Genomic DNA, 57,671 nt, shown 5'->3' with positions numbered 1-57,671 from the left:
TGCGGCCGGGGTTTGAAAGCGGGAAATTCCAAGGCGCAAATGCGGCGACGGGGCCGACTGGCTCTTTCGTGACGGTTGACCGCATTCCAACCGGACGCACCAGCGTACGGCCGTAGATGCGCTGGCATTCGCCGGCATAGAAATTGAACAGGCCTGCGACCATGCCCACTTCGCTTTTGGCCTCCGCGAAAGTTTTGCCCTCTTCCAGCGTGGCGATACGGGCAAGGGCGTCGGCGCGTTCGTGCAGCAAGCGCGCAGCGCCCTGCAACACTGCGGCGCGTTCGTGCGCGGTGGAATGACGCCACCGCCGAAAGCCGCGCTGGGCTGCGTCAAGCGCACGGTCGAGGTCATCGTTCGTTGCCAACGGCAGCTCGCCCAACGTCTCCCCGGTTGCCGGATTGACAACCCTGTGCGTTGCGCGATCGCCGCCGGAGACGCGCTCTCCGTCGATCATCATGTGAAGTTGCGGGTACGCAGTCATAGGCTCCATCTCTGTTCTATGCTTTTCTGTTCTGGAAATACGGCACTGTCGGCGCCTTGCGGGATCAGGAAGCTGCGGACAGCTGCCGCTCGCCGACCACCTCGAGACCAAAGCCTTCGAGGCCCACGATGTGCCTGTGCAACGTGGTCAGGAGCACCATCTTCTGAACACCGAGGTCAGCCAATATCTGCGCGCCGGTGCCATAATGCCGCAGCTCCATTTCGGATACATGGTCGCCAGCCGCGATGGCCCGCGAGAACATGTCCGAAGCGCCGGTTCGGACGAGCACGATAACTCCCCTCCCCTCCCGCGCGATCTCTTCCATGCAGCGTTGCAGAAGACGGCTACGGGGACCGCTCATCCCAAGCAGATCATACAGCGGCAGGCTCCCGTGCATGCGAACAAGTACCGGCTCGCCCGATGCGACATCGCCTTTTTGGAGCACGAGGCTTTCCACCCCGTCTATCCTGCTTCGATAGACAGTGACCGCGAATTCGCCGCCAAAATCGGAGTGCAACACCGATCGATCCACTGGCTCGACCACTTTGTCAAAGCGACGGCGATAGTGAATCAGGTCGCGAATAGTGCCGATCTTCAGTTCGTGCAGCCGGGCCAATCCGAACAGGTCGTCCAGACGCGCCATCGTCCCGTCTTCGTTCATGATCTCGCAGATCACTCCGGATGGGTTTAGTCCTGCCAGGCGGGCGACGTCGACGGCGGCTTCGGTATGGCCCGCGCGGACCAGCACACCACCGTCGCGGGCGATCAGTGGGAACACATGGCCGGGAGTAACGATGTCGTCGGCCCCCGTGCGCGCGTCGATGGCGGTCGTGATCGTGCGCGACCTGTCGGCGGCGGAGATCCCCGTAGTAACCCCTTCGCGTGCCTCGATCGAAACGGTGAAGGCAGTCTCATACTGAGCACCGTTGGAGGGACTCATCGGTTTGAGCCCCAACGCCTCGCCCCGCTGCCGGGAGAGCGCAAGGCAGATCAGGCCCCGCCCGTGAGTGGCCATGAAGTTGACCTTCTCTGGCGTCACCATCTGCGCCGGAATTACGAGGTCGCCCTCGTTTTCGCGATCTTCGTCGTCAACGAGGATGAACATTCGCCCCTGGCGGGCCTCCTCGATAATCTCCTCGGCGCTGGCAATAATACGGGGTACTTGGGTTTCCTGCATGATTACAGTTCCTGCCGTAAACCGGCTTCGAGAAAGCGAGGAATGATGAGTGCTGCCTCGGCCCAGTCGATTGCCTGGAACTCCACGCCCATGATTTCGGCCAACCTGGGGCCATTCACCTGGGGGTAGATATAGGCGCCAAGGACAGTCGCCATCGCGAGAAAGAAGCGGGTTTCGTCCAGTTGCGGCAGCGCTTGACGCAGCAGCCCGATCAGGCGTTCGCGGGTGGCGCGCACCAACGGCCGGGTGATCGTACGGGCCTCGTTGGATGGATCCATCAGCGCCCGGCAGTAGACGAGGTGGCTGGTGCGCTGTTCGAGCGGCCCGATGTTGCCGGCCAGCGCCGGGCTGAAGAACGCTTCAAGCACCGCGCGCAGATCGGGAGGCCCCTGCGCCTCCAGGATATCGAAGCGGCTCTGTTGGGCAGAATGAATTGGCTCGAAATGCCGTCGGAATACTTCCTCAAAAAGCTGATGCTTGCTGTCCCAGTGCCGGCTGAGCAGGGCTAGGCTGGTGCCTGCTGTTGCACTGATCGCGCGGATCGTACAGCGATCGTAGCCTTCTCGAATGAACAACTGGTCGGCCGCATCCAGGAAGCGATCCCGGCTGCTTTCCCCTCCACGCTCGGCCGCGCCAGGGTCCGCCTTACGCCGCACCCTGGGCTGAGATGCTAGGCCCAGCTTGCCTTCGTTCGTTCCCGCCACGTCAGGCCATCGCGCCATAGCGACCATCCACGAAGATCAGCGGCTTGATCTCGTCGTGGTTGAAGACCGCGCTCGCCAGTCCGACGATCACATCGTGCGAACCCGAAGGCTGATGGCTGTCCAGCGTGCAGAAAATATTCGCCTGCGCCCCACGCAGATAAGGAATGCCGCCAGAATCCGCCAGCCATTCGCCCACACCGAAGCGATCGCGCGATGGACGGGCCGCGAAATCGCGACAAAGCGCTTCCTGGTCCGCAGCAAGCACATTGACGCAGAACGCGCCGATGCACAGCAGCGGGGCGTGGATCGATGCAGTGCGGTTGACGGCCATGACCAGCGATGGCGGTTCGAAGCTGAGTGACATGAACGCGGTCATGGCGATGCCGTAGCGATTACCCTCGCCGTCAGCGGTCGTGACTAGCGCGACGCCGCCTGCAACCCGGCGCATAGCATGGCGAAAATCGTCGAGGACGGGTTGAGCCGCCTCTTTCACGTTGGGAGTACTCATCCCGCGTATTCCTCCTGCCGGTGTGGCTTGCGGCTCAGATCGGATAATGACCGGGCTGGGTCTCGACGGTGATCCAGCGAAGGTCGGTGAAGCTGTCGATACCAGCCTTCCCACCGAAGCGTCCATATCCCGAAGCGCCGACACCGCCGAACGGCATCTGCGCCTCGTCGTGTACCGTCGGTCCATTGACGTGACAGATCCCGGAGCGGATCTGGCGGGCGACACGCAATCCGCGCGCGGCATCCCCCGTAAAGACCGCTGCCGACAAACCGTACTCGCTGTCGTTCGCCAGCCGTACCGCATCCGCTTCGTCGCGGGCACGGATCACCGCGACCACGGGGCCGAAGCTTTCATCGCGGTAAATGTTCATGTCGGAGGTCACGCCATCAATGACGGTAGCGGACATCAGCACGCTTTCGCCCTTACCGCCCGCAACCAGCCTAGCACCCTTGGCGAGCGCATCGTCGATCAACGCGTTTACGTGATGCACTGTCTTGATGTCCACCACGGCGCCCAGCGGCGAATTACCCAGACGCGGGTCGCCGGTAGCGAGGCCGGCAGCCTTGGCAGCAAATTGGTCGACGAATGCATCCGCAATGGCATCCACCACGATGATACGCTCGGTCGACATGCAGATCTGGCCCTGATTCATGAACGCACCGAAAGCTGCTGCCTTCACCGCCTCGTCCAGATCTGCGTCGTCGAGTACAACGAAGGGAGCCTTGCCGCCCAGTTCGAGCAAGACCGGCTTCAGGCACTCCGCCGCCCGTTTGGCGATGATGCGACCCACGCCGGTCGAGCCGGTGAAGTTGATGCGGCGCACGGCAGGATGTTCGATGAGAGCGCCGACGATTTCTCCGGCGTCCTCGGGGGCGTTTGTGACGCTATTGACAGTCCCTTCCGGGAAGCCTGCGTCGGCAAAGGCCTCGATGATGAGGCTATGAGTGCGTGGGCACGTTTCCGACGCCTTGAGTACGACCGTGTTGCCGCACGCGAGAGGCACCGCAATCGCGCGGACGCCCAGGATGATCGGCGCGTTCCAGGGCGCGATGCCGAGCACAACGCCTGCAGGTTCGCGGACTGCCATCGACAAGCAACCGGGCTTGTCGGACGGAATGACGTCGCCGCCGATCTGCGTGGTCAAGGCGGCAGCTTCGCGGATCATCCCGACAGCCAGACTGACGTTGAACCGAGCCCAGCCCTCCGTGGCGCCGATCTCGGTCTTCATGGCATCGACCAGCGCATCACCGCGAGCGTTGAGCGCGTCGCCGGCCTTGGTCAATACCGCCCGACGTGCATTGGGGCCTAGCGCCGACCAAACTGGCAAAGCCGCCGCCGCCCGATCGGCCGCCGCAATCGCATCAGCCACGGTGGCGCGCGGCGACGAACTGGCGACAGTGCCGTCGAGCGGGTTAAGGCGCTCGAAAGTCGCTTGTGATGCCATGATAACCTCTCCTTGGTGACTTCAGGACGGGACGGGCGAAACGCCCGCCCCGAAGTATCTTTTCCAGCTGTGAGGCTGAGACCTCACTTGATGCCGACGCCGGACTTCTGAAGGAATTCCTTCACCTGACCTCCGAACCCGTTGCGCTGCGCGATCATGTGATCACCGGCACGAGCGCGGTTCAGACTGCCGAGATAGAACATCTCGTACAATTCCACACGCCCCCCCAGAGACGAGATCGCGAAGTCTCGCGCTGTGCGCATGATCTGAGCGCGATCCTCGGCAGAGATGCCGTTCGCGCCGGGGAGATACTTGCGCAGCATGTCACCCACTTCGGGGTTCTCGAACAAGTCCATCGAAGGCGTTGCGAGCATATTGTGCGATCCCAAAGCACAGATGATCTGGTTCACGCGAACCATCCATTCAGGCATGATCGAACGCAGCACGGCAATGTCGGCGTGCGGGAAGAATGCGCCAGAAGTACCCCACTCATGCGCATTGGCTTCGGCCGCAGCGATCGCAGACTTGGTCAACTTCATGTACGTGTGGATCTCGCCGAGCATGGCGGCCACGTCCGAACGGCCCTCGCTGTTGGTGATCCGCGCCATCAGGGTGCACAGGTCGTAGGCGAACTCGAGTTTCACCATCGCGCGGATGGCGGTTTGCTGCAACGTGTTGCCCGGCGAAACGCCGCGCGTGACGTTGTTGTAGACGTCGAGATTGCCGTCGATGAACAGGCGCTCGTACGGCACTTCCACGTCGTCGAAGACAACGAAAACATCCTGCTCGTCGAAGCGCGAAGAGAACGGAGCGTCGGCTACGGTTGCTTCGGTGCCGTAATGGTCACGGCAGAACATCGTGAGCCCCTTGGTATTCGACGGCACGGAGAAGCTGAGCGCATAGTCTTCGGCACCCGAGGGGATCGGCGAAGACGGGTAGACGTAAAATTCGTCGGAGAACGGGCCCAAGGTCGCCAGCATCTTGCCACCACGAACCACGACGCCGGTTTCCGTGCGCTTCACAACATGCAGCGTAAGATCGGCGTTCATGCCGGAGAGGTCGCCAGTGCCTTTGTCAATGTTGGCGTGTGCAATCGCGTGAGTAAGAGACAGATCGCCATCGATCACTTCACGGTGGAACCTGGTCAGCCGGTCATGAAATTCGATATCGCCCTTTTCCCAGATATCCCGCCGCGCGACATGTCCGGACAGAACCACGTTCACGTAGTCAGGCGTGCGGCCCAGCATGCCGTAGGAATAACGCGCGAAGCGATCGAGCGCGCGGTGGCGAATATCGAGGTCTTCTTTGGAACGGGGCACGATGAGGCTTGCGCTCATCTTTTCGCCCGACTTCTCCGGATCGGCGACGATGCAGTCGTCAGCATGAGCGATCTGATAATCGAAATAGTCTGCCATGCCCTTGAGCGAACCCTGGAACTTGGGTTCGTCGAGCACGTCGACCTTCTTGTCTCCCAGCCAGACTACGCGGTCGTCCTTCAGACCGGCACGGAACTGCTGCCCGTTACGAATTGCCATACATCCTGCTCCTGATTCGGGAATTTGTTGAATACGTCTGTATTCTGAATACATGTGTATTCACCAATTTCGAGGTCCGCAAGTTGAAAATTTTTCGCGAAAAATGGACGGATTTGCGAAGGTTCTCGCGTGTAGCTGTGCGAAAGCGTTTGACAGCGCGCGCCTGACTCAGGCAATGAAAGGAACGGCGTTCTGGCAAACAGAACCATCGGGGAAAAGATGCGAAGGGAATGCGGTACTCGCTTGAGCTGCTCGCCGCCCAACGATCAACCTCCAGACGGTACGGCCCGCGCAAAAAGATATCTTTGCCGATATCTCATCAGTAACCGCACTGCCATTATCGGTCATCTGGCGCCTGCCGGCCCCAATGGCCCGAGATCGAAAGGGTCACTATCGTGCTCGAAACTGCAAGGCTGCCCCTCGAGACAGTCAGGCGATACGCTTATCTCAATGTCCTCGCCAGCTTCCTGGTATGGGGATTCGCCCTGGCCGGAATTTCGATGATGATGCCGGTGATGTACGATAGCATCGCCAAGGACACGGGCTGGACTCTTGGCCAGACAACTACTTTCATGGTCGTCAAATCGCTGGTGTCCGCGCTGACGGGCCTGCTCGTCGGCTCAATGTTCATTAAATTCGGACTTAAGCGGGTCTATATCATTTCGCTCGCAGCCATCGGCATCTCCACTAGCATGTTGTATTTTGCACATAGCTTGCCGGTCTATTATGCCGCAGCCGCACTTTCGGGTTTCTTCAGCATCAATTGCAACATCGCCTTCCAAGTGACGCTCGCACGGTGGTTTTCGGCTCGGCTTGGCTCATTCACGGGCCTTGCGCTTCTTGGTGGTGCGGTTGCAGGCGCGATCATACCGCTGACCACCACATATATGGTGCAGCACTACGGCTGGCGCCTGACCTCCGGCGTCGCCGGGCTTCTGGTGCTGGTGGTGCTGACCACCCTCGTCGGGCTGCTGGCTCATGAGTCACCGGAAAAGTACGGCTATACTGCGGACGACATCGACCCGCCCAAGGACGGCGCCGTAAAGACCCCTGTTGGCGGCCCCGCTCCCGGCGAAGAATTCAGCGAGATGCTGCGATCGCCACGCTTCTACGTCCTGCTCGGCGCAGTATTCTGCTCGGGCGCGTTCAGCAACGGTATCAATGAGCATACCGCACTGTTTCTTGCGCACCATGCAGACCTCAGCAAGTATATGGCAGCGCTGGGCTTTACTCTTGTCATGGTTATCTCCGCTTTCGGCAAGATCGCGTTTGGCTGGATTCTTGACCGCATCTCTACGCGTGGAGTTGCGCTGTGCTGGGCGCTTTGTGCCGTTGCGGTCGCGCTGGCCTTCCCCGTAGCCGGTCCTGTCACCTTCCTCACCTTTACGCTCTTCCGAGGCTTAGCCCAGGGCGGTGTCGTGGTGCAGCAACCGATCCTGGCCCGTCATATGTTTGGTATCCGGCCTGTCGCGCAGACCATCGCTTTCCTGATGGCTGCCTTCCACCTCGGGGCAGCCACAGGCATCGGCCTGATCGGTCTAGGGTATGACCTGACCGGCGGATACACGGTGCCTTTCGTCGGCGTCATCATTACCGCACTGGCCGCAAGCACCGTCGCCCTGACGTTCAAGCCGAAGTACTGGGCCAAGTACAAGGGCGCCTGATCACCGGACCAATAACGATGGCAAAAGTGCCGCTTCCACATCGATGGAAGCGGCACTTTTCGCGTCTGGATATCACGCCCCGTCTCCGCTCCGGTTGAATATCTTGAGACGGCCGGCCGCCAAGTTCACGGGCACGGCCCAAGGTGAGAACCATCTAGCCCAGCATCATGCCGGTAAAGGTGCCCTGACGTGGGAGACGGCCTCCTGCATGGGCGGCATTTCGCTGAAGGCCGGTGCCTTGCCGGGGGAGCGCTTCGCAAACCGTCAGGATCATCACTGCTCCGGATAGCCTCAGCAACCCGATCAGCATGAAGGGCGTGCGCAAGCCTTCGGTATCGACGAGCGCCAGCGCGCCGGTCGTTCTCATATTATTTATAGCGATAGCCTTCCATGGTCGTCAGGCTTTTTGAACCTTCGTCGTGGAAGCCATCTTGGCCGGCGTTCATATGCGAACACACCAAAAGGTCAGACATATCAATGCAAACGGTAAGGTCGAATCACTGCCGAAGTCTTCAAAGGGGGGCAGCGTCCCCTTTGGCATGACCCATGAAAAAAGCGGCCGATCTGATGGATCGGCCGCTTTTTTCATGGCTCGCTTCTACGACTGCGAGGTCACGACTGGATGATCCAGACTATCCCACCGTTGCTGCACGCACTCGACACCGCGTTCAACAGGCTGCGCATGCGCGCCGTGAGCCTGTCATTTTGGGGCAAAACAAGTTCACGGCAAGGGCCTGTCTTGCTGACCATGGCCGCTTGGGTAATCCTCGTTCCCGCTTTCGCACGCGCGAGTTCGCTCATCATGTGGAAGTCGGACCATCTAGTGTAGCCGATGACCGGCACATCGCCACCCAGCCACGATGCTGCCGGACCATGAAACAACTGTACGATTTCGCCCTGAGGGTCGAGCACATCGCAACCGGCAGATAGCGCCGCGTCCTGCAACGCACGTCCTCCGGCAAGCTTCAGGTCGCAAACCGCGCGAAACGGCGGACGCTGCAGCCCCACCGCAGCCGCGAAGCCTGGCACGGCGATGGCAGACGCAGCACCCATCGCCCCGATCATTTGGCGCCGCGTGATCACCGTGCCACTGCCTGCGGCTTGGTGTTACGCGCGAGATAGTCGGCAATCTGCCTTAACTCGTCATCCGTCGCGTCTACGCGAGAGATGGCCGGCATGCTCATCAACCCCGCGCGGGCAACGCTAACCACATAGTCCGCTTCCAGATCAGTCCGCTTGGCCAGTTCGCCATTCCCGGCGCCCAATCTCCGCTCCAACATCATCGTACCGGTGTTCTTAGCAATGTGGCAGAAGCCGCACTTGCGCGTATACAGCGCTTCGCCGGGCGACATGGCAAGCTTCGGCTCGAGAGCGTTTGCTTTCGCCGAGTCGTGCCTTGCCGGACTGCCGCAAGCGGCCAGCATTGTGCCAAGGCCCAGCGCGCTGATGATGCCCAAATGCCAATGTCGCAGCTTCATGCGCCGTTCCTTTCCCGGCCGATGCCGTTGCGGCCTGGCGCGATGATACCGTTGGGATCAAGCGCTTTCTTTACCTTGTCGTTCAGGCGCCCAATCGCCCCGCCATTATAGTCAAATGTGTCTGCGACGACGTCCATGTAACTGATATGCCCGCGGTATTCGGCGTAACCTTCGGCCGCGGCACGCTGCACCAGGGTCCGGTAAAGCTTATCCACGCGGGTTGTCATCGCAACATCGTCGCGGTCGTACAGGATCAGACTGACATTGTTGATGTGCCGCTTGCCGATGGTGAAGCTAGCGTAATAATCATGGCCGACTTCGTCGTAGAGGCGCTTGGTGCGCTTCGCGTAATCGAGGATCAACTCGCCGTCCGGCGGCATGACCGGCGCAAAACTCAAGTGGCCGCCGCGCCCACCGTACCAATTGACGGATTGGAGCGCCATGGTTGACGGAATTCCTTTCGCGGATTTTTCAGGTGAATCTCCCCGCGTCCAGATTTCGAATTGTATGCTATCTCCCAACCTGGGTTCAAAAAGTTCCCGGATAAGCTTAACGTGTGCCCTTACTGTACCTAAGTGGCCAAAGAGCGACAGCTTGCAGTTCCACCAGCCTATCTTGAGCTTATCAATCATCTCCTCACTGACCGAATCCGGCAGCGCCCCCGGCCCGTCGTACCAGTCCTTGCGCTGAGACTGCACCGAGGCTGCCCGTACAGGGCTTCCGAAGACGATGTTATGCTGAATCACGTCGCGCCGACGCAGATCGGTGAGTATGTCCAAAGCCCAGCTGGCATCGTCAAAATTCGGGAAGGTCAACGTGATTTTTGCGGACATTTCCGGTTCTGGCTGTAGCCACATGCCGGCCTTGGTCACAACACCCAGGTTGGATTGCACGAACATCTGGTCCCAGCCCGGACCATAGCCATAACGATAGGCCTGCCACACCTTGCTGTTGCCCATCGCGCCCATGCCAGTACGCACCATCTCGCCTTCCGGAAGTACGACTTCCAGCCCGCACAAGGTATCCGTGTGGTCGCCGAAAGGCGTATAGCCGATGCCGCGGTCGAGCGCATTGCCCACGACGCTGCCCCAGCCATTGCCTGGCACCGACATCCATAATGGTATCTCGTTGTCTTTGAGATGGTTATAGAGATCAAAGTAGCTCACACCTGGCTCCAGGAGACAGTGCGCATACTTCTCGTCGACCTCGATGATCTTCTTCATCCGCCCCAAGTCGAGGATGACATTGCCCCGCATGGCCGGCGCAGCGCCCCCGTAGCCGAAGTTCTTGCCGCGGCTCACCGGCCACAGCGGCACCTTGAACTCGTTGGCGATGCGTACCAGCGCCTGCACTTCCTCGGCCGAGGAAGGCGCGATCGTCGCGGAAGCCTCGTGCTCCAGTCCAGCGCCCAGAGCGTAGGGATCAAGGTAGCCGGCCCGATCCTCTTCACTGGTGAGGACCCATTGCTTGCCGATCGCGGCTCCGAAACTGTCGAGCGCGCGGCCGAAGGCGGCTTCACTGACGTTGGAGGGAGTGAGGGTTGTCATGTCATCCTGCTGCGGTTTGCGGGTAAGGAGCGAACGGCTGTATATGGGATTGTCCGCGCGAACGCCGCGCACATGTTAGCCAGCGCGGGCCTAACACGTGCGCGGGGCTGAGCGGTTAGACGGCTTCGAGAACCGCCAGGTCCTTGGCACTCGCCCAGTTGCCGTGAAGGCCGAAGCGCAGGCGAACTGGAATACTCACACTGGCGATCGGCCCTTCGGCTATGCGAGTGGCCTCGAAGATCAGCAGTTCGCTAGAATGGGTTTCCAGCCTGTTGCAGACCATGACGATCCAGCCATCACCTTCCGGAGCATCCTTGGAACGCGGAATGAAGCAAGGCTCCTGCACGCTCGACGTCGGGCCAACCCAGTACTTCTGCTCCTCCCCCATTCCCAGGTCGACCATACCCAGAGTATTCATCACCCAACCACCGGCGCTGCCACCCTTAAGTTCCACCGGTTGCGAAGGGTCAATTACTACCATCCAACCATAGCGATAGGTCTCACCCATCCGGCGCTCGTCAAAGCGCGGGAAATCACCAATCATGTCGGAAAGGCGCTCCGAACGATATTCTTCTCCGTTCTGGTTCATGTCGACGGTCCAGCGCGTGAGGAACGTGCGGCCGGCCATGGGATCGAACGGCTTGTCATTGATGTCCGGAAAAAAGGGCATCATGTTATTTTCTGCGACCGGCATGTCGATGTGGATCTGCGTCCCTTCCTGGTACGCATTCATGACGTGCGCGGTGAAGCAACTTCCGCCCCTGAACCAGCGGATGTCAGCAGCACTCGTGCCAGGTTTGCGCGGCATGACCGCGAGATAGCTCGGCAAGGAAGTATCGAAACCGAAATGCGGCTTACCCGCTTCCAGACGCTCACGACTGCTCGTCATCGGCATGACGGAAAACACCGCGTAGTCCTTGGTAATGCCAAAGTCATGCATCATGCAGTAGTATGGTGTTTCGAACCACACATCGTAGAGCAATTCACCATCGGGACTGATCTCGTAATAGGTCATGTCCCGGGTGAGGACGCCTTTCGATGCATAGCCAAAGCCGCACATATTGCCGGTTTGCGGATCAGTTTTGGGGTGGGCCGTGAAAGTCTCACCCTTCATCTTTCCGCCGAAGTCGGTGTAACCGTCGGTTTCAAGCGTCGCCGGGTCCATTGCCAGCGCGGGTGAATCCTCCTTGAGGCCATAGAGCCGGCCACCATGGATGTAGGCGTTGGTATTCGCAGTGCCGCGGATCTTGCCCTGCACCCCGGGTTCGTCGGTCAGGGGGTTGCGGTAGGCGCCAAAGAGCGCCCGGCCCGCTTCATTCTCCAACTTCCACTTGTCCGTTTTCGCCCAGCGCTGGCGGAAGTCGACTTTGCCGCCCTTGATGCGGAACATGCTGATCATGCCATCGCCATTGAACGAGATGTCGTCGCCCAGCAGTGGCGGGAACTGGTGCTCGGGCTGCACGCGGTAAAATGCCCCGTCAATTTCTGCGGGGATGACACCATCGACATGCAGGTCCTGTACCTCGGCCTCGACGCGCGACGGCGTGTTGAAGCCGGTGAAGGCCCGAGTCTGTGGGAACGTGGTCATCGTCATCTCCTGTCGGGCGGTAGCAACCGGGCGTTTTTCGCTCATCCGGATACATCCACGCTCTAATTCCGTCAGGAAGAATTATGTTCTAATTTCGTGTTGGTCAAGCCGGAGAAATTACGGGGCCGTGGGGTACCTGAGGATCGGGAAACGCAGTTCCGCCATGGACCGCGAGATGCCGCCTTCGGATGTTTATCGCCCTTACCCCAAATTTGGCCGCTTGACCCAAATCAATGATCGATCTAAAAAAGAACCACGTTCTGCTTGACGGAACGTAAAAAGATGGGCTGGACGAACGGCAGGGAGCCAAACCCGCCACGCCGGCACCTTTGTCAGGAGGGATCCCTATGCTTCGAAATTCGCTCTATTATTCATTGCTCGGCGGCATCGCAGCGAGCGCCCTGATGCCGATGGCTGCGTCCGCTCAGGACAGTGCATCTGCCGCCGCACCGCAAGAAGGCGGCCTTGGCGACATCATCGTCACTGCGCAGCGCCGCACCGAGAGCTCGCAAAGCTTGCCTCTCTCGATCGAGGTGCTGTCTGCCGATTCGCTGCGCAAGTCGGGGATCACGCAGGCGACCGACATCAACCGGATCGCTCCCGGCGTGCAGATTGCCCAGGGCGGAACCGCGACCCAGGTCTACATCCGCGGCTCCGGAACGCCCACGACCACGCCGCTTAGCGATCCTTCAGTTTCCCTCAATCTGGACGGTGTCTACGTTGCGCGATCGCAGTCATTCTCTGGAACCTTCTTCGACATTCAGCGCGTAGAAGTGCTGAAAGGCCCTCAGGGCACTCTTTACGGTCGCAACTCCAGCGGCGGTGCGCTCAACGTTGTCGCAGCCATGCCGAAGCTGGGTGAAACGAGCGGCTATGTGCAGCTTGGCGCCCAGAACTATTCCGGGGTGAACAGCGAAGCAGCCATCAACCTTCCCATCGGCGACACCATTGCCATCCGCGCCGCTGGCCAGATCGTTACCCGCGACGGCTACATCTCGGACGGCTCGGACGACGACAAGCATGAGTCCGCGCGGCTCCAGATCCTGTTCAAGCCCAGTGATATCTTCTCGCTGCGCCTGTGGGGCAGCTATCAGCACCTGGGCGGGCGCGGGCCAGGTTCAGTCAGTCACAACCCCAGCGAAGACACCCCTCTGGGCGGCCCCGACGTCCCCGGTGACCGCTGGACCAGCGTTATCCCCGAGCTCAACGCGCGACTGGCGGTCCTTCCGGGCACGCGGCAGTTCGATTCCTCGGACAGCTACCAGAACATCAATTCGTGGAACGTCCATGCCCAGGCAGACGTCGACCTTGGCTTCGGCACCCTGACCGTCATTCCCGCCTATCAGCGCGTTTCCGTTCGCGCGAAGAATTACCCCGGCATCATGTACAGCTCGGTTTCGGCCCTGACGGACGAAGGCCAGGTATCCAAGGCCAAGTCGCTTGAGGCGCGCATCAGCGACAATGGCGGCAGCCCACTGACCTACACGCTGGGACTGTTCTACTTCGACGAGAATCAGACCAACGCGTCGACCGTCGACATCGGCAACACGGCGCTGGCATATTCCGCGACGCTCAAGACCAAGAGCTATGCAGCCTTCGGTCAGGTCAGCTACGAACTGTTCGACGGCTTCAAGCTTATCGGCGGCCTGCGCTATACGGACGAGAAGCGAGAAGTCGTGAATGGCCAGCAGTTTCTGCTGCCCAACTATCCCAACATCAACTGCTCGGCTACCGTCTCCACACCCTGCGCTTCCTCGCTCAACGTCAACACCAGCATGAAGGATAGCCGGGTCAACTTCCGCGCCGGTGCCGAATATCAGTTCGGTCCGCAGAACATGGCTTACGCGACAGTTTCGACCGGCTTTAAATCGGGCGGGCAAACGGTAGCCAATGTAGACCCGTACAAGGCGGAAACCATCACGGCTTACACGGTCGGCACCAAGAATCGCTTCTTCGGCGGCTTCCTGCAGGCCAACCTTGAACTGTTCTACTGGAAGTACAACGACCTCCAGCAGAGCCTTCAGCGCCTTGATCGCAACGGGCGCAGCGTGTCCAGCATCATTAACGCGGGCAAGGCGACCTCCAAGGGCGCCAACCTGGACATCGTCGGCAAGCTAAGCAACAACGACACGCTCAACTTCGCGGTCGAGTACAACAAGGCGAAGTACGCCGATTTCGTGTGGACTGCCTTTGCGCGCCTGCCTTCGACCGGTTGTGGCATCACCCCGATCTCCGGCACGGCGAACTACAGCGTCGATTGCTCCGGCTACCAGATGTCCCGTTCTCCGACGTGGTCGGGCGGCGGTGGCTATACGCACACGTTCGACCTTGCCGATGGTGGCACCATCGACGCCGGTGTGAATGCGACGTTCGCATCAAGCCGCTGGCTCCATGCCTCATTCATTCCGAACGCACGCACCGGTGGCTACGCACTCGTCAACCTCAATGCCACCTACACGTCACCTGGCGGCGGCCTCACCGTCGATGGCTTCGTGCAGAACCTGACCAAGAAGGCGGTATACACCGGCGGGGACCAGAGCCCCGTCATCGGCGGCTTCTACGCAGCCACCATCGGCGCACCCCGCGTCTACGGCGTTCGCGTTCGCCACACCTTCTAATGACGGAAGGGGGCGGGAAGTCCCGCCCCCGTCTTAATGGCGCCGAACATTTCGCGCAGATCCCCTTTTGCGCCCAAAATTTGAAACAGAACAATGTTCTGTTTGGCAGAATAAATTGGAGACAGCGGTGAAGATTGCAAGTTTCGACGGAGGCAAGATCGGCGTTGTCGTTGATGACGACATCGTCGACGTTAGCGAAGCCTGCGGTGTGGTTCCGGGCGAATGGCCGCCGGTCGGTCCTGTCCGACTGATCCGCGATTTCGATCGGCTTCGACCGGTAATCGAAGCTGCTATCGAAAGCGGCGAGCGCCAGCCGCTCGCTTCGGTCCGCCTGGAGACGCCGGTTCCTTGGCCGAACAAGGTCATTGCCTATCCTGTGAATTATCATGCGCACGGCCGCGAAATGCAGGCCGGCTACCGGGCGACCAACCAGGGCTTCTTCCTCAAGCCGAACTCGTCGCTTTCCGGCCCGGCCGATGCAGTGATGCTTCCCAATGTTCCAGGCCGCGAAGTCCATCACGAAGCGGAACTGGGCATCATCATCGGCCGCACTGCCCGCGGCGTGAAGCGCGAGGACTGGGCCGATTACGTGTTCGGGTATGCGTGCCTCATGGACATGGTTGTGCGTGGCCGCGAGGAACGCGTCTTCCGCAAGGCCTACGACACCTTCTGCCCGGTCGGCCCCTGGATTACGACGGCGGATGAAGTGGGCGACGCCGAGGCGATCGATTTCAAGCTCTGGGTGAACGGCGAGTTGCGCCAGTCGGCGAACACTCGCGATCTGGTACTCGACATTCCAGGCATGATCGCCACCGCATCGGCAGTGATGACCCTGCAGCCGGGCGACATCATCGCTACCGGAACGCCCGAAGGCGTGGGCGAGATCAGGGACGGCGACAAGGTCCGCATCTGGATCGAGCGCGTCGGCGAGATGACCGTCGAGGTCGTACAGGGGACCGAGGGCGAAACCGAAGTCTTCTCCCAGCCTTACGTTCCCCCCATCATCAAGCAGGCCTGAGGTCATGGTTGCGCAGATCGGCTCCCTGGAGGATCTCTATGCGGCCTTTACGGGCCTGAACATGGAAGGCGGCTGGCATCGGCTCCGCCCGGCACTGTGGCGCGAACCGGCGGCGAATTTCCTGCCTGCCCAGTGGCGGTACATTGAGGTCAAACCGATCCTGGCGGCGGCGGGCCTCCTGATCGGCACCGACAAGGCCGAGCGGCGCAACCTCACCATGTTCAATCCGGTGGAGGGGAACATCTATCCCACAGTCCGGACCATGGTTGCCGCGTATCAGCTGGTAAAGCCTGGCGAAGTGGCCCGGGCCCATCGGCATACTGCCAATGCGTTGCGACTGATCCTTGAAGGTAACGGAACCTACACTGTCGTTGACGGCGCCCGGGTCGAAATGCGCCCGGGTGACGTCCTGCTCACGCCCAATTGGACGTGGCATTCGCACGATAACGTCGGCGCGGAAGACTGTTACTGGATGGACTTCCTGGATGTGCCGCTAGTGCACCTGCTGGAGCCGATGTTCTTTGAGCCGCATCCGGACGGCCTCGAAAAACAAAGCGTACCCAGCGACGGCGGCACACTGGCCTTTCGATGGGAAGATACCCTGGCCCGCCTCGAAGCGGACCAGGGCAACGACCATGCCGACGCGCACGCCTCGGTACAGCTGGGCGATCCCGCGCTCAACACGATCAGGCTCGACATGCAGCAGCTCGACGCCGGAAGGCCCACCGGTGTCTGCCGGACGACGGCCAACATCATCTATGCCGTCGTGCGCGGCAGCGGTCGCACCGAGATCGACGGCCAGTCCATCGACTGGAACTTCGGCGACACCGTCTGCGTGCCCGCCTGGCGCCCTTACAGCCATCTCGCGAACGAGGACGCCGTGCTCCTCAAGGTTTCGGATGCGCCGGTGATGGACGCTTTCGGCTGGCTACGAACCCAGGCTGGCTGACCCCGCCGCCGACCAGACCACAAGATAACCCTTTAGGGAGACATGACATGAGCAAGTCCAAGAAAATCCTGATCGCAGGTGGCGGCATCGGCGGCATGTCTGCGGCGCTGGCGCTCCTGCGCCGGGGCTTCGAAGTCGAAGTGTACGAACAGGCTACGGAGTTGGGCGAAGTCGGCGCCGGTGTACAGATCAGCCCCAACGGTGCACGCGCCCTCGACGAACTGGGTGTCTACGGACGCCTGCATGCCGCCTCGTGTGCACCGCGCCGCAAGGAGTTCCGACTCTGGAACACCGGTAAGGCCTGGCCAATGTTCGACCTGGGCGACAGTGCCATCGACAAATATGGCTATCCCTACCTCACCATCTACCGTCCCGACCTGCTCGGCGCACTGGTGGACGGCGTCTGCGCCATCGATCCCACGGCTATCCGGCTAAACGCGACCGCTACCGGGTTCGAACAGGACGAAAGCGGTGTACGGCTCACACTGGCGGATGGCACTGTCGCCACCGGTGACGCCCTGATCGGGGCTGACGGCGTGAAATCGGCGATCCGGCGCGAGATGTGGGGAGACGAAGAGCCCAAGTTCTACGGCCTCGTCGCGTGGCGTTCGGTAATTCCCATGGATCATCTGCCCAGCCACATGCAGGCGATGGTCGGTTCGACATGGATCGGCCCGGGCGGACACATGGTCAACTATCCGCTGCGTGGCGGCAAACTGATGAACATGATCGGCACCATCGAACGGGATGACTGGCAGGTAGAATCCTGGCGGGTCGAAGGGTCGAAGGAAGAGTGCGCCCAAGATTTTGCCGGGTGGCACGAAGACGTCCAGACGCTGATCCAGACCGCGCCCTCGCTGATGAAGTGGGCGTTCATGGAACGCACCCCGCGCCAGACCTGGGGCAAGGGCCGGGTCACCCTGATGGGCGACGCATGCCATGCTACGCTGCCCTTCCTGGCGCAGGGCGCGGTCATGTCGATTGAGGACGGCGTTATTCTGGGACGCTGTCTCGAAACCTTCGACGATGTCGAAACCGCGCTCCAGCGCTACGAAGGTGCGCGCGTCGAACGCACCACGAAGATGGTGCAGGGCGCACGCGAGAACACCGGACGCTTCCACGAAAAGGCGCTGGCTACCGAAGAGGGCGCCATCGCCTACATGGAAAGCGAATGGAGTCGCGCCCCCATCACCGATCGCTACGACTGGCTCTATCGCTATGACGTGATGACGGCCGAAATCTGATGACCGACGCACGCTCCCGGCAGGCAACCGACCTGCCACCGGCCGACCTGCTCGCCTCCGTCAGGGTGCTGGATCTTACCAACGTCCTTTCTGGGCCCTACTGCACGTACCAGATGGCGATGCTCGGCGCGGAGATCATCAAGGTTGAAAATCCCGACGGCGGTGATCTCGCGCGGCAGCTGGGAGCGTCGCCGGACCTCAACAAACACATGTTGGGAACTTCTTTCCTGGCGCAGAACGCGGGAAAGAAGTCCGTTTCGCTCAATCTCAAGTCACCGGAAGGCGCAGCTTTGTTCCGCCAAATGGTGCAGACCGCCGATGTGGTGGTGGAGAACTTCCGTCCCGGCGTGATGCAACGCCTGGGTTTGGGATACGACGAATTAAGCGAGATCAACCCCGCGATCATCTACTGCGCCATTTCTGGGTTCGGGCAGGAAGGTCCACTGCGCGGTAATCCCGCTTACGATCAGATCGTGCAAGGCATGTCGGGGGTGATGAGCATCACGGGCGACAAGGATTCGGCGCCGTTGCGTGTCGGTTATCCCCTGTGCGACACCCTGGGCGGGTTGTCGGCGGCGTTTGCAGTCGTGTCCGCCCTTTATGCGCGCAAGGAATCCGGCAAAGGTCGATTCATCGACGTCTCGATGCTTGATTCCACGCTTTCCGCACTTGGCTGGGCGGTGTCGAACTATCTGCTCGCCGGTGTCGAGCCGCGGCCCATCGGCAACCAGAACATGACGGCAGCCCCGTCAGGCGTGTTCACCGCCGCCGACGGTCCGCTCAACATCGCCGCGAACAAACAGGAGCAATTCGAAACCCTGTGCAGGCTGATCCAGCGTGAACACCTGCTATCCGATCCCCGCTTCGCAGGGCGCGAAGATCGCAAGCTCAATCGGGATGCCTTGAACGCCGAAATCGATGCCGCGCTTCTGGGCCGGACGGCTGCGGAGTGGGAAACACTGCTTAACGAGGCCGGCGTTCCCAGCGGCCGTGTTTTGACGATACCCGAAGTGCTGGCGTCGGAACAGGTCCGTTCGCGCCGGCTGGTACAGGAACTTCCGTATGAACATGGCGGCCTCGACAGCATCCGGGTCGTGCGCGGCGGCTATCGTCTTGGTGACAGCGAACCCGGCGCACGCTGCGCCCCTCCCCTGCTCGGCGAACACAACGCACAGATCTATGCAGAAATAGGGCTCGACGCCGAAGCTATCGCGGCGCTCAAGGACCGGAGAATCGTGTGAGACCGGTCGCCGCCTTCACGGCCGGCAGACTGTCCGGACCGAGGCATCCTGCAACAACGCCGGCCCCGATGCACAGCGTGCACCGGGGCCGGCGATCAGCCCTGCAATTCGTGCCCGTCGGTCGAGAAGTTGTCCGGGTCCATCCCCAGCGCAATCGAAAGCGCGACGCTTGCCTCGGTGCCGACCGTTTTCAACAGTTCGACACGGTCATCACCGAAACGGGCGATCGGGCTGGAAATCTGCAGTGCTCCGACCAGTTCATTCCGCGCGCCAAAAATCGGTGCCGAGATCGCCGCCATCTCGCCATTCACTTCTCCGCGCGAGATCGCGAAATAACGCGGCAACGGGCGTGGGAGATTTGCGGTGTCGCCCAGCTTGCGGAAAATCCGCGCCGATGCACCGCTGTCGAAGGTGAGACGGGTCCCGACGCGAATGTGATAATCCCTGACCGCCTGCCTGCCGTCCTGACGGAACAGGCACAGTTGAGTATCGCCGTCGCGAATAAGGAAGGACACTCCCTCCTGGGTCTGGTTGACGACTTCCTTCAGCACCGGCTCGACGTAATCGCGCAAGTCGAAGGCATCCTGGAAAATCGAAGACAGAACCGCAAGCTTCGGACCCAGCTGGTAATTGCCGTCCGTCATCTGCCGGATGTAGCCAAACCCTTCCAACGAACCGAGCAGTCGCAAGATCGTGCTTTTGTACAAGCCAGTATTCTGGGCGATTTCCGCCAGCGATTGGACCGGTTGTTCATGGGTAAAAGCTCCAAGAATGGTGAAAGCGCGGTCTACCGCCGCCACGCCGGATTTGGAGTTACTCTGACTTTCGTCTTGCTCGCGCTTGACCACAATGTTCCTCTTGGTTCCGCCTATCAGAACATAGTTCTTATGGGTGCGCTAATTTCGAATGTCGAGCCTTCATTACATCGCGGAGACAATGATGACTGATCTGCCAAGCAAGATCCATATCAAGGAAGAAGGCCCTCGCGAGGGCTTCCAGATTGAATCCGCCGACATCCGTACCGCCGATAAGATCGCGCTGATCGACGCCTTGTCGCAGACCGGCCTCAAACACATCCAGATCGTGTCGTTCGTCAACCCCAAGCGTGTGCCCGGTATGGCTGATGCGGCCGAAGTGGTGGCTGGTATCATGCCTGTCCCGGGCGTTCAGTATGCCGGACTTTGGCTGAACCAACAGGGTTTTCTGCGCGCGCTCGATACAGGCCGCCTCTACATGGCCGGCAAGCTGACGCTATACGCCTCTCAGGCGTTCCTCATGCGCAACCAGAACCGCACTCCGGAACAACAGCTGGCCGCCCAGCCAGACCTGATCCGGCTGTACCAGGCCAATGGTGTCTCGACGTCTACCGGCTTCGTCACCGCGGCGTTCGGCTGCAACTTCGAAGGCGACGTAAACCCCTCATATGTGGTTCAACTCGTGGGCGAAATGCGCTGCATTGCCGCCGAGCAGGGAGAAACTCTGAAGGTCATCGGGCTGGGCGATACGATGGCCTGGGCCACACCCGAGAAGATCAAAAAGGTCGTAGGTGCCGTTCGCGACGCCAATCCCGATCTCGCGATCTCGTTACACCTGCATGATACGCGAGGCATGGGCCTGGCAAATGCTTATGCTGGCCTGCAGATGGGCGTAACTCATTTCGACGCCGCCGTAGCCGGGTTGGGTGGTTGTCCCTTCGCCAAGCACGCCGGAGCCGCCGGCAACGTCTGCACCGAGGATCTGGTGCTGATGTGCGAGGAGATGGGCATCGATACTGGCGTGGATCTGGAAGCGCTCATCGAATGCGCAACACTTGCCGAAACCATCGTCAAGCACCCGCTTCCCGGCAAGGCGAAGTCGGGCGGCAGCCTCGCAGCGCTGCGACGTGCCCGCACCGCCGCTTCCGCATGACAAACCGCTCGATGGCAACGGCAATGAACAGTTTCGACGCGCGCGCGACCTTGCGCATCGGCGCACGGGAATACGAGTACGTGTCCCTTGCCAAGGCGGAAGAACGGCTAGGCAGCCTCTCCGGGCTTCCCTATTCGCTGCGAGTCCTGCTGGAGAATCTCCTGCGCAAGGAAGACGGTGTCCACGTCACGGCCGCCGATATCGCCGCATTTGCAATGCCGCCCGGACGCTCGGCCCGCGAAGTCCAGTTCTACCCGGCGCGCGTGTTGATGCAGGACTTCTCAGGCACCGCCTGCCTGGCCGACCTCGCCGCCATGCGCGACGCGATGCCTGCGCTGGGGCAGGAGCCGGGCTGCGTGAACCCTGCCATTCCGGTCCACCTCGTCATCGATCACTCGGTTATGGTCGACCATGCCGGCACCCCGCAGGCGTTCGAGCAGAACCTTGCCCTGGATTACGACCGCAACGCGGAGCGATATGCGTTCCTGCGCTGGGGGGCGCAGTCGCTCGCCAATTTCCACGTTGTTCCGCCGGGCCAGGGCATCTGCCATCAGATCAACATCGAGAACATCGCGCGCGTTGTGTGGAGCGAGGAAACCGAGAATGGCGGCACGCTGATCTACCCCGACAGCTGCGTGGGCACCGACAGCCATACTACGATGGTGAACGGCCTGGGAGTACTGGCATGGGGTGTCGGCGGAATCGAGGCGGAAGCCGCGATGCTGGGTCATCCGGTGTCGATGCTCCGACCACCTGTCACCGGATTGCGCCTGACCGGCGCCCTGCCGGAAGGTACGACCGCAACCGACCTCGTCCTCGCCGTGACGCAGGTGCTGCGCGCGACAGGCGTAGTAGGGCACTTTGTGGAGTTCTGTGGCCCCAGTCTGGCCGCCCTCCCCGTCGCAGATCGCGCCACGCTGGCGAACATGGCTCCCGAATACGGCGCCACCTGCGGCTTCTGGCCGATCGATGCCCAGACGATCGCCTATCTGCGCCTCACGGGCCGTGACGAAGCACAGGCACAACTGGTCGAAGCCTATGCCAAGGCGCAGGGCCTCTGGCGCGATCCCGAATCCCCCGAACCGACGTTCGATCATCTGTTGGAACTCGACCTTTCGTCGATCGTGCCCTCGCTTTCGGGCCCGCGGCGGCCACAGGACAGGGTTGCCTTGACCTCGCTCGCCGCCAATTTCACTGAGGGACTGCCCAGCTTCGGCGTGACCGCCGGGGCCGCCGCTCGCCATCCGGTGACGGGATCGGACTTCGACCTGGGACATGGCGATGTCGTGATCGCCGCCATTACCAGTTGCACGAACACCTCCAATCCGGTTTCGCTTGTCACGGCAGGACTTGTCGCCCGCAAGGCGCGCGCGTTGGGCATAAATTGCAAGCCGTGGGTGAAATGCTCCTTTGCGCCCGGTAGCCGGGTCGTGACCGACTATCTTGTCAGCGCGGGACTTCAGGAAGACCTCGACGCTCTCGGGTTTCATCTGGTGGGTTACGGTTGCGGGACCTGCGTGGGCAACTCAGGACCTCTGCCCGACAACCTCGGCGCGGCGATAACCGAACACGGGATCGTCGCATCCGCAGTGCTGTCAGGCAACCGCAACTTCGAAGGCCGCATCTCGCCACTCGTTCGGGCCAATTATCTCGCGTCTCCGGCCCTCGTCGTAGCTTATGCCCTTTTCGGGTCAACGGCGCGTGACATTGCCAGCGAACCGTTGGGAATCGGCACGGACGGCAGCCCCGTCCACCTGCGCGATGTCTGGCCCAGTTCAGCGGAAGTGGCCGAAATCGTGGGCCGTTTCGTCACCCGGGCCCGCTTTTCAAAACGTGCCGGGGATGTATTTACCGGCGACGCTCGCTGGAATGCGCTGCCTGCCGAAACCGCCGATCGCTTCGACTGGCAGGCCGGCTCTACGTACGTTGCCCGTCCCGACTTTTTCGATGCCATGTCGCCCGAACCGACACCGCCGACGGATATTCGCAGCGCCGCGCCCCTTGCCATCCTCGGAGATTCCATCACGACCGACCATATCTCCCCCGTCGGTCAGATCGCGACCGACAGTCCAGCCGGACGATATCTGCAAGCCCTCGGCGTCGAGCCGCGTGACTTCAATTCCTACGGCACGCGCAGGGGCAATCACGACGTCATGGTGCGAGGGACGTTCGCGAATATCAGGGTGCGCAACGAAATGCTGCCCAACACCGAGGGCGGTGTGACCCTTTACGAGGGCGAGGTCATGCCGATCCACGATGCAGCGATACGTTTCCGGGCGCAGGACGTCCCCCTCGTCATTATCGCAGGCAAGGAATACGGTACGGGATCGGCGCGAGACTGGGCCGCCAAGGGAACCGCTGCGATCGGCGTCCGCGCTGTCATCGCCGAAAGTTTCGAGCGCATTCACAGGTCAAATCTGGTCGGCATGGGTGTTCTGCCGCTGCAGTTCATGCCGGGCGAAGACCGTCACTGGGCAGGCCTAACCAGCGAAGACAGGTTAACGATAGTCGGCTTGTCCGACGTCCAGCCCGGTGAACGCGTGAGTGTTCGTGTGGATCGCTCGGATGGTTCAGCCTTTTGTTTCGATACCTTTTGCCGGATCGATACCAGCATGGAGCAGCGCTATTTCCTGAACGGAGGCATTCTCACGACCATCGCGCGGTCCTTTGCGCACGACGAAATCAGCCTGACAGCCTGATGGTTCTTCCGCCGGATAAACAAAACTGAATTTGGAAACGCACGATGAAACAGACAGCTTTCTCCCTTGCCGCGCTGACGCTTGCGGCCATTGCGGCAATAGCCGGAGGCACTGCGGCCGACGCCAAGCCGGCCGGCAATCCGTCGAAAGGCAGACAGATTTTCGTGAGATGCCAAGCATGCCACAAAATCGACGCAACCGGCCGCTCCGGCATGGGGCCCAACCTTGCCCATGTCATGGGCCGAAAGGCAGGCACCCTCACCGGATTCAGATATTCCCCGGCCATGGCCAAATCCGGCCTCGTCTGGAACGATGCCGAGCTTACCGCCTTCCTGGCGGCCCCTTCGCGAAAGGTCCCGGGCAACCGGATGCCATTCCCAGGCCTTGGCAATCCTGGCGATCGTGACGATGTCATCGCCTACATCCGCTCAGCGCCGAGGTAATCTGAGCATCATGCGGCACCGCCCCAAAAGAGCGCCGCTTGATGCCTTTCATCTGCTGCGATCAGAGTGAAGTTTCACAGCTCCTCGGGCCAATAAAGGCGCATCGGGTTGGTGACCAGCAACTTGGTCTGCAGTGCTTTCGTCGGAGCGATCCCGGGGATCATGTCGACGAGATGACCGTCGTCGGGTACGGCATCCTGCATGTTGGGATGCGGCCAGTCGGTGCCCCAAAGCACACGATCCTGGTAGTCGGCGACCAAAGGCGCGATCGCATTCGCAAACGCGTTCCACGGATCGCCAGTCTGGTCGAGGCGATCCGGGCAAGTCGCCTTGAACCAGATGTCGTCTCGGCTGTCGAGAAGCGTACGAAAGGCTTTGAGGTCCGCGCCGTCAGGACCCTGGCTCACATCGGGACGGCCCATGTGATCAATCACCAGGGGCACTGGGATCGCATCGATGAACTGCCGCAGTTCCTCGAGGATGTCCGCTTCGAAATAGATGACTACATGCCATCCCTTCGGCAGCCGCGAGGCGACGTCGAGGAACTTGTCCTTTGGGGCATCGTCCACCAGGCGCTTCAGAAAGTTGAAGCGGATGCCGCGGATGCCGCCATCGTCGAGCCGGGTCAATTCCGCTTGCGAAATCGCCGGATCGACGACCGCGACGCCCCTCGCTTTACCATTGCTTTTTGCTATGGCATCCAAGGTGGCAGCGTTGTCGGTCCCGTGGCAACTGGCCTGAACGATGACGTTGCGCGCAAACCCGAGATGATCACGCAAGGCAAACAGTTGGTCCGGCCCCGCATCCTCGGGAACATACTTTGCCTTGGTACTGAAAGGGAACTGCGCCATCGGCCCAAAGACGTGGCAATGCGCGTCGATCGCACCGGCCGGCGGAACATAGGCGGGCTTGCTCGGGCTGCCATGCCAAGAAACGATCCGATCAGACATACACTGTTCCATCCATGAGTTTGCGTGCGGTACGCAGCAGTGCCGAACTGACAACCGCGCCGGATTCTTCGGTTTCAAGCACACAGCTCATCTCGCCGGTCGGATGCTCGACCGACAGGGTCTTGCGCCGGCCGGACGGAACCTGTGCCACCTCGGCAGCGGGCGAGCCCGGGATGAGGCAGGCGGTGGCCACCGACACGGCGCCCAGCACGCCGATCGTGGCGTGAGCACGGTGCGGAATGAAACTGCGCACGGTCACGGCACCGCCGTTCCTGGGCGGCGCGACAAGCATCATCTTCGGCACTGATTTATCAGCCACGTCGCCAAGGTTCATGGCTTGTCCCACGGCCAGCCGGATCGCCTCGATCCGGGCCTTGAGCTGCGTGTCTGCATCGAGGGTGTCCCGGTCCTCATAGCCCGTGATGCCGACATCCTGCGCCTTCATCACCACGCAGGGCATGCCGTTGTCGATCAGCGTCACCGGTACGCCGTTAACCACATCGACCGCGTTGCCCGAGGGCAGCAGCGCCCCGCACGAGGAACCGGCGGTATCGCGAAACTCCAGCGGGATCGGCGCGTAGGTGCCCGGAACGCCGTCAATCGCGGCGTCGCCCCTGTAAGTCACCGCCCCGCCGGGCGTCTGCACGGTGGCCACGGCGACCTGCCCGGTGTTCTCCATGAAGATGGCGACGCGGGTTTCATCGTCGGCGGGCTCGACCAGCCCGCGTTCGATTGCGAAGGGGCCGATACCGGCGAGGATGTTGCCGCAGTTCTGCTGATCCGAAACCAGGGCCTTATCGACAAAAACCTGCAGGAACAGGTAGTTCACGTCGATACCTTCACGCGTGGACTTGCTCACGACGGCGACTTTACTGGTCAGCGGGTCCGCGCCGCCCATGCCGTCGATCTGGCGCGGGTCGGGAGAGCCCATCACGCCGAGCAGGAAAGCATCACGCTCGGCGGTGTCCGCAGGCAGGTCATCCCTGAGGAAATACCCCCCTTTAGATGTCCCTCCCCGCATCCACATGCACGGGGCTTCAGACATACTTAAGCCCTTCTTTTTCAAGACGTTCGCGCATCTTGTACATGTCGAGGCCGAGCACGCCGGAGGCCAGCTTGTCGCGCTTTTCGCCCTCGTTGGCTTCGCGGGCCTGCGCTGCAGCTAGGACTTCGGCCGCTTTTGCGCGAGGCACCACGCAGACGCCGTCATCATCTGCAACGATGACATCGCCCGGCTGCACCGCCGCATTGGCGCACACGAGGGGTACATTGACGCTACCTAGCGTGTTCTTGACCGTACCCTGGGCGTAGATGGCCTTGGACCAGACGGGGAATTCCATCTCGGTCAGATCACGCATGTCGCGCACGCCGGCATCGATCACCAGACCCCGGCAACCACGCGCGATCGCGCTGGTGGCGAGCAGGTCGCCGAAGTAGCCATCCTCGCAAGGGGAGGTCGGGGCGAGCACCATGATATCGCCTTCCTTGAGCTGTTCGATGGCGACGTGGACCATCCAGTTGTCGCCCGGCGCTGCGCTGATGGTGACGGCCGAGCCGGCGATGCGTGCGCCGCGATAGATCGGGCGCATGTAGCTGGCGAGCAGGCCGGTGCGGCCCTGCGCTTCGTGGACGGTCGCGACGCCGCACTGGGCGAGGCCGTCGATCACTGCGGGGTCCGCGCGATCGATGTTCTGGACGACGATACCACTCATGCCATGCACTCCTTCTCTTTCCCGTGAGATGGCGGACGCAGGGCCGAGGGGGAAAGAGAACTTTGGCAAGTGCGATAGGATTTGGCTAAGAGTGAAATCATGGAGATATGGAGTCTGAACCTGCGGCACCTGCGTGCCGTGGGAAAAATCGCGCGATTGGGGACGGTGAATGCTGCTGCCCTGGCCGTGAACCTCAGCCAGCCTGCGATAACACAGGCGTTGGGCCGACTCGAAGCGCAGCTGGGCCTGCCACTGTTCGAACGGCGCCACGACGGCATGATCACGACCCGCGCCGGAGAAATCCTCAGCCCCCGGATCGAGGCCGCACTGGCGCATGTCCGCAGCCCGCATGTCACGATGTCGCGCCTGCGCGCCATGCTCGCGCTGGCGGAAACCGGCAGCTATGCGGGCGCCAGCATCGCGACGGGACTGTCGCTGCCCTCGATCCACCGCGCGGTGAACGATCTGGCGCTGGCGCTGCGCCGTCCGCTGGTGGTGCGGCGCGGCAAGTCGGTCGTCACGACAGAGGCCGGCACCCAGCTCGCGCGTGAGTTCCGGCTGGCACAAGTCGAGCTGGAAGCCGGCCTCTCCGAAATCGAGGCCCTTCGCGGTCATGAGACGCGCCGCATTTCCATCGGCGCCATGCCGCTGTCCCGCGCACGGATCCTGCCTGCCGCCGTCGCCCGCTTCCTCGCCCGGCGGCCGCAAGTGCGCCTCACCATCGTCGAGGGATCGCGCGCGGAACTGGTCGAGCCGCTGCGCAGCGGCATCCTTGACGTGATGGTCGGCGCGCTGCGCGATCCGCTGGTGGAGACCGACCTCGTGCAGCATCCCTTGTTCGAGGACGTGCCCGCCGTCTTTGCCCGGCGCGGCCATCCGCTGGCGGGCACCTTGCCCGGAACCCCCATCACTCCGGCGGAAATGGCGCGCTATCCCTTCACCCTGCCCCCGCGCGGCACGCCGCTGCGCGACAGTTTCGACCGCTACTTCACCGCGCACGACCTGCCGCTGCCGCAAGTCCCGGTCGAATGCGGCTCGGTGATGATGATCCGGCAGGTGATGATGGGCGGCAATTCCCTGGCGCTATTATCGCCCGATCAGGTGCAGGTGGAGATCGAGGCCGGATGGCTCAGCGAACTCGCACGCCTGCCCGCCCAGTTCGCCCGCACCATCGGCATGACCACCCGCGCCTCCCTGCGCCCGACCGAGGTTCAAGCGGAGTTTTTCGCTGATCTGGAGGCTGCTGCGAAAGACGTTTGAGCGTGAGGTAATGACGAAAGACGTTGTCACGCATCAATTAGGCATACCTTATCGCCAATAGGCAGTTCCGATTTGTCCCGAATGCGCCATCGGGGCAGGCAGGCAACATGAGAGGTTCCATAGCCCTGATCGGTTTCGGCGAGGCCGGATCGACATTCGCCCGCGCCGCTGGCTGGGGTTCGCGCGCCACCGCCTTCGATGCCGCCCCCGCCCGCCGCGCCGAGATCGAAGCGCACGGCGTCATACCCCATGCCAATGCCGCCGAGGCGCTTGCCGGCGCCGCCATCGTGCTCTCGCTGGTGACGGCGGACCAGGCCCTCGCGGTCGCCTGCGAATGCGCCGGACTTATCGCTGCCGACGCCCTGTTCTGCGACATGAATTCGGTCGCGCCGGGCACCAAGCGCAGCGCGGCGCAGGCCTTCGCCAATGCCGGTCGGGGCTACGTCGACGTGGCGGTGATGGCGCCGGTCAACCCCGCGCATATGGCCGTGCCGCTCAACATTTCAGGGCCGGACGCCGCCGAGGCCAACGAACGCCTGCGCGAGATCGGCTTTACGAAAACCACGGTGGTCGGGGATGCAATCGGCCGTGCCTCGGCGATCAAGCTAGTGCGGTCGGTCATGGTCAAGGGCCTCGAAGCCCTGACCGCCGAGATGATGATGGCCGCCCATGCCGAGGGCGTGGCGGACGACGTTCTGGCCTCGCTCGACGCCAGCGAGAAGTCCACCGGATGGGCCGAGCGCACCGATTACAACCTTGATCGCATGATGGTCCACGGCCGCCGCCGCGCCGCCGAAATGGCCGAAGCGGCGCAGATGCTGCGCGATCTCGGCATTGCGCCGATGATGACCGAAAACACCGTGAACTGGCAGCAAATGCTGGGTGATCGCGGCATCAATCCGCCGCCCGCAGGCTACGCCGCCAAACTGGCCGCATTCCATGAAACATCGACCGGAGAGAACTGAGCCATGAGCCTCGTCATCGATTGCCACGGCCACTACACCGTGCTGCCCAAGGCGCACGACGCCTGGCGCGAGGCGCAGGTCGCCGCCTTCAAGGCGGGCAATCCGATCCCCGCCTACCCCGAAATTTCCGACGCCGAAATCCGCGAGACGATCGAGCAGAACCAGCTGAAACTCATCAAGGAACGCGGCGCCGACCTGACGATCTTTTCGCCGCGTGCCAGCGCGATGGCGCACCACGTCGGCGACCAGGCGATCTCCGAGGAATGGGCGTTCCATTGCAACAATCTTATCGCCCGCGTGGTGGCGATGTTCCCCGAAACGTTCGTGGGCGTATGCATGTTGCCGCAGTCGCCCAAAGCGGACCTGACCGCGAGCATCAAGGAACTGCGCCGCTGCGTGGAGGAACTGGGCTTCATCGGCTGCAACCTCAACCCCGATCCGGGCGGCGGCCATTTCGAGCATCCGCCGCTGACCGACGAATACTGGTTCCCGCTCTATGAGGTGATGTGCGAACTGGACGTGCCGGCGATGATCCACGTCTCGGGTTCGTGCAACCCGGCGATGCACGCCACCGGCGGCTTCTACATCGCGGCGGATACTATCGCCTTCATGCAGCTGATGCAGGGCGATCTTTTCGCGAAGTTCCCGGCCCTGCGCTTCATCATCCCGCACGGCGGCGGCGCGGTGCCGTATCACTGGGGCCGTTACCGGGGCCTTGCCGACATGCTGAAGAAGCCCAGCCTTGACGAATACATCATGAACAACGTGTTCTTCGACACCTGCGTCTACCATCAGCCCGGCGTGGACCTGCTGGCCGACGTGATCGCCAACAAGAACATCCTGTTCGGCTCGGAGATGGTCGGCGCGGTGCGCGGGATCGACCCGCAGACCGGCCATTACTTCGACGACACCAAGCGCTATGTCGACGCGCTGGACATCAGTGACGAGGAGCGCCGCGCCATTTTCGAAGGCAATACCCGCACGGTCTTCCCGCGCCTCCACGCGCAGCTCAAGGCGCGCGGGCTGTGAGCGGGCCGCGCGATATCCACGAATACCTCGGCGCGTTCGAGGATATTCCCGGCACCCGCGTCTATACCGCCGCGCGGGCACGGCAGGGCTATCACCTCAACCAGTTCGCGATGAGCCTGATGAAGGCAGAGAACCGCACCCGCTGGCTGGCCGACGAAGCCACCTATCTCGACGAATGGCCGATGACGCCGGACCAAAAGGCAGCCGTACTTGCGCGCGATTACAACCTGCTGCTGGACCTTGGCGGCAACATCTATTTTCTGGCAAAAGTCTTCTCGACCGATGGCCTCAGCTTCCTGCAGGCGGTCAGCACCATGACCGGCATGAGCGTGGAAGAATACTCGGCGATGATGAACGCCGGCGGCCGCTCGCCCGAAGGTGTGCGGTCGATAAAGGAGAACCGCTGACATGGCCCGGATCACCGCAGGCATCGCATCGAGTCATGTGCCGCTGCTCGGCGTCGCCGCCGACATGGGCAAGGACCGGGACGCCTATTTCACTCCGATCTTCGAAGGTTACGACTGGACGCGCGAATGGATCGCCCGGCCCGAAGTAAAACCCGATGTCGTGATCCTGGTCTACAACGACCACGCATCCGCCTTCGACATGAAGATCATCCCGACTTTCGCGATCGGCTGCGGCGAACGCTACAAGCCCGCCGACGAAGGCTGGGGCCCGCGCAAGGTCGCCGACGTGGAAGGCCACCCCGACCTCGCCTGGCACATCGCGCAGAGCCTGATCCTCGACGAATTCGACATGACCATCATCAACGAGATGGACGTCGACCACGGCCTCACCGTGCCGCTGACGATGATGTACGATGCGCCAGATGCCTGGCCGGTCAAGGTGATCCCGCTGGCGGTCAACGTGGTCACCTATCCGCCGCCCTCGGGCAACCGCTGCTGGGCGCTGGGCGAAGCGATCGCACGCGCCGTTCAGTCCTACGGTGAGGATCTCAACGTGCAGATCTGGGGCACCGGCGGCATGAGCCACCAGCTTCAGGGCCCGCGCGCCGGCCTCATCAATGCCGAATGGGACGCCATGTTCCTCGACGGCATGGTCGGCACCACGCAGAAACTGCGGACGATCCCGCATATCGAATACCTGCGCGAGACCGGCTCGGAAGGTATCGAGATGGTCATGTGGCTAATCATGCGCGGTGCCCTGGGGCGCGAGACACGGGCCCTCCACAGACACTACCACGTGCCCTGCTCCAACACCGCCATCGGGCACATCGTGCTTGAGCCGGTCGATGGCACGGTGCCGCCCAGCCCCACGGTGGAAGGCAACAACGCCGCCGCGCAGGCCGCGATCTGAACCCTGCAAGAATCCAAGGAGAATATCATGCGCATTGCCCTCGTGGGCGCCGGTGCCTTCGGAGAGAAGCACCTCGACGGCCTCAAGAACATCGACGGTGTCGAGATCGCTTCCGTCATCAGCCGCTCGGCCGAGCAGGCCGCCGAAGTCGCCGCCAAATACGGCGCGCCGCACTCCGGCACCGACCTTGTTGAAGCGCTTGCCCTCCCCGATGTCGACGCGGTGATCCTGTGCACCCCCACGCAGGTGCACGCCGAGCAGGCGATCGCCTGCATGAACGCGGGCAAGCACGTACAGGTTGAAATCCCGCTGTCGGACAGCTGGGCCGATGCCGAAGCAGTGGTAGCCAAGGCGAATGAAACCGGCCTCGTCTGCATGGTCGGCCATACCCGCCGCTTCAATCCTTCACACCAGTATGTGCATAACAGGATCGTCGCGGGTGAATTCGCGGTCCAGCAGATGGACGTACAGACGTATTTTTTCCGCCGCAAGAACATGAACGCCAAGGGCCAGCCCCGCTCGTGGACGGACCACCTGCTCTGGCACCACGCCGCGCACACGATCGACCTGTTCGCCTATCAGAGTGGCAGGATCGTCGCCGCCAACGTCATGCAAGGGCCCAAGCACCCGGAACTGGGCATCGCCATGGACATGTCGATCCAGCTCAAGGCAGAGACCGGCGCGATCTGCACCCTTTCGCTCTCCTTCAATAACAACGGGCCGCTCGGCACTTTCTTCCGCTACATCGGCGATAGCGATACCTATATCGCCCGCTACAACGACCTTGTGAACGGCAAGGAAGAGCCGATCGACCTGACCGGCATCACCGTCTCGACCAACGGCATCGAACTGCAGGACCGCGAATTCGTCGCCGCCATCCGCGAAGGCCGCGAGCCAAACTCGTCGGTACGCGATGTGCTTGATTGCTACCGCGTGATCGGAGAACTCGCCGCCAGCCTGGAGGCGCAGGACGGCTGGAGCTGATGGCCACGCACATCCTCGCAGGCCGGATGGTCTCGACCCAGCGTTGCAGTTGGATATTGATTTGAACTCTGAACTAATAGGTCTCCAAGATATAGAGACTGTGGATGGGAAGCGGATCGATCAACGACCCAGGAACCGTGGGCTAATTGGTTGCAGGATTTGAAGGCCGGCATGCGGGGGCTGTTTACGCAAAACGTGTAGCAGTCTCTGCAAGTTTGGTTTTCGACGGCATGCTGGGCGACGAATGGTGTAAACTAAGCCGGGTATGGCCCGTCGCCGTTTCCGGCGCCGGTGGTGAAAATCGGCTTCCCCAGAGGTCAAGCTAATCGTCGTAGTCACCATCCTCGGCCTCATCCTCGTCTTCGGACGCAAGATGCTCGAGCGGATCGAGGTCGAGTTCAGCAACAACCTCGATCGCGGTCGCCGCCACAACCACTTCTTGTCCATTGTCTAGTTCAATAACTGTCGTCTCAGGCTCCTCGCCTGCGCCGATGCGCACGACGTCGTCGCCGTCGATCTCGATTTCCTCCCCGTCGGGGGTTTCAAACGTTGCTTCTGCCATGGAATCCTCCGGTAATAGACGCCTGTCGAACTCGGCATGGTAGAATTCGTTCCGCGGTGCCGTTCGTATTTCATCAACATCAGATGCACGCCGGCTTTGGCGCCCACGTTCTGGTTCACGCGTCCTCGTACCCCATGGCAGCAACCGGCAGCGCATCGGCAATCTGCTGTTGGGAAAAGCCCTCATGCTATTCACAGTATTGTCGTTTCCGCCGCTTTGGGCCACTACGCTGCCACCAGCAGCAGGAGGGTAATGGCTTGTCAGCTACAGCGGATACCTTGACGAAAGCGGGGATCGCCGAAGCGCTTCGCCGCGATACGGCTCTTTCCCATATCGCCTCATTGGCTATCGTAGACGCAATCATCGAGCATATGCGTGCTGCTTTGGGCAACGGCGAAAGCGTGAAGATTGCCGGTTTCGGAACCTTTCTCCTGCGCGACAAAAATGAGCGGATCGGCCGCAATCCAAAAACCGGCGTGGAAGTGCCGATCGCACAGCGGCGCGTCACCACATTCCGGGCAAGCGGAATGTTGAAGGATAAAGTTGCAGGTAACCAGCTTTCAAGTGGCAGTCTCTAGGCCAGCACCTGGAAGCACCTTATTCACCCAAATAGCTCCATGCCGGTCGATTACATGCAAGCCGATCGCGGTCAGTCGAGACCTTCTTCGCTCAGCGCCTTTCGGACACCCTCCCGCTTCGACAGGCGGTCAAAATAGCTTGTGAGATTTGGCGGCAAGTCGAGGTCCACCTTACCCTTGGCCCAGAACAGCATGACGAACAGGTAGCAGTCGGCAACGCTCATTTCCGGCCCAAGGATGAACTCCTGCCCGTCGATCTGCTCTTCGAACAATGCAAAACGGTTGCCGAGTGTCTTGCGCGCAGCGGCTTTGTCCTCGTCACTCGATCCCGGTTTGAAGAATGGCGCGAACCCCTTGTGAAGCTCAGTCGAAATATAGGCCAAGGCTTCCAAAAGGCGATAGCGCCCCAGATCGCCTCCCGGCATCAGCCGGCCAGAACGGTCGGAGATGTAGGTCAGGATCGCAACATTCTCGGTGAGAACACCGCCATCGTCGAGCCCCAGCGCCGGTACGTACCCTTTGGGATTGATGGCAGCATAATCGCCGCCGTTCTCGGTCGTCTTATCCTTGAGGTCTACCTTATCCGCTTCGAACGAAAGCCCGCTCTCGGTAAGGGCGATATGATCGGCGAGACTACAGGCGCCGGGCGTATAATAGAGTTTCATGACGGTTTCCTAAATCTGCAGGGTCTGCGTCTCACGGTTGGCCCAGTGATTACCCGAGCAACGCGCGGCATCTCTCACTAATATTCCCGATCAGATGCTCTTCGCCATGTTGAGATGCGCTGCCACGGTTGGAATCAGTTTTGAAGCGAACTCCTTCAGAGACGCGACTTCGCCTCCGGCGGCATACCCCTTCAGCGTATCAAGCGCCTCTTCATGTGCGGAAACCTGAGCGGCCGCATAGGCACGGTCGAAGTCGGTGCCGGACTTGGCACCCAGTTGATCAAGCGTGGCCTTCTGTGCTGCGGACAGCGCGGCGTCCGGCGTAATGGCCGGCGATGCTGCACCTGCAACTGCCTTCAGTTGAGCCGTCGATTTAGTATGAGCCTCGACCATATCATTGGCGAAGGCCTTTATCTTGGCTGTCGTCGCCTTGGTGATCGCGAGCTTGGAGCTTTCGATCTCGAACGCATCGCTGGCCGCAGCTATGTTTGCGAAAGCCTGGCCTTTGTCCACGGCTGCCACGGCGCCGGCTTCCGCGGCGCTGCTTGGGGTTGCGACGCTGACGGCCGGCTCGACCGGCTCATCCGACTGTTTGTTGCAGCCCGCCAAGCCGAGGGCTGCCAATGATACTGCGAGCAGCAGAGACTGCTTCATGATCGTCGCTCCACGTTGAAAAGTTCCAGATGCCGGTTGAACGACCCGGCGCACGCAAACGTTCCGCAACGCCTTTCTCGCCGGAGCGTTGCCCTCTCGCAGACGTACCGCCGAAACCCGTCGGCGCCCGGCAGGAGAACGACATGAGCATCTTCGGAAACATCATGGGCAAGATCTTTCATCACGACATGACCAAGGCAGCACCCAGTCCTTCACCCGCCCCCGGGGCCATATCCCCCGCTCCGACATCTACCCCGGCGCCGCAGCCTGCTCCCGTCACAGCCACCACCCCAGCCTCAGCCGCGCAGAGCGTCGACGTCGGTGCGGTTCTCCAGGCAATGGCAGACATGAATGACGATCATGGGGGCAACTACAGGACCTCGATCGTCGACCTGCTGAAGCTCCTGAATCTCGATTCAAGCCTCGCTGCCCGCAAGGAACTCGGCGAGGAACTGAGCGTGCACGCCGGCGCCGATGGATCCGCCGAGCAGAACATCGCCCTCCATCGCGCCGTAATGGACAAGCTGGCCGAAAATGGGGGTGTGGTGCCCGACAGCTTGCGCACTTGAGAGCTGATAAAGGCTTGCCTCAGGCTTCTCGGGGATAATGATCTTCGGGTCAGCCACCAGTTCGCCGGGGGCCGCGAGGGTTTGCCAAACAACCGCCGTCAGGCTGCCCGTTTTGCGACGTCAGTAGCCTCGCGCTGTGCCTGCCGCATCGCTGCATAAGCCGCCAACGCGGCGGACCCCAGCAGCGATAGCGCATCCTCTGCAAACGCAACCGGCCGATCACTTCCGAGCGCCCGAGACAGGCGCATGCGTAAACGATAACTTATATACCCTCCGCCCAGAGCCGCTGCAGCGCCGATGCCGGCAGATAGCCATGCCCTGCCCGGCCGCGCAGCAGCGGCGCCTGATAGCGCGCCGCCCAGCGCCCGCCCGGTAAGGCCCGGCGCGGAGATACGCGCCGGAATGCCCGGCTGCTTGTCCGCAACATATTCACCGATCGCCGCCGCTCCGAGCAGGGCGCCTGTCCACTTGGAGTTAAGCAGCGCGAGAGGCGTGCCTTTGAGACCCAGTCCGCTACCTGCTGCGGCGATCGTGATCGCAGCCGGCGGAGTGAAGGTACGCTGGCCATTGGCAAGACCCAGAAGCACTGGCACCAAAACATCTTCCAGAGTGATCGTATCGATCTTTCCTTGCGGCCCTCCGTCGAACCGAGCCCGCAAAAACTTGCGCAGGCTCTCAGTGGCGAGTCCGAAAACGAGATGCGACGCATACCCGTAAAAATGAGTTCGCAGCGTGTAGCGCCAAGGTGGTTTCGCCAGACCCGAAAGCGGCACGGCGATCTGGTCGACCAATGTCGCAGCAGCGAGACCAAGCGCAAAGCCATGCCAACGCGTGACGCCGGGGCGTACTTCGGCAAGCGCGCCATATAGCGCGCCCGTCATTGTTCCCACGACATAGTGCACCGCCGTACCACCGGCTTGCCTGTCCTCTTTGCCAAGTCGCTTGCCGACGACGCGCAACGACATCGAGTCCGCCGCCAGTTCCGTCGCCGGTGGCCCTGCGCTGCCGGAAGGCTGAAAGAGCGGCGTTACCAGCGATTGGAATCCGTTCATCACCGCGGAAGCCGCAAGGCCGCTGACGGCTCCCGCTGCAGCACCGCGCTCCAGATTAATGAAGGTATTTACGGCGGAGGTAGCTGTGCGATGGGTTACTGGCATGGTTAGGTGGACCTCACATATGCACGAATGTTCTCATTTATTGACGAACATGGCGGCCCCGGGTTCCATATCGGTACCCGCCGCAGACGCAGACTGGCCGTCACGGACGCCGGGCTGCGGATCGTCACTCGCCTTTCCCGCCTGCCGCCACCCTCAGGTCCCGGCGAGAAACCCGTCGTCGCGCTCCATGGGCACTGAACTACCGACTGCCTTGCAGATCGCTCGAAAAGCAGGTTTCAGCCCCTCCTCATATGTCGGGTGGTAATATGGCAGGGCCAGCATCTGGCTCGCGGTCATGCCATGCTGAATCGCCCAGGCGAGAAGATGTGCCGTGTGTTCGGCCGCAGGCGCAGCGAGGACAGCACCGAGGAGCTTACCGTCGAGGAGGTCAGCACGGATATGCGCCAGACCATGGTTCGTCGCGAAGACCTTCGCCCTCCCCTGATCTTCGAAGGACGCGATTCCAAGCACTGTAGATGAACCCCCGGAAATGTCGCCCAACACCGCCATCGGGGGGTCCGTGAACATAATCGAAAGCGGGACCATTCGTTTTCCCGGAAGCACATCGGGATAGCGTGCCGCGTTATGTCCAGCGATAGCGCCTTCTGCTTGCGCCTCATGCAATACCGGACGACCGTGCTCGGCATCACCCGCCAGGAAAATCGGCGCAGCACCGCATTGCAAGCTGAACGGGTCTGCTTCCGGCGCACCGTGTTCGTTGAGGACTAGACCCGTCTTCTCAAGGCCCAAGCCCCTCAGGCGCGAGGGTCGACCAGCTGCGGCAAGTATGTGGTCGAAGCGTTCCGACCCTTCACTTCGACCGGACCAGGACAGAAGTACCTTGCCCGCATCGAGCTTCGCCGAAAGCTGCACTTTCAGGTGAATGGGAAACTCAGCGCAAAGGATGTGCGCCAGTTGCCCGCTCACCTCCTCATCTTCCAGGGAAGCGAGCCTATCCCCTTGATCGAAGACGTGCGTCTCGACACCAAGCCGTGACAACGCCTGCGCAAGTTCGAGCCCTAATGGGCCTGCGCCGATGACGGCGACCGAAGCCGGTAGCGTCTCCAGGTCGAAAAGCGTCTCGTTGGTGAGTACCGCCATCTTTACCGGATCGAGGAACTCGGGGATCGAGGGCGCCGCTCCCACGGCGATGACCACGGCCTTGGCTTCGACCAGGGTGCCATCGTCGATTTCCAGAGTGGTTGGTCCCGTAAATCGGGCGCGCCCTTCCCATTTCAACTCGTCGGGGATTTTGGCGATCGATTTATCCACCCCTGCAATGAAGCGGTCGCGTTCAAAGCGCAGGCGTTGCAGGACCGCTACTCCGTCAACCACCGGCTCGGCGGTGACGCCGAACGTGCGGGCATGACGGGCGCCATGTGCTGCCGCCGCTGCGGCGATAAGCAGTTTGGAAGGCATGCAGCCCACATTCGTGCAGGTCGTGCCACTGAAGCTCTCATCAATCAGCAGCGTGCTGGCGCCGTGACGGCGCGCACTGCGCTCGGCTGCCAGGCCCGCCGTGCCGGCACCGATGATTGCGACATCACATATCCTTGTGGTCATTCGTTTACCCGGATTTCTTGGCCGCCCCCATCATCAACGGCCGAGCCGACACACCGTTCCGCGCGGTTTTCCGGCTTTATGGACGTGCCTCCCGAAACGACGGGCGTGCTTAGCCGCACCAAGACCTGAACGACCGTGGCGCCAGCAGGAGGCATAGCGGCTCAGATGTTACCCTGATCTTTCAAGGGGACATCGTCGTCCGGTCCGAAATAGAGCCCGGCGCACTCTTCGGCCAGGCAGCCGCCTTCAAGGATCAGGTCCTCGCGCCAGGCGTCGCGAATGAAGTCCATGGTATCGAGGTGCCGGTCCTCGAAATACATGGAGTGGACGTCCTCCCGGCCAGCCCCATAGACGATACGGCCAACCTTTGCCCAGATCGAGGCCATCGTGCACATGCCGCAGGGCTGCAGCGTCGAGTAGAGCGTTGCACCGCGCAGATCCATGTCGCTGTGGGCAGCGCCGCCCCGGCGAAAAGCCACCATCTCGGCATGGGCGGTCGCGTCGTTTTGTTCTTCCGTTTCATTGACCGCGCTCGCCAGCATCCGACCCTCCATGACGACGACTGCTGCGATCGGGGTGTCCCGGGGGCTCGTGCCTTTCTGCCGTGCGAGGTCGATCGCCAGGCGCATCCATGAACGGTCTGCATCATCGATCATCTCGCCGCCTCCTTTTGCGAAATTGCATTTCTCGACCGAACTGACGTTCTTCGGCGCCTGCGGTTCCAGAAGCGCTGCGCAGCACGGGAAGATTTCTGCGCACCGCTGATCCCTTGAAGACGCACCTTTGGCTTTCTCAGCGCGCCCGGACTTCCCCGGAACACAAGACCAATCGGCGCGCTCTTCAAGCTGGCAGTTCGGGCAATTGCCGGAAGGAATGGGCCAGCCACCTCGGACGCAATTTGCGATACCGTCACCAGAGAGGCTTTGGGAAGATGACCAGATGACCAGACGACCCGGCGGTTCGGCACCGCATGACGGCGGCAATCCGCATCAGGACGATCACGAGCCGGACGAGAGCCTCGACGCCCAGGAAGCCAGAGACGTGCAGGATCGCCGCGCCAGTTCCAGCAAGATCGTCCACGAAGTCGTGCGCCTGCAAGGCGAGGAGGAACTCGCCAGGCCCATGCTCGCGCTGTGCCTGTCCGGCCTTGCCGCCGGCCTTGCGATCGCCCTTTCGCTCATGTGCGAACTGTTCCTTCGCAGTCATCTCCCCGATAGCGACTGGGCACCCCTGATCTATTTCCTGGGATATCCTATCGGATATGTCATCGTCATCATGGGGCGGCTGCAACTCTTCACGGAAAGCACCGTCACAGCGGTCCTGCCGGTTGCGACTTCTCCAACATGGCGCAACTTCGGCCGCCTCTCCCGGCTCTGGATATGCGTACTCGCCGGCAATCTCGTGGGAGTGACCCTGGTCAGTGCGCTGATGGCCAGCGAAATCATCATTACCCACGAGCAGAGGCTGATCGCGCTCGACATTCTGGACAAGCTGGAACTGCAGCATTGGTCGCGGACATTGACGCTGGGCATTCCTGCCGGCTTCATCATGGCTGCCATAGCGTGGGTCCTGCCCAATTCTCGCGGCAGCGAATTCTGGGTGATTTTCTCGCTCACCTACGCCATTGCACTGGGGGGCTTCGCGCACGTCGTCACGGGTTCATCCCAAGCCACCTTCCTGTGGCTGAGCGGGAGCATCGGGTTCTCAGAGGCCTGGCTCGAATTCACTCTACCGGCGCTGCTGGGCAATATCATCGGCGGAACAGGGCTGTTCGCTGTTCTGGCGCACGGACAGATGCGCAGCGATCTGAGCGCTGATCCATAAACCGGCTTCGCATCCGCAGGACTTTCCAAATACGACTGGGGAATGGAACCACGATGACAGTTGCAACCTCGCCCACGTCTTCGGCGTTGCCCCTGCTCCATCAGGAGTGATCCCATGAAGCCTTCTTTTTTCCTCCTCGTCGCCCTCGCCGGCGTTGCTGCCTGTGGCGGTCCGAAAGAACAGGCCGGCAAAAAGCAGGACGAAGCCGCTGCCACCGCTGCTGGTGTCGAATACACCGGTTCAGGCCCGGCCGAACGGGCGGGCAAGGTCCAGGACGAGGCGGATGCTGCATCCCGCAAAGCAAAGAACGCATCGGCCGATGCGCTGAAGGCACAGGCCGGTAGCGTAAAAAAACAGGCGGATGTGGCAGCAGAGAAGCTCGAAGAAGAAGCCGAACGCGTTCGAGCCGCGGCGAAAAAGCGCGCTGATGATCTGAAGCAGGAAGCCGATGCAATCAAACAAAGCGCCAATTGAGGCGGCGGCGCATCGCCCTCTCTTCGGAACTATCGGCGAGCACCGCCTTTTTGACTAAAAGGAGATTTCAAATGATTGGCAAGATTATCGGAGCAGTCGCCGGCAACCAGGCCGCCAAGCACGTACAGGGCATCGATGGAACCGGCGGCGCCGTATTGGGCGTTGTGGCCACGTCCGTGCTGAAGCGCCTGGGTCCGGTTGGCCTCGTTGCAGCGGCCGTCGGCGGCTACGCTCTGAAGCGGTACTCAGATCGCCGCCGCGCCGCGCAGCCTGCATTTACGGGAGCGGAGCATCCGTAAGAAGAACGCGTCTAACCTGGATAGGAGGAAAATGCGATGACCCGAACGCTTGCTGATCTTTCGAAGAAAATGCGCGACATCGACTTTACGATGCTGTCGACATCATCCAGCGGCGGAGCCATCGCTGCGCGACCGATGAGCAACAACCGCGAAGTCGACTACGCGGGCGAATCCTGGTTCTTCACCCAGGACGATACGCGCATGGTGACTGACATCGCTGCCCACCCCCGCATCGGTCTGAGCTACCAAGGCAATTTGGGCCTCCTCGGCATGCGGCCATTTTTCCTTCACGTCGAAGGCGATGCGGAACTTATCCGAGATAAAACCCTGTTTGCCGATCACTGGACCAAGGGCCTTGAACGTTGGTGGCCGGAAGGCATCGACACTCCGGGTCTCATCCTGATCAAGGTGTTGGGTGAGCGCGTGCATTACTGGGATGGCGAAGAAGAAGGGGAGTTGGTCATTCCACCCCGCTAACGTTATAGTAAAAATGACGACAGCGGGATTCAGCGCGTTGTAAAACCTTGGATTTTCGAGCAAACTAAAAATTAGAAAGAAACTCAAGAAACCGTTATGAACAAAAGTGTTCATATCCTGTTCAGCCACCACATCTTTCATCCTACCCCATTTTGCATCGCAACATGAAACCGAATTGGTCGGCGGGAATTGAACCTTAATACGGTTCAATTTTCGCTATCGGAGCAAGTATGGCTCACATGACCTATTTTCCCACCTCCAACGATTCTGATAGCGCAAACGGCCTCGCCGACGTTCATTCCATCTTTGAGGGCCTTTCCCCGGCCCCCAACTGCTCGATGCGCGTCGCCCTTGTCGGCAGCTTTGCACCTCGCAAGTGCGGCATAGCGACGTTTACGACCGATGTGTTTGAGCAACTTCGCCGTTATTACCCGGACATAGGCGTTGACGTTCATGCCCTTGACGATCCGGAGGCGCCTCTGGACTATCCCGGAGTGGCCGGGGTTATCGCCAGCCAGAATCCTGAATCCTATATGACGGCAGCCCGGAAAATTAATGAATCCGGGGTGGATGCGGTTTGGCTTCAACACGAATATGGCATTTTCGGCGGGCCTGATGGCGAAATGGTGGTAAGCTTCATCGACAGACTTGCAGCACCGCTCGTAATCACGCTTCATACAGTGCTAAGCGCGCCATCCGATCGGCAACGTACGATCCTGCGCCATCTTGTAACGCGGGCTTCGCGGATCATGGTTATGTCCCGCCATTCTCGGGATTTACTGGAACGCGAATATGGCGCCCCCAAACACATCCTTGAAATCATCGATCATGGCGCGCCTGATCGTCCGTTCGGTCGGCAGGCAGAATTCAAGGATCGACTGGGCCTGACCGGCCGTAAGGTGCTCATGACTTTCGGACTGCTAGGGCCTGATAAGGGATTGGAGCATGCCATCCGGGCAATGCCGGCCATCGTGGCGCGACATCCAGATGCATTATACCGCATCGTTGGCGCCACCCATCCCAATCTGGTCGCGCGCGAGGGCGAATCTTATCGAGAAACGCTTATCACGCTCGCCGAGCAATTGGGAGTCGCCGAAAACATCACTTGGGACAACCGCTTCGTTGATACGCCGGACCTGCTCGACCAGTTGGAAGCTTGCGACATCTATCTCACCCCTTACCCCGGCCTGCAACAATCCACTTCGGGAACCCTCAGCTATGCTGTCGCAATGGGGAAAGCCGTAGTTTCAACACCTTATGTCCACGCCCGCGAACTTCTTGCGCAGGATGTCGGCCGATTGATCGATCCCCATTCCAGCCAGGCAATTTCGGACGCGGTAAGTGCTCTATTCGACTCTCCGCAGGAAATGGCGGCCCTGCAACGGCGCGCGTATGCTCGTGGCCGCGAAACAATCTGGCCTCGTTTTGCGGATGCGTCGGCACGGCTCGTTGCCGCCGCGCGGGTAGCCGAGGCCAAGGTTCCCGCGCCCACGGCAGTTCCCGATATCTCGGCTGTGCTCGCAATGAGCGATGCAACCGGAATGCTCCAACATTCTGTCGGCGTGGTGCCTGACAGGCGGCATGGCTATTGCCTGGATGACAATGCGCGCGCGTTGATGCTGATGAACATGACGCGAGGACTACCTGCTGCCGAGCTTATGAAATGGAGCCTCGTTTATGCGGCTTTCATTCAATCGGCCTGGAACCCGGACCTTGGTCGATTTCGCAACTTCATGCGTTTCGACCGAACCTGGTGCGAGGATGAAGGCTCGGAAGATGCGAACGGCCGCGCTGTCTGGTCCCTCGGCCATGCCTATGAACGGGCACCAGACAAAGGCGTCGCGCAGTGGGGCCTAGGCCTTTTTGAAGAAGTCCTTGCGTCTATCGATGCGCTGGAATCGCCGCGCGCCATTGCTTTCAGCATGCTCGGCGCCTGCGCCGTGCTGCGACGGGATGCAGATCACGAAGCCTCCCGCAAATTTTTGGAAAGAGGCGGCGAATTTCTCATGCGCCTGCTTGCCGATGGGCGCCGCCCGGACTGGGCTTGGTTCGAGGCGGTCCTAGGGTACGACAACCCTCGTCTGTCGCAGGCATTGATAGAGTCAGGCGCGGTACTCCGCCGTGGGGCCTGGACAAGTGCGGGTCTTGAAACCCTGCGATGGATTTGCAAGCAGCAGGTTTCCGCCAAGGGCCACTTCCGCCCCATCGGTTCCGAGAGCTTTAACCGCGAACATAGCTACTTGCCCTTTGACCAGCAGCCCCTGGAAGCGCAGGCCGCGATTGATGCCGCACAGTCTGCCTGGGCTGCCACCAACGATCAATTCTGGCGCGAACATGCCTTGGTATCCTGGCGCTGGTTCTTCGGTGGTAACGATCGCGGCGCCGTTCTGGCCGACCTTGCCACGGGGCGGTGCCGAGATGGCGTGACGCCGCGGGGAGCAAACACCAACTGCGGTGCAGAATCGATCCTGGCCTTCCAGTTGTCGCATTATGCGTTTATAGCTTTCGCCCAAGAGCCGGTAACATCGGCCCCACTATCGCGGGAAGGAATACCGCTTGAACCGGCCCGAGAACGCTTGGTCTGAACCGCTTCGCATTTTTGACACGCGCCTGCACGCCGATCCCGCGCGAGTCGTGTTGCGACCTTTTCACTTGGGCTGGCAGGCTAAAAACGCACCGGGCGGGCGGGCCCTTCGATTGGTAGCGGACGTTGCTGCGCTGGCAGAACCGCGCGCCGCTGCGGAATACGAGCGTGTGCTACGGGACTTCAAGGAACGGCACTGGCAGACCGAGCGCATCTTCGCAGATCGTTTTGCAGAGGTCGCAGCCAATCTCGGTCTTGATCCCGAAGCATTCTCCGAAACCAAGCGGAGGCTCATCGGCTCATATTTCTGCCACGAATATACGTTTGCAGCGGCTGCGCTGATGAACCCTTCCATTGTTCCGTCACCGGACCAGTCAGGGCTTAATAAAGGCTGCCTGCGCTTTATCATGTCGCTACGCGCTGTTGGTGAAGGGCACATCAGTTCGATTGCATTTCGCGAAGGAGTGGTAGAACCCAGCGGTGAATTCTGCCTCTGGCCGCAAGCCTCCTTCGCAACTTCGGTAGAGCTTGACGAAGAGGACCAGTTCGACGCCGACGGAACCGTGTCCGTCCATCGTCACGTCGACTCGAGTCTTTCAAATACGGTCATCTTTCCTATCACCGAGCAACAAAGCGGTGGACTGGAGGATTTGAGGCTTGTCCGGTTCGATCATGGCGGCGGCGACTTTGAATGGGTGGGAACCTATACCGCCTATTCCGGCAGTTCCATCCGCTCCGAACTGCTGCGGACGCGCGACTTTCGCAAGTTCGACCTCGAACCCATCCGCGGGAAAGCTGGGCGTAACAAGGGCATGGCGCTGTTTCCCGAGAAGATAGACGGCAGTTTCGCAATGGTCGGACGGCAGGATGGGAAGAACCTTTTCCTCCTTCGGTCCAATACGATAGACCACTGGGACGACGAAGGCGTCTTACTGATGGAGCCCAAGTACCCCTGGGAATTCATTCAGATCGGCAACTGCGGCAGCCCGATCCTGACCGACGAAGGTTGGCTGCTGTTTACACACGGTGTCGGCGCGATGCGCAAATATTCGCTGGGCTGCGCACTGCTCGACAGGGACGATCCCAGCAAGATACTGGCGCGGAGCGTTGAACCTGTCCTCACTGCCGAAAATGCCGACCGTTCCGGTTACGTGCCCAACGTAGTCTATACCTGCGGTGCACTTAAAGTGGGGGAGAACCTGCTACTGCCCTACGGGATCTCGGATAGTGCGGTAGGGTTTGCTACGTGCGGAATTAAGACATTGCTTGAAATGATGGAATAAGCGCAATCGTCCTGAATTCATAACCCATTGATTGTTGGTGCGATTCTTTCGTTGGACGGAAGGAAGCCGAATAAGCCGCAGTCGTGGTGTGGTCATTTCATATCGCGACCGTGGATGAGAGCCTCTATTCCCTGCGATCGTCGATCTGCCTGTCCATCCCGAGACCCCGGCGACGGCAAAAACACCTCAGCATCCCATCATGTCCCTGCTCGCATGTTGCAATGCCTGGAACCGTGCGCCCCTCCCGCCACTTGTGTGAGCGAGGAAGGACACGAACATGGCCGCACGCGCATATTGGCAGGGACAGATCCGACTTGCCCTCGTCTCGATCCCGATCGAGGTCTATCCGGCGACTCGCTCCGGCGCGGCGATCTCCTTTCACCAGATTCACGAACCGAGCGGCAAGCGCATCCGCTATGAGAAAGTCGCCCCTGGCGTCGGTCCCGTCGACCGCGACGAGATCATCAAGGGTTACGAAGTCTCGAAAGGCAACTATGTCCTGCTCGACGAGGAGGAAATCGAGGCGGTCAAGATCGAGAGCCGTAAGACCCTCGAACTGGTGCAGTTCGTCGACGCCGACGAGATCGACGTGCTCTATTACGAAAAGCCCTACTTCGTAGTCCCGGCGGACGACCTCGCAGAAGAAGCCTACGTTGTCCTGCGCGAGGCGCTGCGGGCCAGCCGCAAGGTGGGGCTTGGGCAACTGGCGGTGCGCGGACGCGAACAACTGGTATCGATCAAGCCGTGCGGGCGCGGCCTTGTCATGGAAGTCTTGCGATACGCCGATGAGGTCCACAAGGCTCAAGGCTACTTTCGCGACATCGAGGATACCAAGCCAGACAAGGACCTGCTCGACCTCGCCGCCACGCTGATCGACAAGAAAACCGCCCCCTTCAAACCCGCTGAATTCCATGATCGCTACGTCGATGCCCTTCATCGCCTGATCGACAAGAAAGCCAAATCGAAGTCGAACAAACGGATCATCGAAGACGACGGCGAACCCGCTTCCGGCGGGAAGGGCAATGTCATCGACCTGATGGCTGCGCTAAAGAAATCCGTCGGCGACGACGGCGCCCGGAGCCCGGCCAAGCCTGCCGCGAAATCCACACCCGCGCGCAAGTCGGCAGCCAGGAAGACCGCGGCCACCCGCTCGCGCAAGAGCGCATGAGCAAGGTCAATCCCAGGCAGGACCTACTGGCCGAATACAACCGCAAGCGCGACTTCGCAAAGACGGCCGAGCCAACAGGCAAACGCGCAGGCGGCAAAGGCGGCAGCAGTTTCGTGGTGCAGAAGCATGCCGCACGCCGACTGCATTGGGACTTCCGCCTGGAGGTGGACGGGGTGCTCAAGTCCTGGGCGGTCACCAGGGGCCCCAGCGCCGATCCCGCCGACAAACGCCTCGCCGTGCGGACAGAGGACCATCCGCTGACTTATGGCGGCTTTGAAGGAATAATCCCCCAAGGAGAATACGGCGGAGGCACTGTGATGTTGTGGGACCGGGGAACCTGGGCGCCAATCGCGGGCAAGAGCGCGAGGGACATAGAGGACGGGCATCTCCACTTCACTCTTCACGGCGAGCGGATGAAGGGCGAATGGTTGCTCGTGCGGATGAAGGGGCAACCCGGCGAAAAGCGCGAAAACTGGTTGCTGCGCAAGGCAAGCGATGCCCACGCAGACACAGGCGATACGCTGGTCGAACAGGGCCTGACCAGCGTGCTGACCGGCCGTACCATGGCCGAAATCGAGTCTGACAAGGACGGCACCCATGCGCTCGCAGGCAAGAAGGGCGAGGCCTTTGCGCAGATCATGGAGCAGGCGGCAACGCGCAACGAACGCAAGGCGAAACCGCGCCGCAAGACATCCGGCAAGCCGCCCGCCTTCCGTACGCCGCAGCTTGCTACGCTGGTCGATGCTGTGCCCACCGGGAACCTGTGGATGCACGAGATCAAGTTCGACGGCTACCGCGCGCTTGTCTCGGCAATGGGTGACAAGGTACGCGTATTTACCCGGAGCGGCCTCGACTGGACCGACAAGTTCGCCCCCCTCGTGGCGCATCTTGCCGCGCTCGACCTGCCGCCGTGCCTGATCGATGGAGAAATCATCGCCCGCAATGCCGGCGGCAACCCCGATTTTTCCACCCTGCAATCCGTACTCAAGCGCGGCCACGGCAGCCAGGCTGAGGACGACGCGTTGGAACTCCATGCCTTCGACCTGCTGGAACTGGACGGCGAGAATTATGCATCGCTGCCGCAAATCGAGCGCAAGGAACGGCTGGAAGCCCTGCTCGCAAGCGCCGAGCCGCCCGTCTTCGTTGCCGATCATGTCATCGGCGCTGGCGAGGCGCTCTATTCCGCGATGTGCGAGGCCGGTCAGGAAGGAATCATCGCCAAACGCGTCGATGCACCTTACGCGGGCCGCCGCACGCGAAGCTGGGTCAAGGTCAAGTGCACACGGCGACAGGAATTCGTGATTGTCGGCTGGTCCAGATCCCGCGCCAGGGGGCGGCCTTTCTCCTCGCTGCTACTGGGGCAGTACGAAGAGAAGACGCTGGTCTATCGCGGCAAGGTCGGCACCGGGTTCGATGCGGACACTCTGGCCGACATGGCCGCAAGACTCGAAAAGCTTGCGCGCAAGACCCCGCCGCTGGAGGTCGACAGCGCCGACGCACGCGCCGCCAGTTGGGTTACACCCAAGCTCGTCGCCGAGATCGCCTTCGCCGAACTGACCCCCGAAGGCCGTGTGCGGCACGGCAGCTTCCTGGGCCTGCGTACCGACAAGTCGGCAAGAGCCGTAACGCCCGAGAAGGCAAAGGCCACCCCGAAAGCCACCATCGACGTGAAAATCACGAACCGAGAGCGCACAATCTTTCCCGAAAGCGGCCAGACCAAGGGTAACCTAGCCGACTACTACGCCGCCGTCGCGCCGCTCATGCTGCCCTTCGCCGCAAATCGCCCAATCAGCCTAGTCAGGTGTCCCCAGGGACGCGCGAAAAAGTGTTTTTTCCAGAAGCACGACAGCGGCTCATTCGGTCCCCACGTCTCGCATGTGCCGATCCGCGAGAAGGACGGCGGGTCCGAAGATTACATCTATCTTGACGATGCGGACGGGCTGCTCGCCTGCGTGCAAATGGGCACCATAGAGTTCCACGGCTGGGCTGCTCGGGCCGACGCGGTGGAACGGCCTGACCGCATGATCTTCGACCTCGATCCCGACGAAGGTCTTGCCTTCAAGGAGTGCGTGCGCGCTGCGCAGGACATTCGCGCCCACCTTGCCGATATCGGCCTCGTCAGTTTCGCGATGCTTTCGGGCGGAAAAGGTGTGCACGTCGTGGTGCCATTGAAACCCGGCCATGACTGGGACGTGCACAAGGACTTCGCCCGCCGCTTTGCCGAAGCGATTAGCCTGGCTGAACCCGACCGCTATGTCGCGACGATGAGCAAGGCCAAGCGCAAGGGCCGCATCTTCATCGACTGGCTGCGCAACCAGCGCGGCGCCACTGCGGTGCTGCCCTACTCTGCCCGCGCGCGCGCAGGGGCCCCGGTCGCTGTTCCGATAGCCTGGGACGAACTGGGCGGCATGAAGAACGCCCATCCCTATTCGATCAACGATGCGCAAAAGCTAGTCGAACGCGCTCGCCAGTTGCGCGGCTGGGGCTTTGCCGACCAGGTCCTGCCGGAACTCTGATACCCCTACGAAACACGGCTGACCGGCGCCGCCGGGGCTTGAACGACCGCGCGCGCGAACGGCATGCCCGGCGCGCAATCCGCACTGGCCGCGAAATCTGCCGGTGCGTGTCCCTGTTTTCAGACCATAATCTTGAATAGGACGGAACATTGCGCGCCTCCGGCAATTACACGAGGCGCAGCCCCAATTATTGCCGGAGTGTAAACGATGGATGCTTCCCGCCCCAACCGCAGAGCGTGGCCGCTTCCTCCGTTGATCCTTGGCGCGGTTATCGCGCTGATCGGGGTTGTCCTTACAATCGGCGGGGCTTGGCTCGCGATCCTTGGCGGCTCGGCCTATTACCTGCTGGCAGGCGTGGCCATGATCGTGTCCGGCACCCTGCTGTTTCGGCGGCGTATTATCGGCGGATGGCTGTACTGCGCAATTTTCGTGCTGACCGTGATCTGGGCCTTTGCCGAAGTAGGCGCCAACAACTGGGCGCTGGTGCCCCGCGTGATCGCGCCGCTGGTGCTGCTAATCGCGGTGCTGCTGGTGATGCCAACGCTTTCGATCCGGCGCGGCCGCTGGAAGCTGGGGCTTGCAGCAAGCGGCGCAGTCCTGGCGCTCACGGCGGTGACGGCGTTTATCTTCGCGCAGATGGCAGACACGCCGCCCGCTTTCGACCTCCCCGGTCTGGGTGCGGAGATGGCCGATCCCTCGTTGGCGGCGGCCGGGAACGACTGGCCCGCCTATGGCGGCTCCGACAGCGCGCGGCGCTTTTCCCCGCTCGGGCAGATCACGGCGGCCAACGTCAAGGATCTCAAGCGCGCGTGGCTGGTCCATACCGGTGACATGCCCTCCTCGCCCAAGATCGCCAAGACCTATGGAGGTGAGAACACCCCGCTCAAGGTCGGCAACATGCTTTATGTCTGCACGCCCAAGAACATCGTGCTGGCCCTCGATCCGGCGAGCGGCAAGCAGATCTGGCGCTTCGACCCGAAGGTTTCGGACGACGCGATCCCCTACACCGCCGCCTGCCGGGGCGTGAGCTATTACGCTGTGCCCAATGCACCGGCCGACCAGCCCTGCGCCGCGCGCCTGATATTCGGCACGCTGGATGCGCGCATGTTCGCCATCGACGCCCGCACCGGAGCGCGCTGCAACTCGTTCGGTGCCAATGGAGAAGTCGATACCAAGATCGGGATGGGCAATACGCCTCCGGGCTATGTCTCGATCAATTCGCCCCCCACCATCGTGCGCGGCGTGGTCGTCACCGGGCATCAGGTACTCGACGGGCAGGACCGCTGGGCGCCCTCGGGCGTGATCCGCGGCTACGATGCCGTCACCGGCAAGCTGCGGTGGGCCTGGGACATGATGCACCCGGATTGGAACGGCTACCCGCCGACCGGAAAGATCTGGGAACGGGGCACCCCTAACATGTGGACCATCGCCAGCGGCGACGAGCAACTCGGCCTTGTCTACCTGCCGATGGGCAACGCGGCGGCAGACTATTATTCCAGCCTGCGCCGCCCGCTGGAGAAGGAGTTCGCAACTTCGCTGGTCGCGCTGGACGTCACCACCGGCAAGCCGCGCTGGAAGTTTCAGGCCGTGCGCAATGATGTGTGGGACTATGATTTCGGTGCCCAGGCCAGCCTTGTCGATTATCGCGGCACGCCCGCATTGGTGCTGCCGTCGAAGCAGGGCGACATCTATGTCCTCGATCGCAGGACAGGCAAGCCGCTGACCCCGATCGGTGAAATCAAGGCCCCCAGCGGCGGCGTGGAGCCCGAGCAACGGGCAAAGACGCAGCGCGTGTCCTTGTGGCATACCCTGCGTAAGCCCACTTTGACCGAGCGTGATATGTGGGGCATGTCGCCAATCGACCAGATGGTCTGCCGCATCCAGTTCAGGAAGGCGAGCTACAAGGGGTTCTTCACCCCGCCCGAAAGCGATCGCCGTTCGATCGAATATCCCGGCTATAACGGTGGCACCGACTGGGGCGGCGTGGCGATCGACCCACGCCGGGGCGTGATCGTCGCCAACTACAACGACATGCCCAACTACGTGCGCCTCGTCCCCCGCGCGGAAGCCAACAAGAAGGGCTGGGCTCCGCGCGATCAGGCACGCGGAAACATCGGCGGGGCCGAAGGCGCGGGCGACCCGCAGGCACACACGCCTTACGCCATCGACGTCAACGCCGGTTGGCGCCTGCCCTTCACCGGAATGTTGTGCAAGCAGCCGCCCTATGGCGGTATCCGCGCCATCGATATGAAGAGCGGGCGCACGATCTGGGATCGCCCGCTCGGCACCGCGCGCACAAATGGGCCCTTCGGTATTCCCTCGATGCTGCCGTTCAACATCGGCACGCCCAACAACGGCGGCTCGGTAGTGACGGCGGGCGGTGTGATCTTCGTTGCCGCTGCCACCGACAACCTGATCCGCGCGATCGACCTCAAGACCGGCAAGACGCTGTGGAGCGACGTGCTGCCGGCCGGAGGACAGGCCACGCCGATGACCTATTCGATGAACGGCAAGCAGTACCTAGTCATCGTGCCGGGCGGCCACCACTTCATGGAGACGCCCATCGGCGATGAAGTGATCGCCTACGCCTTGCCTTGATGATTAAGCCCGGTTCTATTGCCAACTCCGGATAATCTTGGGAAATTCAGTCTCGACATTTGGTGGATTGGATCGACGAAGCAATTGTCCGTTGGTCCAACCGACGCCGCCTGCTCGCCTTGCCTACGCGCCTCTCGGAACCTGCCGCCTGATTGACTTCAGGTACTGCGAGAACGAATAATCGATACGCAGGCAGGTCTTGGGGGTAAAAGGCGTCGGGGGGCGCAATGAGGAGACCTGCCAGTGATTCGTAACCTCCTGACCGCAGTGGCCGTAGCCGGCATTCTTGCCGCATCGCCAACACTTGCAGCGCCGTGCAAGGACGCAAAGGGCAAATTCATCAAGTGCGCGAATATGCCCGCCGCGATGAAGCCGGGTGTGGTGAAGGGCAAGGACGGCAAGTGCCGCCTCTCCGCCGGTCCGAAGAAGGGCCAGTTCACCAAGTGCTGATCTCAGCTTGGGGGCGTAGCTATTTCTGCTGCGCCCTCTTGCTCGCCACGGCCCCTCTGCATCGGACCCGTCCACGACGACGACATACTTCGCCTGTACACTGGCGAACCCGTGCGGTCGCGTAGCTGGCCGAAGGCCTTGTCTGCGCCCTCCTCCGCATGACTGACGCCGATGTCAGTGACAGCGATTTTGGCGCCTTGTTCGGCAAAGGCAACCGCCATGCCGCCTCCGAAATGCACGCGGCTTTTACTGTAACGTCCGTGTCGGCACTCCCTTGTTCAAATTGATCCGAAATCCTGCGGCGCGCGCGTAAGGCTCATCGCCCTACACAGTGGCCGGTCCGTGGCCGAACGCCCGCGGCCGAATATGGCTTGGTACTGCCAAGCTCCCACATCACCGGCGTTTTACAACGGTAATACTGAGAAAAACTCATCCCTATAGGACTGCGTTCTCGCAGTTCTGATGCTCACGGCCGCTGGCGATCCATCGAAGCCAGGGCTGGCCCAGGAGAGCGATATCCGGGATGAGGATGCGCATACATAACCAGGCACCCAGAAATTATTACGATGGTCCATATCTCGTCACTGAAATCGCGGTCTCATAGGCACGTCCGCAGTTCTTGCCTCCTCGCTTTCCTGGCGCGGGCACCGATGCGGTACACACCCACATTTCTGATCTTATACAGAGTGTAAAAGATACCGTATTTCGTATACGGTATTTGACTCATATCTCTAGATGACGCATTCATTGCAGATCAACAAGGGAGTCACACTCATGAGGGGTCACCACAGGAAGCTGTATTGCGCGGTCGCGCTTGCAGCACTCGTCGCGGGAAATGCGCAGGCCCAGGAAGCGCCCGCGTCAGCAGATTCTCCGGCCAACGACATCGTCGTCACCGGAACGCGCATCAAGCGCGCCGACCTGGAGAGCAACAGCCCGCAGACGGTCGTCAACTCGGACGAATTCCGTTATCAGGGCGCAACCACGGTCGAGCAGGTGCTGAACCGCCTGCCGCAGTTCACCGCCGACGCTAACGAGAACGTCTCCAACGGCTCTGACGGCACGTCGAAGATCAACCTTCGCAATCTCGGCTCGAACCGTGTGCTGACGCTGCTTGACGGACAGCGCCTGATGCCGGCGCAGGCCGTTAACCTCAGCCTCATCCCCAGTAGCCTGGTCGAGCGCGTAGACGTGCTCTCGGGAGGTGCTTCGGCGGTCTATGGTTCGGATGCGCTCTCGGGCGTCGTCAACTTCGTGATCAAGAAGGATCTCGACGGCGTCCGCATCGACGCGCAGACCGGCTTTGCGCAACATGACAACAACAACCGCGCCGCGCGCAGTCTGCAAAGTGCAAAGGGCTACGACCTGGCACCGTCCTCCGTCATCGACGGCGGCAAGCAGGACATTACCGTCTCTGCAGGCAAGAACTTCGCCGACGGACGCGGAAACATCACCGTCTATGGCGGCTACCGCAGCTTCAGCCCGGTCCGCCAGTCGAGCCGGGACGTGTCCGCCTGCGCGATCCAGGACCAGAACAACGGCACCCAGCTGTTCTGCGGCGGTTCGAGCAACACCCCCTTCGGCTCGTTCCTTCCCCTGTCGGACAAGAGTGCGTTCCTGGGCCAGACGCTCATCAACAACCGCAACAACGACGGCACGCTGGTCCCCTACGACGCCTCGTATGCCTACAACTATGCGCCCGACAACTACTTCCAGCGTTCGGACGAGCGCATCACCGCAGGCGGGTTCGCGCATTTCGAGATCAGCCCGGCGGCCGAAGTCTACGGCAGCTTCATGTATATGCGCGACCATACTTTCTCGCAGGTGGCGCCTTCCGGCATCTGGCTGGGCCGCTCCTTCGCGATGCCCTGCAACCACCCTTTCGCCAGCGCCGCACAGCTTGACGCGTTCTGCGGTTCGGCTGCGGGAACCAACACCACCGAGGACGTGCAGGTCGCCTACCGGATGGCCACCGCGCCGCGCCGGGACGACATCAAGTTCAATGACTATCGCTATTCGGCGGGCGTTCGCGGCGATCTCGGAAAGGGCTTCAGCTACGACGTCAACTACCTCTACTCGCTCGTCCGCATGAGCGAGACCTATCTCAACGACGTCGATCAGGACAAGGCGGCGCTGGCGCTCGACGTGGTCAACGTGGGCGGCGTGCCGACCTGCCGCGCGGTGGTGAACGGCACCGATCCCAACTGCGTACCGATCAACGTCTTCCAGCCCAACGGCGTCACCGCAGAGCAGGCACAGTACCTGTTCACGCCGAGCCGCAGTTCGTCGCGCAACTCGATCAGCGTGATTTCGGGCGCACTGAGCGGCGACCTGGGTGAAATGGGCATTATCGTTCCCTGGGCCAACCACGGTGTCGGCATCGCTCTGGGCGTGGAGCGTCGCCGAGAAACGCTGGACTTCAAGGCTGACCGGATCAAACAGCAGGGCGGAACCGTGCCTTCCGACGGCATCATCAGCGTCACCGAAGCCTTCGGCGAAATCGAAATTCCGCTGATCGAGGACAAGCCGTTCTTCCGCTCGCTGACCATCAACGGCGGCCTGCGCTATTCGTCCTACGACAACGAACAGAAGTCGACCGGCTTCAAGTCAGGCTACAACGTCTGGACCTACAAGGGCGAAATCTCGTGGGCGCCAGTCGACGACCTACGTCTGCGCGCCAGCTACAACCGCGCCATCCGCGCGCCGAACGTGGCCGAACTGTTCAATTCGCAGGGTGTCGGCAACGTGGCCGGCAACGATCCCTGCGCCGGTGCAAACCCCGCAGCCTCTTTCGAAATCTGCCAGCTTACCGGCGTGACCCAGGCCCAGTACGGCCGGATTCCCGACTGTCCTTCGGCCCAGTGCTCCGGCCTTGGCGGTGGCAACATCGCGCTGAAGCCGGAAACCGCCGATACCTGGACCGCAGGCGTCGTTATCACGCCCAAGGCGGTGCGCCGCTTCTCGCTGTCGATCGACTACTACAACATCAAGGTGAAGGACTACATCGGCTCGATCGCGCCTTCGCTCATCATGGGCCAGTGTGCAGAAACGGGCGATCCGTACTTCTGCGGGCTGTTCCGCCGCGACCCGCGTTCGGGTTCGATCTTCGGGCAGAACTCGGGCTATATCGTCTCCACGACGATGAACACGGGCTTCCTCAAGACCTCGGGCATCGACGTCAACGCAGACTACACCTTCGACGTCGGCAATGCCGGCAGCATCAACGTCGGCGTCGTGGGCACCTACCTCATCGATCAGGTTTCGCAGCCGGTTCCGGGCCTTGGCTCTTACGACTGCAAGGGCCTGTTCGGCTACACCTGCGGCCAGCCCACTCCCGAGTGGCGCCATGTCGCGCGGTTCAGCTGGATGGCTCCGAGCGACACCACCGTCTCGGTTTCCTGGCGCCACATCGGCGGCAGCAAGCTGTCGAGCCTTTCCGACAACCCGCTGCTGGGTGCACCGGAAACCGTCGTCAACCGCAAGATCAATGCCTACAATTACATCGATCTTTCGCTGACCCAGGTGATCGACAAGCGCATGACCCTGCGCGCAGGCGTGAACAACCTGTTCGACAAGGATCCGCCGCTGCTGTCCTCGAACCTGCTGCAGACGTTCGGCAACGGCAACACCTACCCCGGCATCTACGATGCGCTGGGCCGCACGATCTTCGTGGGCGCAACCGTCAACTTCTAATTCCGCAGGAAAGGCGGCGGCTCTCTCCCATCCACCGGGGGCCGCCGCTGACGGAACGGCCCGCCCGGTGTCACGACCGGGCGGGTCTTTTTTTGCCGGGAATGCCTAGGCCCGCAGCGGCAAAAGCACACAGCCAAAAGCCCGGAGCAGCGTGTTGCTGCTCCGGGCTTTTTGCTGCGGGTAACGTAGGGTTTACCGCCCGGTCTTGCCGATGGTGAAGGACCACGTCACCGGCTTCAGCGCGATACGGTCCGGCATGTGCGCCCGGCCATCGAGGTTCCACCCGGTATCGCCGCCCACGCCCGCCTGCGCCGCATCGACCAGCAGCGTGCCGTTGCCGCGAGGCCGAATGTCTGAGCTATGCGCCTGTCCCGGCAGATTCATCGCCAGATCGGCATAGGGAAATGCCAGCGCGTTGACCGACAGCGGCTGCGCGCCGGTGACGCGAAGGCCGGCACTGCCGCCGGTCAGCTCGATCCAGCGCACCTCAGTCTTGTTACCGCTTTCCTGCGGGCGGGCGTAATCGTGGTACTGGTCCGCGATGCTGCCGCTCCAGCGCGCGATCAAGCCGCCGGTATTCCGATCCGCATAGGTCTCCTGCGGCCCGCGCCCGTACCAGCGCACGCTATCCAGCACCGGCAGCGTCTCGAACGCCAGGCCGATGCGCAGGGGATCGGGCAGCGTGTCGCGCAGCGGATCGAAGCGCACTGTAACGCCGACCGTCCCATCCGCACCCATGGTCCAGCGCGTCTCGACCTTGACCGAGCCGACACCCATGTCGTGCCGGACTACGATGGCGTCCCCTTCGGCCACCACCGCATCAACGCGGCGATTGTCCGAGAAGTGCTGCCACATTGCATGGCTTTTGGGCACGCCCGCGCCGACGTCGTTATCGGTCGGCGCCCGCCAGAAGTTTGGCGCGCCGCCGGTCAGAAGCAGCTTGCCGCTGCGCGCATAACGCCGGACAAGGCCCGTGGTACGGTCTATCTCCAGCACGGCATCACCGGCGGCAAGACGCAGTGCGCCATCGGCTTCGGCTGGCACGGCTGCCCCCTGCACCGCGTTTACCGAGGGGCCAGGCGACAGCGCGAACTGCTCCCAGCCCACGACATGCCCGGCAGGCTGCGTCGGCACCGTACCTGCCTTGGCCCGCGCGCGCAGGACCAGAAAACGCTCAGTGCCCGCAGTCTTGCCCGCAGGCACCGGCACCGAAAGCGGCGCGCCCATGCCAGCGGCGACCGCCGGGACGGCCAGCGTGCCATGGGCCACGTCAACGCCGTCCTCCAGAACCGCCCAGTCCAACGTAAAGCCGGAAAGGTCAATGTGATCGTGGCGGTTCATGACGCGGTAGCCATCGCCGTCGCGGGCGAAAGTGACCGGCGCCTGCACGTGGGCCAATTCGAAATACTCAGGATCAGGCGTGCGATCAGACTGGATCACGCCGTCGCCCACCGGGCTGTCATCGCCGTGGATGCCCGGCGCCTTGGGATCGGGATCGAAGTCCACGCCCTGCCCCCAATAAGCCCTGCCGTCCTTGTCCGTCATCAGCATGGTCTGGTCCACCCAGTCCCACACGAAGCCGCCCTGCAGCTTGGGATGGCTGCGCATCGCCTGCCAGTAGCCGGCGATATCGCCCAGACTGTTCCCCATCGCATGGGCATATTCGCACAGGATCAGCGGCTGCGTGAACGCCGGGTCTTTCGCATAGTCCAGCATCTTGGGCACATCATCGTACATCGGCGCGAAGATATCGACGTAGCTGTTCACCGGATGGCGCCAGTTGCTCATGCTCCAGCCCAGGAAGCTAACCAGACGCGAGGGATCGCTCTGCTTCACCCACCTGGCCGCCGCCTCGAAGCTGTCGCCGATGCCGGTCTCATTTCCGAGCGACCAGAAAATGATCGAGGGGTGGTTTCGGTCGCGCTGGACCATGCGCATGACCCGGTCGACATGCGCGGTGCGCCACTTTGGGTCGTTACCCAGAAGCAGCGAGGGGTCGTTGTCGTTCTGCTGTGAATAGCCGAGGTAGCCGTGGCTCTCGATATTGGCCTCGTCCATCACGTAAAGACCGTATTCGTCCGCCAGTTCGTACCA

At 61.6% G+C, this 57,671-nt stretch carries 50 protein-coding genes (2 of these 50 cut by a window edge); 28 read left to right on the top strand and 22 right to left on the bottom strand.

The genetic code is table 11. The annotated features are described in order from the left end of the window. The 6 genes from GVL61_RS16560 to GVL61_RS16535 form a co-directional block, all read right to left on the bottom strand. Nucleotides 1-481 carry the 5' portion of an NAD-dependent succinate-semialdehyde dehydrogenase gene (locus tag GVL61_RS16560; RefSeq protein ID WP_159981766.1) on the bottom strand. 950 nt of this gene lie to the left of the window's left edge, so the window shows 481 of its 1,431 coding nt (coding positions 1-481); the start codon lies at nt 479-481; the stop codon falls past the left edge of the window. Nucleotides 482-545: 64 nt separating this feature from the next. Then, nucleotides 546-1,658: a 3,4-dihydroxy-2-butanone-4-phosphate synthase gene (gene ribB / locus GVL61_RS16555; RefSeq protein ID WP_159981765.1), complete on the bottom strand. Its 1,113-nt coding sequence runs from the start codon at nt 1,656-1,658 to the stop codon at nt 546-548. Nucleotides 1,659-1,660: 2 nt separating this feature from the next. After that, a complete protein-coding gene (locus tag GVL61_RS16550) occupies nt 1,661-2,362 on the bottom strand; it encodes a TetR/AcrR family transcriptional regulator (RefSeq protein ID WP_159981764.1) in 702 nt (233 codons plus the stop codon). A 1-nt stretch (nt 2,363) separates the two neighbouring features. Next, on the bottom strand, nt 2,364-2,870 hold the full coding sequence (locus tag GVL61_RS16545) for a flavin reductase family protein (RefSeq protein ID WP_159981763.1): 507 nt from the start codon (nt 2,868-2,870) through the stop codon (nt 2,364-2,366). 34 nt (nt 2,871-2,904) lie between these two features. Next, nucleotides 2,905-4,314: an aldehyde dehydrogenase gene (locus GVL61_RS16540; protein WP_200844811.1), complete on the bottom strand. Its 1,410-nt coding sequence runs from the start codon at nt 4,312-4,314 to the stop codon at nt 2,905-2,907. Between the two features lie 83 nt (nt 4,315-4,397). After that, nucleotides 4,398-5,849 (bottom strand): 4-hydroxyphenylacetate 3-hydroxylase N-terminal domain-containing protein, encoded by a 1,452-nt coding sequence (locus GVL61_RS16535; protein WP_159981762.1) that lies wholly within the window; start codon nt 5,847-5,849, stop codon nt 4,398-4,400. 395 nt (nt 5,850-6,244) lie between these two features. On the opposite strand from GVL61_RS16535, the gene GVL61_RS16530 reads away from it, so the two are divergent. Further along, nucleotides 6,245-7,513, top strand: a complete 1,269-nt coding sequence (locus tag GVL61_RS16530; protein ID WP_159981761.1) for an MFS transporter — start codon at nt 6,245-6,247, stop codon at nt 7,511-7,513. A gap of 154 nt (nt 7,514-7,667) precedes the next feature. Here the strand turns inward: GVL61_RS16530 and GVL61_RS16525 are convergent, their stop codons facing one another. The 5 genes from GVL61_RS16525 to GVL61_RS16505 form a co-directional block, all read right to left on the bottom strand. After that, complete coding sequence (locus GVL61_RS16525) at nt 7,668-7,880, bottom strand: hypothetical protein (RefSeq protein ID WP_159981760.1); 213 nt, start codon at nt 7,878-7,880, stop codon at nt 7,668-7,670. A gap of 245 nt (nt 7,881-8,125) precedes the next feature. Then, nucleotides 8,126-8,596: a hypothetical protein gene (locus GVL61_RS16520; protein WP_159981759.1), complete on the bottom strand. Its 471-nt coding sequence runs from the start codon at nt 8,594-8,596 to the stop codon at nt 8,126-8,128. Continuing rightward, nucleotides 8,593-8,991 (bottom strand): cytochrome c, encoded by a 399-nt coding sequence (locus tag GVL61_RS16515; protein WP_159981758.1) that lies wholly within the window; start codon nt 8,989-8,991, stop codon nt 8,593-8,595. The genes GVL61_RS16520 and GVL61_RS16515 overlap by 4 nt, the downstream gene beginning before the upstream one ends. Continuing rightward, a complete protein-coding gene (locus GVL61_RS16510; protein WP_159981757.1) occupies nt 8,988-10,538 on the bottom strand; it encodes an FAD-binding oxidoreductase in 1,551 nt (516 codons plus the stop codon). The genes GVL61_RS16515 and GVL61_RS16510 overlap by 4 nt, the downstream gene beginning before the upstream one ends. A gap of 115 nt (nt 10,539-10,653) precedes the next feature. Further along, the gene (locus tag GVL61_RS16505; RefSeq protein ID WP_159981756.1) at nt 10,654-12,126 is read right to left on the bottom strand and encodes a carotenoid oxygenase family protein; all 1,473 of its coding nucleotides are present in this window, start codon (nt 12,124-12,126) and stop codon (nt 10,654-10,656) included. Nucleotides 12,127-12,473: 347 nt separating this feature from the next. Here GVL61_RS16505 and GVL61_RS16500 point away from each other — a divergent pair, with 347 nt between their 5' ends. The 5 genes from GVL61_RS16500 (at nt 12,474) to GVL61_RS16480 (ending at nt 19,196) form a co-directional block, all read left to right on the top strand. After that, nucleotides 12,474-14,744: a TonB-dependent receptor gene (locus tag GVL61_RS16500; RefSeq protein WP_159981755.1), complete on the top strand. Its 2,271-nt coding sequence runs from the start codon at nt 12,474-12,476 to the stop codon at nt 14,742-14,744. A gap of 127 nt (nt 14,745-14,871) precedes the next feature. After that, nucleotides 14,872-15,762 (top strand): fumarylacetoacetate hydrolase family protein, encoded by an 891-nt coding sequence (locus GVL61_RS16495; protein ID WP_159981754.1) that lies wholly within the window; start codon nt 14,872-14,874, stop codon nt 15,760-15,762. A 4-nt stretch (nt 15,763-15,766) separates the two neighbouring features. Next, nucleotides 15,767-16,711 carry a cupin domain-containing protein gene (locus GVL61_RS16490; RefSeq protein ID WP_159981753.1) on the top strand — a complete coding sequence of 315 codons (945 nt, stop codon included), beginning with the start codon at nt 15,767-15,769 and terminating at the stop codon, nt 16,709-16,711. Nucleotides 16,712-16,758: 47 nt separating this feature from the next. Next, a complete protein-coding gene (locus GVL61_RS16485; RefSeq protein WP_159981752.1) occupies nt 16,759-17,955 on the top strand; it encodes an FAD-dependent monooxygenase in 1,197 nt (398 codons plus the stop codon). Continuing rightward, complete coding sequence (locus GVL61_RS16480) at nt 17,955-19,196, top strand: CaiB/BaiF CoA-transferase family protein (RefSeq protein ID WP_159981751.1); 1,242 nt, start codon at nt 17,955-17,957, stop codon at nt 19,194-19,196. The genes GVL61_RS16485 and GVL61_RS16480 overlap by 1 nt, the downstream gene beginning before the upstream one ends. Before the next feature lie 95 nt (nt 19,197-19,291). On the opposite strand, the gene GVL61_RS16475 is transcribed toward GVL61_RS16480, so the two are convergent. After that, nucleotides 19,292-20,044 carry an IclR family transcriptional regulator gene (locus GVL61_RS16475; protein WP_159981750.1) on the bottom strand — a complete coding sequence of 251 codons (753 nt, stop codon included), beginning with the start codon at nt 20,042-20,044 and terminating at the stop codon, nt 19,292-19,294. An 88-nt stretch (nt 20,045-20,132) separates the two neighbouring features. Between GVL61_RS16475 and GVL61_RS16470 the strand changes: the two genes are divergently transcribed. From GVL61_RS16470 to GVL61_RS16460, 3 genes are read left to right on the top strand one after another with little or no spacing between them, the layout of a single operon-like run. Beyond that, entirely contained in the window at nt 20,133-21,104 is a 972-nt protein-coding gene (locus GVL61_RS16470) for a hydroxymethylglutaryl-CoA lyase (RefSeq protein ID WP_159981749.1), read from the top strand. Nucleotides 21,105-21,127: 23 nt separating this feature from the next. Then, a complete protein-coding gene (acnA, locus tag GVL61_RS16465; RefSeq protein ID WP_304621351.1) occupies nt 21,128-23,803 on the top strand; it encodes an aconitate hydratase AcnA in 2,676 nt (891 codons plus the stop codon). Between the two features lie 44 nt (nt 23,804-23,847). Further along, entirely contained in the window at nt 23,848-24,246 is a 399-nt protein-coding gene (locus GVL61_RS16460) for a cytochrome c family protein (protein WP_159981747.1), read from the top strand. Nucleotides 24,247-24,320: 74 nt separating this feature from the next. Here the strand turns inward: GVL61_RS16460 and GVL61_RS16455 are convergent, their stop codons facing one another. From GVL61_RS16455 to ligK, 3 genes are read right to left on the bottom strand one after another with little or no spacing between them, the layout of a single operon-like run. Then, entirely contained in the window at nt 24,321-25,196 is an 876-nt protein-coding gene (locus GVL61_RS16455) for an amidohydrolase family protein (RefSeq protein WP_159981746.1), read from the bottom strand. After that, entirely contained in the window at nt 25,189-26,241 is a 1,053-nt protein-coding gene (locus GVL61_RS16450; RefSeq protein ID WP_159981745.1) for a 4-oxalomesaconate tautomerase, read from the bottom strand. The genes GVL61_RS16455 and GVL61_RS16450 overlap by 8 nt, the downstream gene beginning before the upstream one ends. Next, nucleotides 26,234-26,908: a 4-carboxy-4-hydroxy-2-oxoadipate aldolase/oxaloacetate decarboxylase gene (gene ligK / locus GVL61_RS16445; protein WP_159981744.1), complete on the bottom strand. Its 675-nt coding sequence runs from the start codon at nt 26,906-26,908 to the stop codon at nt 26,234-26,236. Before ligK ends, GVL61_RS16450 begins: the two co-directional genes overlap by 8 nt. Before the next feature lie 99 nt (nt 26,909-27,007). Here ligK and GVL61_RS16440 point away from each other — a divergent pair, with 99 nt between their 5' ends. From GVL61_RS16440 to GVL61_RS16415, 6 genes are all read left to right on the top strand, one after another. Beyond that, a complete protein-coding gene (locus GVL61_RS16440) occupies nt 27,008-28,168 on the top strand; it encodes a LysR family transcriptional regulator (RefSeq protein WP_159981743.1) in 1,161 nt (386 codons plus the stop codon). A 107-nt stretch (nt 28,169-28,275) separates the two neighbouring features. Beyond that, a complete protein-coding gene (locus GVL61_RS16435; RefSeq protein ID WP_159981742.1) occupies nt 28,276-29,133 on the top strand; it encodes an NAD(P)-dependent oxidoreductase in 858 nt (285 codons plus the stop codon). Nucleotides 29,134-29,136: 3 nt separating this feature from the next. Beyond that, nucleotides 29,137-30,162 carry an amidohydrolase family protein gene (locus GVL61_RS16430; RefSeq protein WP_159981741.1) on the top strand — a complete coding sequence of 342 codons (1,026 nt, stop codon included), beginning with the start codon at nt 29,137-29,139 and terminating at the stop codon, nt 30,160-30,162. Next, on the top strand, nt 30,159-30,569 hold the full coding sequence (gene ligA, locus GVL61_RS16425; RefSeq protein ID WP_159981740.1) for a protocatechuate 4,5-dioxygenase subunit alpha: 411 nt from the start codon (nt 30,159-30,161) through the stop codon (nt 30,567-30,569). The genes GVL61_RS16430 and ligA overlap by 4 nt, the downstream gene beginning before the upstream one ends. Nucleotide 30,570: 1 nt before the next feature. Further along, nucleotides 30,571-31,479: a class III extradiol dioxygenase subunit beta gene (locus tag GVL61_RS16420; RefSeq protein ID WP_159981739.1), complete on the top strand. Its 909-nt coding sequence runs from the start codon at nt 30,571-30,573 to the stop codon at nt 31,477-31,479. A gap of 27 nt (nt 31,480-31,506) precedes the next feature. After that, nucleotides 31,507-32,463, top strand: a complete 957-nt coding sequence (locus GVL61_RS16415) for a Gfo/Idh/MocA family oxidoreductase (protein ID WP_159981738.1) — start codon at nt 31,507-31,509, stop codon at nt 32,461-32,463. 322 nt (nt 32,464-32,785) lie between these two features. Here the strand turns inward: GVL61_RS16415 and GVL61_RS16410 are convergent, their stop codons facing one another. After that, entirely contained in the window at nt 32,786-33,025 is a 240-nt protein-coding gene (locus GVL61_RS16410) for a hypothetical protein (RefSeq protein ID WP_159981737.1), read from the bottom strand. 257 nt (nt 33,026-33,282) lie between these two features. Here GVL61_RS16410 and GVL61_RS16405 point away from each other — a divergent pair, with 257 nt between their 5' ends. Continuing rightward, nucleotides 33,283-33,603 (top strand): integration host factor subunit alpha, encoded by a 321-nt coding sequence (locus GVL61_RS16405; protein ID WP_235037740.1) that lies wholly within the window; start codon nt 33,283-33,285, stop codon nt 33,601-33,603. Between the two features lie 71 nt (nt 33,604-33,674). Here GVL61_RS16405 and gstA read toward each other — a convergent pair whose 3' ends face one another. Then, complete coding sequence (gene gstA, locus GVL61_RS16400; RefSeq protein WP_159981735.1) at nt 33,675-34,268, bottom strand: glutathione transferase GstA; 594 nt, start codon at nt 34,266-34,268, stop codon at nt 33,675-33,677. Between the two features lie 90 nt (nt 34,269-34,358). Then, nucleotides 34,359-34,922: a DUF4142 domain-containing protein gene (locus GVL61_RS16395; protein ID WP_159981734.1), complete on the bottom strand. Its 564-nt coding sequence runs from the start codon at nt 34,920-34,922 to the stop codon at nt 34,359-34,361. 143 nt (nt 34,923-35,065) lie between these two features. Between GVL61_RS16395 and GVL61_RS16390 the strand changes: the two genes are divergently transcribed. Beyond that, nucleotides 35,066-35,491 (top strand): DUF3597 domain-containing protein, encoded by a 426-nt coding sequence (locus GVL61_RS16390; RefSeq protein WP_159981733.1) that lies wholly within the window; start codon nt 35,066-35,068, stop codon nt 35,489-35,491. Nucleotides 35,492-35,589: 98 nt separating this feature from the next. Here GVL61_RS16390 and GVL61_RS16385 read toward each other — a convergent pair whose 3' ends face one another. The 3 genes from GVL61_RS16385 to GVL61_RS16375 form a co-directional block, all read right to left on the bottom strand. Then, nucleotides 35,590-36,543, bottom strand: a complete 954-nt coding sequence (locus GVL61_RS16385; protein WP_235037739.1) for a DUF1440 domain-containing protein — start codon at nt 36,541-36,543, stop codon at nt 35,590-35,592. 258 nt (nt 36,544-36,801) lie between these two features. Continuing rightward, a complete protein-coding gene (locus tag GVL61_RS16380; protein WP_159981731.1) occupies nt 36,802-38,211 on the bottom strand; it encodes a dihydrolipoyl dehydrogenase in 1,410 nt (469 codons plus the stop codon). Nucleotides 38,212-38,372: 161 nt separating this feature from the next. Then, the gene (locus tag GVL61_RS16375; RefSeq protein ID WP_159981730.1) at nt 38,373-38,867 is read right to left on the bottom strand and encodes a nucleoside deaminase; all 495 of its coding nucleotides are present in this window, start codon (nt 38,865-38,867) and stop codon (nt 38,373-38,375) included. Between the two features lie 283 nt (nt 38,868-39,150). On the opposite strand from GVL61_RS16375, the gene GVL61_RS16370 reads away from it, so the two are divergent. The 11 genes from GVL61_RS16370 (at nt 39,151) to GVL61_RS16320 (ending at nt 55,577) form a co-directional block, all read left to right on the top strand. Then, entirely contained in the window at nt 39,151-40,035 is an 885-nt protein-coding gene (locus GVL61_RS16370; RefSeq protein WP_159981729.1) for a formate/nitrite transporter family protein, read from the top strand. Nucleotides 40,036-40,149: 114 nt separating this feature from the next. Continuing rightward, the gene (locus GVL61_RS16365; protein WP_159981728.1) at nt 40,150-40,509 is read left to right on the top strand and encodes a hypothetical protein; all 360 of its coding nucleotides are present in this window, start codon (nt 40,150-40,152) and stop codon (nt 40,507-40,509) included. A gap of 71 nt (nt 40,510-40,580) precedes the next feature. Continuing rightward, nucleotides 40,581-40,808: a hypothetical protein gene (locus GVL61_RS16360; protein ID WP_159981727.1), complete on the top strand. Its 228-nt coding sequence runs from the start codon at nt 40,581-40,583 to the stop codon at nt 40,806-40,808. Between the two features lie 36 nt (nt 40,809-40,844). Then, nucleotides 40,845-41,285: a pyridoxamine 5'-phosphate oxidase family protein gene (locus GVL61_RS16355; RefSeq protein ID WP_159981726.1), complete on the top strand. Its 441-nt coding sequence runs from the start codon at nt 40,845-40,847 to the stop codon at nt 41,283-41,285. 239 nt (nt 41,286-41,524) lie between these two features. Beyond that, nucleotides 41,525-43,870: a glycosyltransferase family 4 protein gene (locus tag GVL61_RS16350; protein ID WP_159981725.1), complete on the top strand. Its 2,346-nt coding sequence runs from the start codon at nt 41,525-41,527 to the stop codon at nt 43,868-43,870. Then, nucleotides 43,842-45,152 carry a glycoside hydrolase family 130 protein gene (locus GVL61_RS16345; RefSeq protein ID WP_159981724.1) on the top strand — a complete coding sequence of 437 codons (1,311 nt, stop codon included), beginning with the start codon at nt 43,842-43,844 and terminating at the stop codon, nt 45,150-45,152. Before GVL61_RS16350 ends, GVL61_RS16345 begins: the two co-directional genes overlap by 29 nt. A 277-nt stretch (nt 45,153-45,429) precedes the next feature. Beyond that, nucleotides 45,430-46,320, top strand: a complete 891-nt coding sequence (locus tag GVL61_RS16340; protein WP_159981723.1) for a Ku protein — start codon at nt 45,430-45,432, stop codon at nt 46,318-46,320. Further along, on the top strand, nt 46,317-48,836 hold the full coding sequence (gene ligD, locus GVL61_RS16335) for a DNA ligase D (RefSeq protein WP_159981722.1): 2,520 nt from the start codon (nt 46,317-46,319) through the stop codon (nt 48,834-48,836). The genes GVL61_RS16340 and ligD overlap by 4 nt, the downstream gene beginning before the upstream one ends. 207 nt (nt 48,837-49,043) lie before the next feature. Continuing rightward, a complete protein-coding gene (locus GVL61_RS16330; protein ID WP_159981721.1) occupies nt 49,044-51,434 on the top strand; it encodes a membrane-bound PQQ-dependent dehydrogenase, glucose/quinate/shikimate family in 2,391 nt (796 codons plus the stop codon). 243 nt (nt 51,435-51,677) lie between these two features. Then, the gene (locus tag GVL61_RS16325) at nt 51,678-51,884 is read left to right on the top strand and encodes a hypothetical protein (RefSeq protein WP_159981720.1); all 207 of its coding nucleotides are present in this window, start codon (nt 51,678-51,680) and stop codon (nt 51,882-51,884) included. Between the two features lie 774 nt (nt 51,885-52,658). Further along, nucleotides 52,659-55,577 carry a TonB-dependent receptor gene (locus GVL61_RS16320; RefSeq protein ID WP_159981719.1) on the top strand — a complete coding sequence of 973 codons (2,919 nt, stop codon included), beginning with the start codon at nt 52,659-52,661 and terminating at the stop codon, nt 55,575-55,577. 192 nt (nt 55,578-55,769) lie between these two features. Here GVL61_RS16320 and GVL61_RS16315 read toward each other — a convergent pair whose 3' ends face one another. Then, on the bottom strand, nt 55,770-57,671 hold the 3' portion of the coding sequence (locus GVL61_RS16315) for a glycoside hydrolase family 2 TIM barrel-domain containing protein (protein WP_159981718.1). Its footprint extends 1,212 nt past the window's final position; the window shows 1,902 of its 3,114 coding nt (coding positions 1,213-3,114); the start codon falls outside the window, past its right edge; its stop codon occupies nt 55,770-55,772.

This window comes from Novosphingobium sp. 18050, from assembly GCF_902706195.1.
In the GTDB taxonomy this organism is placed as follows: domain Bacteria; phylum Pseudomonadota; class Alphaproteobacteria; order Sphingomonadales; family Sphingomonadaceae; genus Novosphingobium.
Note: the sequence above shows the minus strand (reverse complement) of the source record. Positions and strands in the feature narration are given on the sequence as shown.

What these genes read in the sequence shown, in the direction of transcription:
- ribB (WP_159981765.1), bottom strand. Translation starts at nt 1,658, where the DNA reads ATGCAGGAAACCCAAGTACCCCGTATTATTGCCAGCGCCGAGGAGATT.
- GVL61_RS16545 (WP_159981763.1), bottom strand. Translation starts at nt 2,870, where the DNA reads ATGAGTACTCCCAACGTGAAAGAGGCGGCTCAACCCGTCCTCGACGAT.
- GVL61_RS16540 (WP_200844811.1), bottom strand. Translation starts at nt 4,314, where the DNA reads ATGGCATCACAAGCGACTTTCGAGCGCCTTAACCCGCTCGACGGCACT.
- GVL61_RS16535 (WP_159981762.1), bottom strand. Translation starts at nt 5,849, where the DNA reads ATGGCAATTCGTAACGGGCAGCAGTTCCGTGCCGGTCTGAAGGACGAC.
- GVL61_RS16525 (WP_159981760.1), bottom strand. Translation starts at nt 7,880, where the DNA reads ATGAGAACGACCGGCGCGCTGGCGCTCGTCGATACCGAAGGCTTGCGC.
- GVL61_RS16515 (WP_159981758.1), bottom strand. Translation starts at nt 8,991, where the DNA reads ATGAAGCTGCGACATTGGCATTTGGGCATCATCAGCGCGCTGGGCCTT.
- GVL61_RS16510 (WP_159981757.1), bottom strand. Translation starts at nt 10,538, where the DNA reads ATGACAACCCTCACTCCCTCCAACGTCAGTGAAGCCGCCTTCGGCCGC.
- GVL61_RS16505 (WP_159981756.1), bottom strand. Translation starts at nt 12,126, where the DNA reads ATGACCACGTTCCCACAGACTCGGGCCTTCACCGGCTTCAACACGCCG.
- GVL61_RS16500 (WP_159981755.1), top strand. Translation starts at nt 12,474, where the DNA reads ATGCTTCGAAATTCGCTCTATTATTCATTGCTCGGCGGCATCGCAGCG.
- GVL61_RS16490 (WP_159981753.1), top strand. Translation starts at nt 15,767, where the DNA reads ATGGTTGCGCAGATCGGCTCCCTGGAGGATCTCTATGCGGCCTTTACG.
- GVL61_RS16485 (WP_159981752.1), top strand. Translation starts at nt 16,759, where the DNA reads ATGAGCAAGTCCAAGAAAATCCTGATCGCAGGTGGCGGCATCGGCGGC.
- GVL61_RS16480 (WP_159981751.1), top strand. Translation starts at nt 17,955, where the DNA reads ATGACCGACGCACGCTCCCGGCAGGCAACCGACCTGCCACCGGCCGAC.
- GVL61_RS16470 (WP_159981749.1), top strand. Translation starts at nt 20,133, where the DNA reads ATGATGACTGATCTGCCAAGCAAGATCCATATCAAGGAAGAAGGCCCT.
- acnA (WP_304621351.1), top strand. Translation starts at nt 21,128, where the DNA reads ATGAACAGTTTCGACGCGCGCGCGACCTTGCGCATCGGCGCACGGGAA.
- GVL61_RS16460 (WP_159981747.1), top strand. Translation starts at nt 23,848, where the DNA reads ATGAAACAGACAGCTTTCTCCCTTGCCGCGCTGACGCTTGCGGCCATT.
- GVL61_RS16455 (WP_159981746.1), bottom strand. Translation starts at nt 25,196, where the DNA reads ATGTCTGATCGGATCGTTTCTTGGCATGGCAGCCCGAGCAAGCCCGCC.
- GVL61_RS16450 (WP_159981745.1), bottom strand. Translation starts at nt 26,241, where the DNA reads ATGTCTGAAGCCCCGTGCATGTGGATGCGGGGAGGGACATCTAAAGGG.
- ligK (WP_159981744.1), bottom strand. Translation starts at nt 26,908, where the DNA reads ATGAGTGGTATCGTCGTCCAGAACATCGATCGCGCGGACCCCGCAGTG.
- GVL61_RS16440 (WP_159981743.1), top strand. Translation starts at nt 27,008, where the DNA reads ATGGAGATATGGAGTCTGAACCTGCGGCACCTGCGTGCCGTGGGAAAA.
- GVL61_RS16435 (WP_159981742.1), top strand. Translation starts at nt 28,276, where the DNA reads ATGAGAGGTTCCATAGCCCTGATCGGTTTCGGCGAGGCCGGATCGACA.
- GVL61_RS16430 (WP_159981741.1), top strand. Translation starts at nt 29,137, where the DNA reads ATGAGCCTCGTCATCGATTGCCACGGCCACTACACCGTGCTGCCCAAG.
- GVL61_RS16420 (WP_159981739.1), top strand. Translation starts at nt 30,571, where the DNA reads ATGGCCCGGATCACCGCAGGCATCGCATCGAGTCATGTGCCGCTGCTC.
- GVL61_RS16415 (WP_159981738.1), top strand. Translation starts at nt 31,507, where the DNA reads ATGCGCATTGCCCTCGTGGGCGCCGGTGCCTTCGGAGAGAAGCACCTC.
- GVL61_RS16410 (WP_159981737.1), bottom strand. Translation starts at nt 33,025, where the DNA reads ATGGCAGAAGCAACGTTTGAAACCCCCGACGGGGAGGAAATCGAGATC.
- gstA (WP_159981735.1), bottom strand. Translation starts at nt 34,268, where the DNA reads ATGAAACTCTATTATACGCCCGGCGCCTGTAGTCTCGCCGATCATATC.
- GVL61_RS16395 (WP_159981734.1), bottom strand. Translation starts at nt 34,922, where the DNA reads ATGAAGCAGTCTCTGCTGCTCGCAGTATCATTGGCAGCCCTCGGCTTG.
- GVL61_RS16390 (WP_159981733.1), top strand. Translation starts at nt 35,066, where the DNA reads ATGAGCATCTTCGGAAACATCATGGGCAAGATCTTTCATCACGACATG.
- GVL61_RS16385 (WP_235037739.1), bottom strand. Translation starts at nt 36,543, where the DNA reads ATGAACGGATTCCAATCGCTGGTAACGCCGCTCTTTCAGCCTTCCGGC.
- GVL61_RS16380 (WP_159981731.1), bottom strand. Translation starts at nt 38,211, where the DNA reads ATGACCACAAGGATATGTGATGTCGCAATCATCGGTGCCGGCACGGCG.
- GVL61_RS16375 (WP_159981730.1), bottom strand. Translation starts at nt 38,867, where the DNA reads ATGATCGATGATGCAGACCGTTCATGGATGCGCCTGGCGATCGACCTC.
- GVL61_RS16370 (WP_159981729.1), top strand. Translation starts at nt 39,151, where the DNA reads ATGACCAGACGACCCGGCGGTTCGGCACCGCATGACGGCGGCAATCCG.
- GVL61_RS16365 (WP_159981728.1), top strand. Translation starts at nt 40,150, where the DNA reads ATGAAGCCTTCTTTTTTCCTCCTCGTCGCCCTCGCCGGCGTTGCTGCC.
- GVL61_RS16360 (WP_159981727.1), top strand. Translation starts at nt 40,581, where the DNA reads ATGATTGGCAAGATTATCGGAGCAGTCGCCGGCAACCAGGCCGCCAAG.
- GVL61_RS16355 (WP_159981726.1), top strand. Translation starts at nt 40,845, where the DNA reads ATGACCCGAACGCTTGCTGATCTTTCGAAGAAAATGCGCGACATCGAC.
- GVL61_RS16350 (WP_159981725.1), top strand. Translation starts at nt 41,525, where the DNA reads ATGACCTATTTTCCCACCTCCAACGATTCTGATAGCGCAAACGGCCTC.
- GVL61_RS16340 (WP_159981723.1), top strand. Translation starts at nt 45,430, where the DNA reads ATGGCCGCACGCGCATATTGGCAGGGACAGATCCGACTTGCCCTCGTC.
- ligD (WP_159981722.1), top strand. Translation starts at nt 46,317, where the DNA reads ATGAGCAAGGTCAATCCCAGGCAGGACCTACTGGCCGAATACAACCGC.
- GVL61_RS16330 (WP_159981721.1), top strand. Translation starts at nt 49,044, where the DNA reads ATGGATGCTTCCCGCCCCAACCGCAGAGCGTGGCCGCTTCCTCCGTTG.
- GVL61_RS16320 (WP_159981719.1), top strand. Translation starts at nt 52,659, where the DNA reads ATGAGGGGTCACCACAGGAAGCTGTATTGCGCGGTCGCGCTTGCAGCA.